We start from the raw sequence: 57,671 nt of genomic DNA on the forward strand, positions 1-57,671 counted from the left end.
AAGACAAGCTGAAAAGCTTGGTTATAAACCGGTGCTACGATTTGTGCATAGTGCCGTTGCTGGTATAGACCCTCATTTTCCAGGCAGTGGCCCGATATTTGCAGTGCAAAAGCTATTACAACAGACGAATCTTACAATGGAGGACATTGATTGTATTGAAATGAATGAAGCGTTTGCTTCTAAAATAGTTGCGTGCGCGCAAGAGTTAAATATTCCTTATGAAAAATTAAATGTAAACGGCGGAGCAATTGCTCTTGGACATCCGTACGGTGCATCGGGAGCAATGCTCATGACAAGATTATTTCATCAAGTACAAAGAGAACGGGTGAAATACGTGATTGCAACGTTAGGCATTGGCGGAGGAATTGGACTTGCGCTTTTATTTGAAAAGGTGGAAAGCTAGGAATCACAACATATGCTTTTTAAACTTAACGATTCAAGATGCGGATTATTATGTTCATTTGTATCATCAGTTACTTCATATTCTGAGAGAGAAGAAAAGAAACGCAAGAAGCTATTTATGCTTTTTGCGTTTCTTTTTGTATGTGAATGAGATGATTTAAAAATGCTTCGCCTGTAACAGTTGCTTTTCCACCACCGCGTGCGCTTTTTTGATTACCTCCACCTTTTCCTTCTATAAGAGGAAGAGCTGTTTTTAAAAGAGTGTTCATGTCTTGCTCAACGGCTTTACCGCATACGCAAATGCATTGTAAATTTTCACCGTTTTGTGTAACAAAATATGTAATGATATGTACGTCTTGCTCTGTAATTATAGCTGCTAATTTAGCCAATTCCTGCATAGAACGGTCTGTAAAGTTCACCGCAATTTGTTTTCCAAACGAAGTTTTCTCTGCTTGCTGCAGTAATTCATTTGCTTCCACAGTGAGTAGTTTTTCGTTCGCTATTTGCAGCGCTTTTTCATTTTCTTTTTGAGAGGAAAGAAGCTGATTTATTTTGTTTGGAATAGCGTCTTCTTTACTATGTAATTGCTGGGCTGCGCTTTTTACGAGAGCTTGATTGCGCTTCATAAGTTCGATTGTACGCCAGCCGCAAACGAATGTAAGGCGAATATTTCCTTTATGACGCTCCCAATCGATAATTTGAATCGGACCAACTTCACCAGTTTGTTTTGGATGTGTACCGCCACAGCCGTTATAATCAAGATTTTCAATAATCACAACACGAATGTTTTCTGTTACAGTCGGTTCCTTGCGAAGGGGAAACTGTTTTGCTTCTTCTTGGTTTACCCATTGAACTGTAATGGGACGATTTTCAAATACAATTTGATTAGCAAGGTAAACAGCTTCTTCGGCTGTTTCCAAAGAAAGGTCGGAAGTTTCTAAATCAATTGTTACGATCTCTCTTCCTAGGTGAAAACCAATTGTTGGAATATTAAAGTGATCCCAAAATATGGCAGACAAAATATGTTGTCCAGCGTGTTGCTGCATATGATCAAAACGACGTTTCCAAGAAACATATCCTGTTATTTCATTTACATGTATCTCTTCCGTAATGTAATGACGAATTTCTCCATCTATTTCCTCCACATTTATAACAGGAATTTGATTTAATTGTCCTGTATCATGTGGCTGACCACCGCCCGTTGGGTAAAAAGCTGTTTCTGTTAATACAACATATATATTACCATCGTTGTCGCGTGCTTGTTTTGTAATTTGAGCTGTGAATGTTTGTAAGTATGCGTCTTTGTAATACAGTTTTTGGTTCACGTCTATACTCCTTTCAAATGTAACTATTTTCATTGTAGAACAATACGTATCACTTTCCTAATATTTCACAAGAAAAGTTCTCTTTTTTAGAATTTTCTTGCTATAATAAGGGAAAGGTAACATAACGGGGGTGGATGATATGTTATATGAAAATGGGGTAAGTAAACTGATTCATCTAAGTACAAATATATCTGAGCTATACCGAGAATTGCATGAAATGACCCGTCACTTAACAGAATGTAACCAAGAAAGTGTCACGTTTGATCGGTTATATGTGAAAGAATTGCTATGGAAGAAAGAAGATGTAGTCTCTATGTATGATCAGCTACTTATTCAAATTTGTATTAATGAATGTTTTGATATGAAAAGTTGGATAGCTGGAGAATATAGCTACACACATGAAGAAGTAGAGAGTTGGGTGGCTGAATTTAACAGTAAACATAATGTAGACATTGTATTAGAGGCAGTATTAAAAGAATTACAGTTTACATATGGCATTGACATGGAGCTGAAACGAACAGCTCGTGTTTAGGAAAATGAAAATCATGTTTTCAAAGGAAGCTGCTTTTCAGCTTTCTTTTTCTTTGCATTGCATTTGTAGATAGAGAAGGTGAAAGAGATGAAGGGGAAGTTACAACACATTCATCCTATAGGGATGAATATTATTATTGGAACATTATTTGCAAGATTTGCAACATCGATGAGCATTCCATTTTTAGCAATTTACTTGACGAATGCAAAAGGAATATCAGCAGGAGTTACAGGAGCCATTATTGGAACGAGCGCATTAGTGGGTGTATTTGCAAGTTTTATTGGCGGGAATTTATCAGATCGTTTTGGGCGAAAAAAGATTATGCTATCTTCTATTATTGTTTGGATTCTTGTATTTATTGGATTTGGATTTGCAGAGCATGTCGTTGCATTTTTTCTGCTAAATGCACTAAATGGGATGTGTCGTTCATTTTTTGAGCCAACGTCTCGTGCTTTATTATCTGATTTAACAAAGCCGGAGCATCGTTTAATGGTGTTTAACTTACGTTACGGTGCTATTAATGTTGGTGTTGCGATTGGGCCACTTGTTGGTCTTCAGATTGGCAGCGCTGAATCAACAACACCATTTTTTATAGCCGCTATTATGTATGCTCTTTATACAATTGTGCTCGCATTACAATTTCGAAAGTATCGCATTGGAGAAGAAAAAACAGAAGAGACAGAACGAGTTAATTTTATGGATTCCCTGCGCATTATAAGAAAAGACATTGTCTTTTTAGTTGCGTTAATTGGAATTATCATTAGTACAGCAGGATATGCACAGTTTTCATCAACGCTTTCTCAATATTTTGCGAACTCCCATCTATTTGAAAATGGAGTGAAATTGTTTTCTTATGCATTAACATTAAACGCAATTACTGTAGTAATCGTTCAGTACCCACTCATTCAAATTTGTAAAAAGTATACACCGCTCGTATCCATTATGATTGGTACATTACTTGTTAGTGTAGGATTATGTGGATTTGGATTTGCTGGATCAATGTGGACTGTTTTCGTTTGTACGATCATATTTACAATTGGAGAAGTATTAATGTTTTCCATGACAGATGTGTTTATTGATCAAATTGCTGTTGCAAATTTAAAGGGAACATATTTCGGGGCAATGGGATTCTCAGGAATCGGAGCTGTTATTGGGCCATGGTTTGGCGGATTCCTGTTAGATTATTACGGTTATCATAATGGTTTTACGATTTTTACAATTTTGGCGGTGCTTTCAATGCTTGCATTTCCAATTTTGTTGTTGACAAGGAATTTGCTACGTAAAAGAACGATAGAAGAAAAATGGGAAGCACAAATGTAATACGCGTATGTACGAAATAAGGTTTTATGAATAAAGGAGGCTGATCATTTTAAGAATCAGCCTCCTTGTATTATTGCCAGTGCAATAGTAGTTCAAAGGTGTTAATTGCTTTCAAATCTTCCGTTACTTTCTGCTTTATCACGCCATTCGTGGGTAGTAATATCCCACTGATGGAAGTTTCACTTTATTTTGCAGAAAGGATATGTCTTATATCATGTGTTAGATTTGCATATGACTATTCTGTAAAGAGGACAGTTTGTTCTGTTAATTGTGCTGTTTCTGTTTTAGAAATGTGAATAGTAAGAAGACCATTTTCAAGAGAGGCTCCCATTTTTTTATATATGATATTGGTTGGTAAAAAAATCATATGTTGTAAGGCAGAATTATTATAAGATACGTTAATTTGTAGGCCTGTCTCCATCTTTTTAATTAGAATATTTCGCTCTACTATGTTCGGAATGTCGGCTTCTAAAATATATTCTTGTTCTGTTTCAAAAAGGTCAACGTGAATATCGTTTTGAGAGGGGAATTTGCGTATAAATCGGAGCAAAATTGATTCATCCATTCTTCAAAGCCATCAACATGAAAAAGGCAGTCTTTTTTCTTTTTATTGCCCATTGTAAGAAAACCTCCATAAAAATTCATTCATATTACGATATTCACTTTGAAAATAGAGGTGAAAAAGAAAGAGGAAATGTGCTTAAAAAGAAGAGAAGATTTTAGAAATATATGATAAATATATGATAAAAAGACAGTGCGCATGCACTGTCTGCTTTGTTACATATCGTGGTGAGCATGATTTTTTTGACGTGTATGTTTTTGGTTTTTTACTTTGTGTGATCCGCTTAACGGTTCTGGTTGACCACCAGAAACTTGCCCTTGCGGAGAATTTTTACGAATGGATTTGCTGTTGTTTTTCTCCATTATAATACCCCTCTTTTTCTTGTGCTCTAGCGGTTATTCAAATGAACGGTAGAGCTCGATTAGCGAAATGAATTAGCTGAAGGAAAGTACCTAGTCTAAAGTTTCGCTCTATATTAGGATGAGAAAACTTCATAAATTTATACGAGAATGTTTTTTGAGGTAAAGGTAAAAGATAATGGAGAGTAATAAAAGAAAGGGGAATGGTTATGCCGTATCACAAAGATAAGCAACAAGCATTTCAAGCTGCACAGCAAGGAACGACGGATGCAGAAAATGTATATAACAACATTGTAAAAAACGATCCAAATTATGCACAGGATTTAAAACATTTACGTCAAGAAGTGCATGAAGCATATGAACAAATCCAAAATGCATTAGAAGTTGCTTCTGAAACACAGCGAAAGCAATTGCAACAATATGAACAAAATTTACAACATATTATGCAAAATGTGGAGGAAGTACGTGATTAATAGGTTGTTGAGTAGTCTCAGCAGCCTTTTCACATAAGACAAGCTAATGATGATTAAGAAAAAATGTATTATAATTAGTTGTTTTATTGTTATGTTAAGTATGATAGGAATTGAACATGTTGATGCAAAAATGTTAATGAGAAAAGAGCTAGAACCAACTGGCTATGTAACATGGGAAGTACCAACTAATGAAAAAATAATGGCAATCACTTTCGATGATGGCCCGGATCCTACATATACACCTCAAATTTTAAAGATATTACATCAATATAATGCTGAGGCAACCTTTTTTATGATTGGATTCCGAATTCAGGGTAATCCATATTTAATTGAACAGGTGTTAAAGGAAGGACATGAAATTGGTAATCATACAATGAATCATTTGTACGCACGCAGTGAAGCTGGACAAAAACTCGAAAATGATATTCTAGATGGGAAACGGTATTTACAAAAATGGATAGATAAGCCCCTCCTTTTTCGTCCGCCTGGTGGGTATATTAATGAATCGGTGTTTAAAACGGCAACAGAAGCAGGATATCAAATCGTGTTATGGTCTTGGCATCAAGACCCGAGAGATTGGTCTAATCCTGGAAAGGATAAGATTGTAAATCACGTTCTAAAAAACGCGAAAAGTGGTGATATTGTCTTATTGCACGATGGAGGAAGCGATAGAAGCCAAACTGTCGAAGCTCTAAAAGAGATTTTACCAGCCTTGCAAAAGCAAGGGTATCGATTCGTGAAAGTGTCAGAGTTATTAAAGTACAAGCATTGAAAAATCCCAAAAGATTATCTTTTGGGATTTTGTATTATTGATTCTTTTTACGTTTTTTATTATTTTGACGCTGAGCCGCTGTTAATGGCTCATTTGAAAATTCTTCATTATACCCTGTACCTTGTCCTTGTGCAGAGGCTGCGTTCATTCCTGGAATGACATGATTGGCTTTACGTTTTCCCATGATTATACCCCCTAATTGACTATAAGAGCCTGAAGAGTTCCATTTACTTTTTATAAAGAAAAACGCTTTCTAAAAAGCAGTTTCACTTTATAGAAATAGTATCTGTTAACGAGTAATTTACTATGCAGTAACGAAGCTATAAAGAAAACTTATGAAAAACTATAAGTTTCTTCTTATTTACTTATCCTTTAAGTTGTAATAATATATTATCGTAAGGTATTGAAAAGTTTGTCTACATTTTATATTCAGACAATTTCAGTCACGTTTAACAGGGGGTAACCATAATGGTAAAACACAATCCATTTCACGCTCGTACAACATTTGAAGTAGATGGAAACACGTATCATTATTATCGTTTGAAAGCGCTTGAAGATGCAGGGGTAGGTAATGTTTCTAAGTTACCTTATTCAATTAAAGTATTGCTTGAATCAGTACTTCGTCAAGTTGATGGCCGCGTTATTAAAGAAGAACATGTTGAAAATTTAGCGAAATGGGGAACGAAAGATATTCAAGATATCGATGTACCGTTTAAACCATCTCGCGTTATCTTACAAGACTTTACAGGGGTTCCAGCAGTTGTTGATTTAGCTTCTCTTCGCAAAGCAATGGCAGATATGGGCGGAAATCCTGATAAAATCAATCCAGAAATTACAGTTGATCTTGTTATTGACCACTCTGTACAGGTTGATAGAGCGGGTACATCAGATGCGCTTCAATTTAACATGGACTTGGAGTTTAAACGTAATGAAGAACGTTATAAATTCTTAAGCTGGGCACAAAAATCATTTGATAACTACCGTGCAGTTCCACCAGCAACAGGTATCGTTCACCAAGTAAACCTTGAGTATTTAGCGCCAGTTGTTCATGCAGTGAAAAATGCTGAAGGTGAACTTGTTGCATACCCAGATTCATTAGTAGGAACGGATTCTCATACAACAATGATTAACGGAATCGGTGTTCTTGGATGGGGCGTTGGTGGTATTGAAGCAGAAGCTGGAATGCTTGGACAGCCTTCATACTTCCCAGTACCAGAAGTAATCGGTGTGAAATTAACGGGTACACTTCCAAGTGGTACAACAGCAACAGACATTGCATTAAAAGTAACACAAGTATTACGTCAAAAAGGTGTAGTTGGAAAATTTGTTGAGTTCTTCGGCAGTGGTTTACAAAGCATGCCATTAGCTGACCGTGCAACAATTTCTAACATGGCACCAGAGTACGGTGCAACTTGTGGATTCTTCCCAATCGATGATATTTCATTAGATTACTTACGTTTAACAGGAAGAAGCGAAGAACAAATTCGCATCGTTGAAGAATATTGTAAAGCAAACGGCTTATTCTATACAGCTGATAGTCAAGATCCAATTTATACAGATCTTGTTGAAATTGATTTAAATACAATTGAGTCTAACCTTTCTGGTCCGAAACGTCCACAAGACTTAATTCCTCTTTCTAACATGAGAGATGAGTTCCGTAAAGCTGTTTTAGCGCCGGTTGGTAACCAAGGATTTGGCTTCTCAGAGCAAGAATTTGATAAAGAAATGAAAGTAGTATTACAAGATCAAGAAGTAACGATGAAAACAGGTGCAATTGCAATTGCTGCAATTACAAGCTGTACAAATACATCTAACCCATATGTGTTAATTGGTGCAGGTTTAGTTGCGAAAAAAGCAATCGAAAAAGGCCTTAAAGTACCTAGTTACGTAAAAACATCATTAGCACCAGGATCTAAAGTTGTTACAGAATACTTAGATAAGTCCGGATTAACAACGTATTTAGATCAATTAGGTTTCCAAACGGTAGGTTACGGCTGTACAACTTGTATCGGTAACTCTGGTCCACTAGCACCAGAATTAGAAGAATCAATTGCTGCAAATGACTTATTAGTAACATCAGTATTATCTGGTAACCGTAACTTTGAAGGTCGTATTCATCCGCTTGTAAAAGCAAACTATTTAGCATCTCCACCACTAGTTGTGGCGTATGCACTTGCTGGTACAGTTGATATCGACTTGAAAAACGATGCAATCGGTAACGATGTAAATGGTAACCCAATTTACTTTAACGACATTTGGCCAACAGCGGCAGAAATCGAAGAAGTTGTACAAAATGTTGTAACATCTGAACTATTTAAGAAAGAATATGCACAAGTATTTAACAGCAACGAACGCTGGAATGAAATCCAAACTTCAAATGAAGCTTTATATACTTGGGATAATGATTCAACATATATCCAAAACCCACCGTTCTTCGAAGGGTTAGCAAAAGAGCCAGGTGAAGTGGAAACACTTTCAGGACTGCGCGTAGTTGGTAAATTTGGCGACTCTGTAACAACAGACCACATTTCACCAGCAGGATCTATCGGTAAAAACACACCAGCAGGCCGTTACTTATTAGAAAATGGTGTGCAGCCAGTTGACTTCAACTCTTACGGTTCTCGCCGTGGTAACCATGAAGTAATGATGCGTGGTACATTTGCGAACATCCGTATTAAAAACCAAATCGCACCAGGTACAGAAGGCGGATTCACAACGTACTGGCCAACAGGCGAAGTGACATCTATCTATGATGCTGCAATGAAATACAAACAAGACGGAACAGGTCTTCTTGTTATCGCAGGTAAAGATTACGGTATGGGAAGCTCACGTGACTGGGCTGCAAAAGGTACGAACTTATTAGGTATTAAAGCAGTTATCGCAGAAAGCTTCGAGCGTATTCACCGCAGTAACCTTGTGTTAATGGGTGTATTACCACTACAATTTAAAGATGGTGAAAGTGCAGAAACACTAGGTCTTACTGGTCAAGAGTCATTTGAAATTCAAATTGATAAAACAGTAAAACCACGCGACCTTGTAAAAGTTGTTGCGACTGACTCAGAAGGAAACGAAAAACAATTTGAAGTAGTAGCACGCTTCGACAGTGAAGTAGAAATCGACTACTACCGTCACGGCGGTATCTTACAAATGGTTCTTCGTGAGAAATTAGAAGAGTCTAAGGTATCTAACTAAGTTGCAAATTTATTAGTTCTAAATGAACAATATTTTGTATAAAAATTGATTTTTACCAAAAAAAGAAGATGACTTTCGTCATCTTCTTTTTTCTTATGATTGTAAATTCTATTTCAAGCGATGTATATGGGAATGATGTTTGCATCTGCAAGTGCATCCTGGCTATTGGTGGGGGGACAGACATTCTTAGCTATGGGCATATTATGTGTAACTGCCAGTTTCCTAGTACTCCAAATTGTTCGTTTCTTAGTAAAAGAAAGATCGGCTCCCGTTTGAGTCGATCTTTTTTCCCATGTTAAAACATACAACGGAAAAGTTCTCGTTATTATTTTCGGAATAAAGTGAATAGAGGTAAAAGTATGATATATTCATAATATCCAATCATTTTTAAGGGAGATGGGGAACATGACAAAGGAAAATCAAACAGTTGAAAATAAGGAATTAACAATTTTTAACCACATTGGAAACACAATTGTAACAGAAGATAGAGAAATCCAAATTATTTCAAGATTAGAAGAGCCTCTTATTGTTGTGTTAGCGAATGTATTAAGCGATGAAGAGTGTGAAACGTTAATTGAAATATCTAAAAGTAAAATGAAACGTTCTAAAATTGGTGTTTCGCGCAAAATAAATGACATTCGGACGAGTAGTGGTACGTTTTTAGAAGAAAGTGAGGCCGCTACTAGAATCGAAAGACGAATCGCTTCGATCATGAATGTTCCTGTTGAACATGGAGAAGGGTTACATATTTTAAAGTATACAGTTGGCCAAGAATATAAAGCGCATTATGATTTTTTTGCAGAAAACAGTGCGGCAGCAAATAACAATCGTATTAGTACCCTTGTTATGTATTTAAATCATGTAGAAGAAGGCGGAGAGACTTTCTTTCCAAAACTCAACGTTTCTGTATCTCCGAAAAAGGAATGGCGGTATATTTCGAATATTTTTATCAGGATGCATCATTAAACAAGCTCACTTTACATAGCAGTGCACCTGTTATCAAAGGTGAAAAATGGGTTGCGACGCAATGGATAAGAAGAAGACCTTTGTATTAAGATACCATTCAATTACGAGTTTTTTATGGTATTATACTGTGACAAAATTAAGTATACTGGAATGAAGTGCTAGTTTAACATTGTAATTCATTAAAGTGTATAAAAGTTAATTTACAGCATAAAAAAGGAAGATGACTTTCGTCATCCTCCTTTTTTATGCTTGAAAATCATATTTCAAGCGATATATTCGTGATCAATGGATATCCTTAGATGGCTCGTGATTCCATATATCGATATCGAAATAATAAAAAATCTGAAATTCCGTCAGATCTTCTTTCAGTTATACCATAAATCATTTCTTATCTTTTCTGTCAATACTATTAAGCTACGATACTTAAAGCATAAAAATAGACCGTCTATTGACAACTTTGTTCTTGAGAAATTAAGTTTAGTTTTATTTTTTATTCTTTATTCTTTATTCTTTTTTTATTACTGTTCTGATACCCAACGCAACACATACTATTCCTATTATCTTCATTAGGGTGTTACCTATGTCTCCAATACTATTAATTGTTAAACCAATCAAAAAAGATCCTAATAGATAGAGAAATATACCAAATAACATTTTCAATAAGTTTAGCACCTAAATTCTCTATGATATTTTTTGAAATTTTACCACTCTCTTTAAAAATTAGATATTTTTACTCATTATCCTTCTTGTGCTAAACTGTTCCGTAGCACTGAAGTTATGTGAGAGGCGCTCCTTTTTTACAGCTTTAGGGGTAGAAGTGCATGACAATCTAATTTTTAGAGAACAAATCAATCCCAAAATGAACTGTTATCGATAGAGCAATCCATAAAAGCTTGTTCTTTTAGAATTAACAGAAGATAATAAATAATAGTTTGTAATTGAAGGGTCATAATGAGGGTAAATTAACCAAAAGAATTGTAAGAGGTGTTATATGAAACAAGCTATTTTGGGTATATTTCTTATCTCATTTCTCATGATTTGTCCCTCATATTCAAAAGCAATAACTATGCCTTGTAGTATGGTTTTAGAGCCAATTGATAAGAACCTTACGAATGCAAAGGGAACCGCATTGGTTTATAAAGTGCAGCTACGTCCACCAAGTTTTGCACGAACTAGTGTAAGTATTCTTGGTGTACATCTCCCGCAGCCATCTTCTTATGGAAATTACGATAGTTATGAAGGTTTTGCTTTTATCCCAGAAAAAATTAGTTGGCGTTTTCGACTGTATCCTTCTCCAGAAAAAGATAGTCCAACTTGGGCTGGAAGATTTGATGAAATTACATCTCAAATGGAGGATGTGGAAGTACAGGTGCGTCTTTCTAATTCAAAAACTAAAAAATTGGGACCAAGTATATTAAGAAAGAATATCAAGTATTGTAAGTAGCAATTGGGCGAACGGAGGCTCAAAATGAATAAATAATATTACCTATTGTCTAATGATAGGAAGCATTGTTATGTATGTAGTCATTGTGAAATGTAATGCAGTGTCTGTAAAAAGAAAAGAAGAACGGATGTAGTTATCTTTGATTTAACTCAAATTATAAAACATACAACAATAAGAATTCGATTCTTTTCACAATTGTTGGACTTATTGGTTTCATAAGTTGTATATATCGAGAAAGGGAAGGCACATTTCGCCTTTCCTTTTCTTATGTTTGCAAATCATGTTTCGAGCAATGTGTTTGTGATCATCAGATGCCCTTAGATGGTTTGTGATTTCATATGCCGATATCGGAATTTTGTCTCTTGGTGAGTTTTTTGAACAAATTTTAGTCTATATTTATGTAATTTCGGCTGGATTTTTTGGGGTTGTGGGATTCATTAATGATTTTAAATAAACGATAAGTTAACTTCTGCTAACGGACAATATGCGAATACAATTCTTTTTTATCGCAATTTGGGAATGAAGTTCGAGTGTGGTTGAAACCGCAAAAGAGACCAATTTAAGTTCCTATCATTATCTTCGTTATTTGTTTGAAACGCTCCCCAATATCGATTTAAATAATAAAGAGGAAATTGATAAAGTCTTGCTGTAGTCAATGGATTTACCATCTAGTTGCAAAGGCCGAAAAAAGTGAAGTAAACAAAAGGTAACTCTAAAATCAATCTCTATGGTATTTTTGGATTCTATTAACATTTACGGTATAGACATAATGATGTAATATATTGAATGAAATGAAGTTAATACATGAAGGATGGACATAAAATGGGAGATTTATTATTGATGATGATTGAACGCGTTGGTTTAATCGTTATTTTAGGATATTTACTTTCGCATATTAAGGCGTTCCGTTGGCTACTGTATAAGCAAGATAGCTATAAAGGTAGCTTTATGTTAATTGGCATATTTTCATTATTTACAATTGTAAGCAACTACACAGGGATTGAGATTTCTGGTAATACGATTATGAATGATAACTGGCTGCGGGGCGTCTCTTCTTCTAGTACGATTGCGAATACGCGTATTATGGGAATTGGGATTAGCGGGTTACTTGGAGGTCCAATTGTTGGAATAGGAGTAGGATTGATAGCCGGCATTCATCGTTATGTGCTAGGAGGAACGACTGCATTGAGCTGTGCAATCTCTTCTATTTTAGCTGGGGTTGTGACAGGTTATATTGGCTATTTATATCAAAAACGGAATCGCGTTGTAACCCCTAAGTTTTCTGCGGTGCTTAGCATCTGTATGGTATCGCTGGAAATGATTATGATTCTTTTCATGATCGATGATGGCTGGAGTATTGTGAAAACAATTGCACTCCCAATGATTATCGTAAATGGTTTTGGAAGTTTTATTCTATTGTCAATGATTCAGTCCATTTTACGACAAGAAGAACATGCGAAGGCATTACAAACGCATAAAGTATTGCGCATTGCTGATAAAACGCTTCCGTATTTCCGCCAAGGATTAACGGAAGAATCATGTACGCATGTGGCACAAATTATCCACCGCTTTACAGGAACAGATGCAGTATCTTTAACAGATACAGAAAAAATATTAGCACATGTTGGATTAGGATCTGATCATCATATTCCTTCTCATAGCTTAATTACTGAATTGTCAAAAGAGGTGTTAAAGACCGGGAAAATTATGAAAGCAAAGTCGCGCGAAGAGATTAATTGCCAGCATGAAGAGTGTTTATTACAAGCGGCAATCGTGATTCCGCTCACATCTCGTGGAAAGACCATTGGTACGCTAAAGCTTTATTTTAAAGATCCTAATTCATTAAGCCCCGTAGAGGAAGAGCTGGCAGAAGGATTAGCGAAAATCTTTTCAACGCAGCTTGAACTTGGAGAAGCAGAACTGCAAAGTAAATTGTTGCAAGATGCGGAAATAAAGGCGCTGCAAGCACAAATTAACCCGCATTTTCTCTTTAATGCGATTAATACAGTTTCTGCTTTATGTCGTACAGATGTAGAGAAAGCAAGGAAATTATTGTTACAGCTAAGCGTGTATTTTCGCTGCAATTTACAAGGTGCAAGGCAGCTTCTCATTCCGTTAGAACAAGAATTGAATCATGTGCATGCGTATTTGTCGTTAGAACAAGCAAGATTTCCGAACAAATATGAGGTGAAAATGTACATTGAAGACGAGCTGCATAATATTTTGCTTCCACCGTTTGTGTTGCAACTATTAGTGGAAAATGCTCTTCGTCATGCATTTCCTAAAAAACAGCCTCTATGCCAAGTTGAAATTCATGTTTATGCCAAGAAAAACAGCGTACATTTCAAAGTAAAAGATAACGGTCAAGGGATTGAACCGGAGCGATTAGAGCAGTTAGGAAAAGCAATTGTATCGTCAAAAAAAGGAACGGGAACAGCATTATATAATATTAATGAACGGTTAATGGGGCTGTTTGGAAAAGGTACAACGCTTCATATTGTCAGTGAACTGGAAACAGGGACGGAGATTTCCTTCACGATTCCAATTCAAAGAAAAGGAGGCAGCGATATTGAAAATATTAGTAGTCGATGATGAAATGTTGGCGCGGGACGAATTAAAATATTTATTATATCGAACGAAAGAGGTCGATATAATTGATGAGGCAGACAGTGTAGAAGAAGCGTTAGAGAAGTTGATGGAAAGTAAACCGGATCTTGTTTTTTTAGATATTCAGTTGTCGGATGATAATGGATTTGAGATTGCTAATATACTAAAGAAGATGAAAAATCCACCTGCTATTGTATTTGCAACGGCCTATGATCAATATGCCATTCAGGCATTTGAAGTAGATGCTTTAGATTATATTTTAAAGCCGTTTGACGAAGAGCGCATTGTCCAAGCGATTAAGAAATTTAAAAAACGAAAACAGCATGAAATGGAGGAGAAACAAGAAGTACATGCGTCAGATGTATCTAGTAGAATGAAAAAATTAGCGCTGCCGATTGATGAATCGATTGTATTAGTGAATATAGAAGATATCGTATATGCTGGATTGTTGGACGGAAAAGTAATTGTGAAAACGATTTGTGATACGTATGTGACGTACGATACGCTTGCCATATTAGAAAAGAAATTGCCACAAATGAATTTTCTGCGTGTGCATCGCAGTTTTATCGTAAATGTAAATCATATTTCTGAAATCCAGCCGTGGTTTAACTCTACGTATAATTTAATTATGAAAGAGGATTCAAAAGTACCTGTAAGCCGTACTTATGCAAAAGAATTAAAGAAGCTGCTTCGTATTTAACGAGCAGCTTTTTGCATTTCATCCTTCTTTTTCTGTAACTGATTTCATATATTTGACGCTCTGTGTTGTAAGTGCTTACGGAATCGTTTACATCCTATACAATAAAGCTATCAAATCGAAAGAGGTGCAAGGATGGTATGAAAAAATCATCTGTTAATCCGTGGCTTGTTGTCCTCGGTACAGTCATTGTACAAATGGGACTTGGAACGATATATACATGGAGCTTATTCAATCAGCCTTTAGTGAGCAAATACGGTTGGGGTCTTAACGCTGTTGCTATAACCTTCTCAATTACTAGCTTTTCTTTAGCATTTTCAACTTTGTTTGCAGGTAAATTACAAGAGAAATTGGGACTTCGTAAACTCATTATGATAGCCGGATTAGCCTTAGGAATTGGCTTGATGCTTAGTTCGCAAGTTTCCTCATTACTAATGCTTTATATACTAGCAGGAGTTGTTGTAGGTTACGCAGATGGAACAGCCTATATTACTTCACTATCCAATTTACTGAAATGGTTTCCAGAGCGTAAAGGTTTAATTGCTGGTATATCTGTCTCCGCATATGGCACGGGTAGCCTAATTTTTAAATACATTAACGCAAAGTTCATTGATTCAGTTGGTGTATCACAAGCGTTTTTATATTGGGGCTTAATTGTTACAGTTATGATAGTGGTAGGCGCTTGTCTTATCCATCAAGCCGCTGAACAAGGTACAGTTCATGAAACAAAAAGTCGTGACTATACAACAAGAGAAATGCTAGGTACAAAACAAGTTTATCTGTTATTTATCATGCTATTTACATCATGTATGAGTGGCTTATATTTAATTGGCATGGTAAAGGATATTGGGGTTCAACTCGTAGGGCTTAGCGCAGCAACAGCAGCTAATGCTGTCGCTATAGTTGCGATCTTTAATACGGTTGGCCGAATCATTTTGGGACCATTGTCAGATAAAATCGGTCGTTTAAAAATTGTTACCGCAACGTTTGTCGTTATAGCTACGTCTGTCTTTGTTCTTAGTTTTGTGGATTTAAATTATGGCATTTATTTAGCCTGTGTAGCAAGTGTTGCTTTTTGTTTTGGTGGAAATATCACTATTTTCCCAGCCATTGTTGGTGATTTCTTCGGTCTAAAAAATCATAGTAAAAACTACGGAATCGTGTATCAAGGCTTTGGTCTTGGAGCACTTGCAGGTTCCTTTATCGGTGTAATTCTAGGTGGATTTAAACCAACTTTTATGGTGATTGGCGTATTGTGTGTCGTGTCATTTATTATCGCGATTTTCATTCAACCACCTAATCAGCAAAAAGAAAAACAAGAAAATTATCGCAGTGTAGCGTAAGCATTTTAAATTTTTATTACATTCTAAAAGTAAACGTAAAGTAACTCCAAAATATACAATAAAAGTTGATTTTGGAGTTATTTTTTGTTTACTTCACTTTTTTCCTTCTGTGAATCAGGTAAAGCCTTTAAGGCTTCATCAAACTTCCGTCTGGCATGTGCCCAACATCCCATAAGGGTAACATCTGGTACTTGATGATAACCACTATATCCATCTGCTTGTAAATACCCTTGAAAACTAGTTAAAAAACGTTTCGGATGTTCCCCTGCTCTTGGAGGTAGAACGATAGGGATGTCCTCTCGTCCTGTACGGTATAACCACAGATAGGACTTGGTTGTTGCCGCCCGCCCAGGTTCGCGTAAGACTTGGAAGGTTGTTTCGTCTGCATGAAGGATGGTTCGAGTAAGTAGATGTCCATGCATCCTTTCATACAAAGCCACTAACCAACGATCGGCCCCATATAATAACCAATTTCCCATCGTTTGTCGTGATAAGAAAATTCTCATTCGTTCAAAATGCTGTATTACTTGGCGCCCTCTATACAATCACTGCCATTACATTTTATCATATCTGGCGAGAAGATACCCACCTCAAGCGCGAAGCGGTAGGTGGGGGATGAATCGCTTTTTTTGTTTTTTTCAGGTATATAAATAGAAACGTATGTTCTTTTTTGGTATACTTTGTGTATACAAAACAAGAAAGGAGCGTGTCCAATGAAAAAAGCATATTTTTCAATTCGTATCCATAAGAATGCACTGAATCCGAAGTATGTTGAAGCTATTGGACATGCTCTTTTCGTATTTAATCGTGCGAAACATTTCGCTTTTCAAACGCAAGTGTTAGAAAAACGTTCTGGCACTTCCAGACGTTCTGAGAGTATGCAAATTACTGTAAAATCACGATTTAGTCTGAATGACTATTATGCAAATAGTGCTGTGCAGGAAGCCAATGCGCTGTTTTCTTCTCAGACAGAATTGAAGAAATTGTATATCGAAAATAAAAATGAACAGATTAAAGCTGTAAAAAAGAAGATTAAGAAAACCAAGTCAGATTTGACAGTGCTGAATAAAATGAAAACATCTTTTATCAAAGGGAAGCCAAAGTTCAATAAAACGTCCAAAGAACAACAAATGGGACGATATTTTGTTGTGCAATTTAAAAAGAGAACGGATATTTACTATCATGCCTATCAATTTGAGCATGAATATTTAAATGTGCGTATTCAAACACTTCGTTCTCGTTTAGGTAGCCTTGAATTTCGGTTGGATAGACTACAAAAACTACTTCATAGTTTAAAAAACAATGTTTCTTCCGTTGTATTTGGAAGTAAAAAACTATTTAAAGCACAACATACTGTAGATACTTATGCTCAAAATCATACACTTTGGGTTCAAGATTTTGAAAAGGCTCGTTATAATCAAATGTTGATTTCAGGTCGAAAAGACGCGAAATCAGGAAACTTTGTATTTACATACAATACAGAATCACAATCTTTACACTTTACAACACCAAACGGTGTTGTAGTTGAAATTCCGAACCTTGCATTTCCGTATGGACAAGAACAAGTGAATGCAGCTGTTCAAAACCAATGGAATTGCAAAGATAAAAAGAATGCAGGAAAACCAATCAGTTGGGCAATTGAAGATCATGGGGATTACTACATTTTTAAGTGTTTAATAGATATTGAAGAGAACCAAAATAAAAACTTCAGTAAATCCGATGGTGTCATTGGAGTAGACTGTAATTTTGACCACTTTGCTTGGTCAAACATCAATAAACAAGGACAACTCATAAAAACGGGTGTATTATCTTTTGATATTTTAGGTAAAACATCAGAACAAATTACTAAAATTATGGAAGCAGAAGCCATTGCATTGGTTGATATTGCTGTAAAAGCAAACAAACCGATTGTTGTAGAAAAATTAAACACAACAAAAGCAAAGGTTAAGAATCCTTATGGTAACAAAAAAGCAAACATGATGATGAGCATGTTTGCTTACAAAAAGATGATTTCAGCTATTAAAAGCCGTGCTGAGAAGATGGGTGTAGCAGTATTTGAGGTAAATCCAGCGTACACTTCTCAAATTGGTAAAATCAAATATATGAAACGTTTTGGTATCAGCATTCACCAAACAGCTTCTTATGTCATTGCTAGAAGAGCAATGGGATTTAAAGAAAAACTTCCACCAGTTTTGTATTCACTATTACCGGAGAAGATGGTAGGTCTGCATCATTGGGCGCAATGGAAGTGGCTGTCTGGCATTCTGTCTGATTTGCGTGTTCACACATTCTATCAGATGGAGCTTTCGAACCATAACAAGATTCGTTCTGCGAACGAACTTTTTCCTTCAGGGGCTCTTACAGACCTGGAAGTAAAAGGTTTGTCTAAGTTTGAAAGCAGAAAAACCATACCTTGTTGAATGGGTATGGTCTGCTAAGCATTTTGTCTTAGTTGTCCCTTTCGGGAATCCCTTCCTCAAAAATCCGTTAGGATTTTAGGTGGGGGTAGTTCAATTTGTGATTGGCTATTTTTATCAGGACGTGCCAGTAATGATATCATTTCAAGAACAAGCAGTTGTATATGTGACTTGGTATGGAGTGTCATGGCGGTATTTTAGGATTTTTTATGAAAAAAATATCGTATGCCTACTACCTTTAGTTGTAGGGGTAATCTTACAATTATTTGTAAACGGTAAAAGTAGCTGGAGTGACGTTGTTGGTATTGCGCAAAATATTACCTATTGTCTAATGATAGGAAGCATTGTTATGTATGTAGTCATTGTGAAATGTAATGCAGTGCCTGTAAAAAGAAAAGAAGAACGGATGTAGTTATCTTTGATTTAACTCAAATTATAAAACATACAACAATAAGAATTCGATTCTTTTCACAATTGTTGGACTTATTGGTTTCATAAGTTGTATATATCGAGATAGGGAAGGCGCATTTCGCCTTCCCTTTTCTTATGTTTGCAAATCATGTTTCGAGCGATATGTTTATGGTCTTATATGCTGATATCCTAATTTTATTTCTCTATTGTAGCGATATCTAAACAATAAGCTCTGTTAAAGCACAATGTTGATTTTTGCCTTTTTCTTGTTCAACGAAGCAGGTTAGTTGAACAAGAAGGAAAAAACAAACTTTGAATTGAAATTATTAGGGTCAATTTCAATGAAAGGAGAGATCTGTTCATGGAATTATCAAGGTCTCAACTATTGGCTTTAGAGCATATTGCAAAGTATGCAAGGAACCATAAACATGAGGCTAAAGCAACAATTAATCACATACTTAAAATGTCTAATATCTCGGATAAAATATTTGAAAATGCTGTTGTAAATTTAAAGTCTCACGCAAAGGTTGGTCTACATTTTCATCCAGATAGACCAGATTCGACTATGAAAAGCGTTGCTGAAGCACTGCTTGAGCAGGGAATATATAAGAGCCAGTTTGAAACATTTTTATCTAATGGCAGCGTATCCGCTTACCCTGGTGGTGAACGCGACCTTTGGGAGAAGAGAATTTTTGGAGGAGCATATCAACTGGAGGGCGTAACCAATAACCAACGGCCTAAATATGGGGCACTAAATTTGATGTTACATCCAGATGGGCCTGCTCCGCGTTTTGGATCATGCTATTTTCTTCTATCTCCTGAGGCCTCTTATCGTTCCACATACACGTATTTGGATTCGCATCAAGACCCAAAAGAAAAGGGTACTTATGAAGAATTTGACATCATTTTGGCTGCTCTCTTGGAAGAGGTGTTCTTAAGAGATTTTGCTATTGGTGAAAGAAACCTGACGCCAGCAAGATTAATCAATCACTTGCTGGTTAATCTGGAAAGGCCGTTTACGGACCTAGCAAACAAAGAGCCAAACCGCAATCTTAACCACTATATTGAAGCCCAGGTTCATGGGGATATTTCTCTTAAAGAAGACGTGGAAATGCTTGTTGCAGATCCTTCATTCAAGGACACTCATGTAGGGAGAACCTTGGAACAAATATGCCTTAAGTATTCCATTGATCTTTATTGGCACATGGGCTTTGTACTTATGGTAGACGAGGTTCCTGCAGATTTTAGAGGTCCAACAATGCCTTCCTTGGCAAGACGCATTGCACGAAATAATTTTATCGATGCGAACATAATTGGATCTACTGTAATGGACTTGAAACGCAATCCAGTATCTTGGAGCGATCGCGGAACTTATAGGGAGGTGCTTCAGGAATTAAAACTATTGTGGCACGTTTTAGTGAGATATGGAAAGCCGAATCGAAAATTGAACTAGAGGGTGCGTAAGTTCAAGAAGACATACAAGAGGACCAAAAAATTGGTTCTTTTTTATGGAATATCAACAATAATCTTTAACAGAGCGAAACAATAGAAATTTAGAATGAAATTTGTGTCTGTTAGAAAATCAGGCGTTAATTTTAGTTCACATTGATGAGAAAATATCATACGAAGATTTCCCTGAAGTGGAATCAGGTGAATATGCGGCATGGTATTTTCAATCTGGCGAAGATATTCAAAGTTGGGGTTATGGACTATACAATGATAAGGTAAACGAACCGAATATTAAGGATACTTACTCACGAATGTTTAGTACAATCGAGTCCATAAAAAATAGGAAGTTATAATAGATGATAACCGCTTTGATTTATGGCAAAGCGGTTTCGTTGTCTCCTTATTTGCAATTATTTATTGAGCTCTATCAGGATATCTTGTACACGTTCTTTTTTAAAAACAAACTTGAAGGATTGATTGTCCTTTAGTGAAACTTGAATTGATCCATTTAGCACACCGTTTACTTCTTTGCATTCTGTTATATCGGAACGGTGAATTCCAATAGCGAGCTGAATTTTCGAATTTATTTGTTGTTTATATACAAGTAATTTTTTGTTTGTTATCGCTAAAACTATTGGCATATTCTCTTTTGTAAGCCAAGAAATTTCAGGAAGAAGTTTCATAACCCAATTAGTAGGGGAGGTTCTTCCTGAAATGACATCAACAATCTGCTCGTTGTGTTCTAAATCTTGTTTCACTCTCTCTTGATACTTAACTATAATACTCATTTTTATTTCTCCTCTCAAACTGTAATTTTTTGTTTCATTCATAAAATTTATAATGCGTTCTTCTTATTGTTTTTTCTTAAAGTCTTTTAAAGGGTTCCCATCGCTTAGTTCAACGAAGAAAGGAAAAAGTAATAAAAAGAGGCAACGTAAAATTTCACTTAAAAAACGAAAGGTTTCGGCTGAAAAATATTGTTTTTGATTACAATACTGAAAATCTTTTCCATCATTTTTGAAAAAAAGAGACCATACATCTTTTGATTTCCATCTCGTCTTACAATTTGTACAACGAGTCACAACACTCCTCTTATTCTCTGCACTTTGTGCGGTTTCTAAAATATTCGATCTAAAATTTAGATTATGCTCATTCGTTTTACTGTTCATATTGAGCTAACCATTTATTGAATATATCCATAACCTTGTGAATGATAGCTAAATTGACCACCATAATTATAAAGCCTAAAATTGAATACAAGACAATTGTATCTAATGGGAATAACTGTACTATATGCTTAATGATATAAATACAGATAGGTAAACAAATAATGCTTGTAATAATAGCAGGGACATATTTTCTTATGATTAATGTTTGAAAGCAATGTATTACTAGATGTAAAGTAAATGCAATAAACAAACCTACCCATAGGCTATACCAATTCATCACATAGGAAACAATTGTAATTATACTAATTAAAATAAATTCTTCTGCCACTCCAAGGGCGAAAGATGATGTTGTAATATTATCAAAATGAGGTAATAGCCTTTTTGATAACGTAGGAAATCTTTCACATAAATAGCGTCTGTTTTTCCTTATCCATGGTTGTATGAAAATTATTTCTTCAAAATCGTGAAAAATAAAAAGTATTGGAAAAAGCCATACCATCACTTCTATATTATTCATTGTCATCCCCCCTAAAATCCTATTATATAAATATTTTTTACATTTTATTACAAATGTGTAGTGCATTATAGTTTGTTTATAGGTTAGTTATAACGTTAATTTCAATATAAAATAGAATTGCTTTCATAACGGAAATCTATATAAGGGAGATATTCTTAAACTTATTAATCTTTCAGCATCAGTTGGTTGGGATTATGATGAGAGTGAAATCAACACCATTGTGTCAGTAGATACTGTGTATGGACATAAAACAGAACATGGAAGAGTCAATTATTCGCTTTAAAGCAGCAACACTGTGACTAAGCCCGAATGGAATGATCGAAGCTATTAAGAAGTTGAACGGCATCCTTAGCCATACTATATTGTTACAAAAAAATGTTGAATAATTCAGTATATTCAGTATAATTAACTTGTAACTATAATAACGTTTTTAGTTACAAGGGTTATACCGCTTAATTTCTAATAGAAGATTCCCCATAAATCAAGTAGTAGAAAAAATTTTTGTACACCTTTGCATTCGGTATCCCTCACTAAAATGTTTCTTTTAAATAAACAGGAAGAAGGAAGTGATAAGATGAATCAAATGAATACACTCTCTCTATGGACGGCGACTGCAAACAGCTATGAGAAAGGAAAAACTCTAGAAGGAAATGAAGAGGCTGATGTTGTTATTATTGGCGCTGGTTTCACAGGTCTTTCCTCTGCTTATCATTTGCAAAAGTTAGGAAAGAATGTCATTGTCCTAGAGCAAGAAACGATCGGATACGGCGCCAGCGGTCGTAACGGTGGAATGGTATTGCCAGGCTATAAGCCAACGATGCAGCAGCTTGCCAAAAAGTATGGTCCCGACGAGGCTAGACAGCTAAACGATCTCTCCTTGTTTGGTATTGAACTGGTAAAAAACATTATTGACGAACATCAAATCAACTGCGACTTTAGAAATACGGGTCACATTGTAGCGGCTTACAAAGCCAAGCATTTTGAAGAATTGAAACTTGAAAGCGAATACTTAAACAAAAATTTCGGGTACGAATCAAGAGTGCTTGATCGAAGTCAAATGTATCAAGAAATCGATTCCCCAGTTTATTATGGTTGCTTAGTCGACGACTTGAGCTACTCGTTCCAGCCGCTGAATTATGCAATTGGTTTGGGAGAAGCAGCTAAATCGATCGGTGCAAGAATCTTTGAGCATTCTAAAGCATTATCCATCGAGTACGGTCAAAATAGTGTGAAAGTTGAAACAGAAAAGGGTTCTGTTATTGCGAAAGACATTATTGTGGCGACAGATGGTTACTCTGGAAAAATCATGAATGAACTGAACAAAGGCGTACTGCCAATTTCGGCGCGTATTATTGCAACTGAACAGCTTCCAGAGTCATTGTTGAATATTGTTATTCCTAAAGATCGCATGGTTTTTGATACGAGTAGTTTCCTTTACTATTTCCGTCGTACACCAGATAATCGAATCGTATTTGGCGGTGGCGATATTCGTCCAAACTTAGATGACGGTGTGTATCAAAAAGTTTACGATGCGATGGTAAGCTTGATGCCAAAACTGGCAGGAAGCAAAATTGAATACCGTTGGGGTGGATTTATTGGGGTTACAATTGATACATTCCCGGTTATCGGCAGATCCAAAGAAGGCGCATATTTCGCAACGGGTTATACGGGCCACGGCGCTTCTCTCTCGACATTGTTTGGTAAGTTATTGGCACAATGGATTGTTACGGGGAGTGCAGGCGGATATCGATTTGAAAAGGAACGCCTAAAATCATTTCCGTTCCATAATCAGAAAACTATGCTTGTAAATCTAGCGCATATTGGTTTCAAACTGCATGATATTTTTGCGTAAAGGAGAGGTACTTGTGAAAATTAACATGTTCATTGATGGGAAATGGGTAGAAGCGTTATCCGGTGCTAGAAGAAACGTTATGAATCCAGCAACTGGAGAGGTGATCGCATCGTCTGCTGATGGGTCAGAAGACGATGCAAAGGTGGCAATCAAGGCGGCTCGCAAAGCGTTTGACAGCGGGATTTGGTCGGATTTATCGGCTGATGAAAGAGCAGAATACCTCTATAAGATTGCAGATCGTCTTGAAGAGAAGGCGGCTGAAATTGCACGTTTGGAAACTGCAAATAACGGTAAGGTTATACGTGCAACAACCTATGTGGATATTCCGGTGTCAATTCAATGCTTCCGCTATTATGCTGACTTGATCAAAGGCATGAAAAAAGAATCTTACACGCGTGCTGATTCTTCGGAAACAATTATTATTCATGAGCCGATTGGTGTTTGTGGGCTTATTGTCCCTTGGAACTTCCCACTTATGTTAGCTGTTTGGCAAATTGCTCCTGCACTCGCTGCTGGAAATACAATTGTAATTAAGCCTGCGGAGGTCACTCCTCTAAGCGTATTCAAATTATTTGAAATTATTGAGGAAGTCGGGCTTCCGTCCGGAGTGGCAAACTTAGTATTGGGACCTGGATCAAAAGTTGGGAATGAGCTTGCCGAGAGCCATGATGTTGATAAGATTGCCTTTACCGGCGGAACAAAAACAGGCCAAAGTATTATGCGCGCAGCAGCGGGAAATATGAAAAAAATGACACTTGAACTGGGAGGTAAATCTCCACTTATTGTGTTCGCCGATGTGGATTTTGAAACTGCAGTCGAGAATGCGATGTTCGGTATTTTCCACAATGCTGGGCAAGTTTGTTCAGCTGCATCCCGTCTGCTTGTACAAGAGACAATTTACGATAAGTTTGTTGAAAGATTGGCCGACCGTGCAAGCAAAATTGCAGTTGGCAACGGGGAAAGCGAGAACATTGAAATGGGAGCGCTTACAAATGAGGCTCATATGAATGACGTTTTACATTACATCAAGAGTGGAATCGAAGAAGGTGCAAAATTAGTTTGTGGTGGTAAGCGCTTAACAGCAAATGGGCTTGATCGAGGATTTTTTATTGCACCAACGATCTTTGCTGATGTAAACACGAATATGCGTATTGTTAAGGAAGAGATTTTTGGTCCAGTCCTTGTTGTACAGAAATTTAAAGATGAGGAAGATGCAATTCAAAAAGCGAATGATTCCATTTATGGATTAGCTGGTGCTGTATTTACTGAAGACATGGATCGGGCAAAGCGTGTCATTAGTAAATTGCGTGCGGGAATTACTTGGATTAATAGTTATCACCTTGCTTATGTTGAAGGGCCTTGGGGGGGATATAAGCAAAGTGGAATCGGCAGAGCGTTAGGTGCTGTTGGGCTGGAGCACTTTATGGAAATGAAGCAAATCAATATCCACCAACATGCTAAGCCTGTAGGGTGGTATGCGAATTAATTTGGCTTAACTTGCTGTATAAACTATTTTTAGGAGGGCATGAGCATGGAAATAGCAGGAAACCGTCCCTCACCGAAGAAAGAAACAGCAGAAATTATGAATAAGTCAGTAAATGATTCAGCACTGGGAACCAAAAGTATTCCTTTACTATATTTACGGTTTGCTTTGGCAGGAATTATGGCGAATGCGATTCTTGGAGTGGTATCGATTGTCGATGGCTATTTCGTCAGCGGCTTTCAGGAGCTGGAAGTGGAAGGAATCGGAATTGGATTTACAATCATGGTTATTACCCGTATGCTTGGCGTTCTTTTTGGTATAGGAGCCGGAGCAGTCATTTCGCTTCGGCTTGGAAAAGGGAAAATCGAAGAAGCTAGGAGTATTATGGGACAAACTTTATGGTTTACTCTTTTCATCTCCACTTTGCTAGCTGTACTTGGATTGATCTTTGAAAATCAAATCATGACTTTATTCGGAGCAAGTCAGGATGCACTTCCATATGCGGTGAAATATAGCCGACTATTGTGGATTTCATTGCCAATAACGATATTGGCGGTTGTACTAAGTATTTTTACCAATATCGATGAAAAACCTGTATTATCAATGAACAGTTGGTTAGTTGCAGCGGTTGTTGCCGGAATTACAGAATGGATTATGGTAGTGAAATATGACATGGGGATGATGGGTTCTTCGTGGGCGAATACAATTTCACAATCGATCCCTGTTTTACTCATCTTTTATTTTTGGTTCGGTAAAACAAAGCTTAAGCCAAAAATAAAAGATATGATGATTAATCTTAAGACAATTGGTGAGGTGGCTTGGACAGGCTTTGCATCTTTTTCGAGTCAGTTCATGATGTTTTTTGCCATTATTATCTTCAATAACTTACTGCAAAGCTACGGTGGTGGGCTGCACGTTGCCGCTTTCACGATTCAAAACGGTTATATTACAAATCTGCTCGCCTTAGCAGCACTCGGTGGGATGACGGGACTTCAACCGATCATTAGTTATAATTACGGTGCGGGCAATCTTGATCGTGTTAAACAAGCAATTAAGATTGGACTCATTTTTACGGTTGCTTTCTTTTTGATTGCGACTGCTTTACTAATCATTTTTGCAGATCCGATTGTATCATTTTTTTCCGGCGGTAATCCTGAATTGCAGAAATTGGGTATTTGGACGACTGTTGTATTCAACTCTTTGTTTATGCTTAATGCAGTCAGCTTGCTTATATCCGGTTATTTCGAATCCCAAGAGAGAAACTGGACCGCAACGTTTATTAATGTTAGCAAAATGCTGTTGTTCTTGTTCCCATTTCTATTTATTTTCCCGAAATTCTGGGGTGTAGAAGGTATATGGTACGCAGGTCCTGCTGCTGAAATTCCAGGCGTTCTTATTGCCATATACTTCATGAAAAAAGAGTTCAAACGTTTAAAAGATACGAATGTTAAGACAGTACGTTTATAGAACCTATTCCTTCAAAATTATCTATAAGAAAGGGAGATGATCACCATGTTTTTTGCAAAAAAACTTACAGCAGAAGAAGCACAACAATTAGGTGTTGACACTTGGGAAGCATGGGTAGGCGAACCTAATAAAGGAACTTGGCATGTAGAAGAGCAGGAAGTTTTCTATGTGACAGACGGTGAGGTGTTTATTACTGTTGATGGAGAAACGTATCATATTACAAAGGACTGGGTCGTTTCTTTGGCTAAAGATCTTGTCTGTGAATGGGATTGCCCAGAATTTTTGAAAAAGAATTATAAAATGAACCATGAGATTATTTTGAAATAATGTGCAATTAGGAGCGCATCCAATCATTACAGCCGTATACTTTGCCTAAATATTTGTGGTTTATGGTACACAGCACCGTTATCCGATCATATGTCATATGAGTTTGCTGCTTACTTTATGTGATTAAAATTCAGAATATTTAAACAATATGAAGTTATTTGCTAATGAATTTAAATCAAAAAGCCGACATTGTTATCTCGAGTAATGCTGTTTTTACAGGCCCTTGCGGATTAGTCCATCCCTACTTATATCGCCATTATTAATATTAAGATCGCAGCCATTGGTTCCGAAATCTTAAAGATGGTTGATGGAGCTATCGTTTTTCAAGATGATTTAGAATGCAAGAAGGCCCCCTTATAAAGACAAAAAAACGGGTTGGAACAAACGTTCCTTTCCCGTTTTTAAATTAGACCATTATTATGATTTATTTTTGACTAAGCCGAACAGTAATACGTCTACAATAGAAGAGAGTGCTTCCGGTAAGGTAATATTATTTTCCATGTAAAAACGTTGATCAAAGATTGAATTTGTAGCATCTATAATCAACTTTATGGCGAGTGCTGTATTGATTTCATTGAGTTCACCTTGTTGAATCCCTTCTTCGATTAATAAACGCAGAGCTTCCCACTCGTTCAAAGCAGCATTCACTTTTGTCCATTGTTCGGGGTAATACCGTTTCATTTGTTCTAATACTTTAAAGTCATAAAATTCAAAATGGGAAGGCATTGCAGTACAAACCCCTCTGATTTTCTCAATTAGGCTTAAAGATGTGTCTTCCATGATTTGTTCTGTTTTTTCGTTTACTTCAGATAATGTTTGGTCAATGATTAATTCTAAAATTTCAGTTTTCGAAGAAAAATGTTGATAGAGGTATCGCTTGTTTACACCAATACGGTTTGCTAAATCATCCATTGTAAACTTCATGCCCTTATCATGAATCTCTTCAATAAAAGCTTTTATAATGCGTTCTCTCATTCCTAGTACTCCTTAAATTAGAAATTTGTTGAAAAGGTTATCTAAACTAAGTTACTCAACTTTCGCACCTTGAAAATTATTTTTAACCCTCGTCTGTGTCTGTGCCATATTCTCTATTGGGACATTTCCCTTATTGCCACATAACACCTTTTTTTAGCAGGATGGAAGCAACCAAACGCCCAATTAAAAATGGAAAGGTACATATCTTCCATGATACAGCACAACTTCCTGTCCGAAAAGGCACTTAACTCGACTACTCCATAACGTAGGATCCTTTTTTGAGCCAATTTGGCATTGCATATCGTTCGAGAATGCGAGGTTAATCACGTCATCTTCGTAGGTACACGTCACGGTTCGATATACTGTCAATCTGATCAAACACAACACGCCGGTCACGTTCCCGGAAGGCCTCCCGTGCAAATGAGAGATTTTGCATTACATCAATAGGGCGTATAAAAACAATTTTGAACTGGAATCCCCCTCGACCGATATATTCTTCACCACTAAATCAAAACAGTTATCCGGGTAAAAGTCCCGTGGTAGCTGTTTTGATTCATCCTTCCAATTCTGGCACCTGGTTGTTTGCTTGCATTTTTATGATAGTTGGATATATCTCCTGAACAAACAATACATCGATGAGTATAGTATAAGGATACTTGGTTCACCAGAGACAGATAAAAATGTTTACCCTGTCCGATCAACTATCGATTGAACAAGATAAACATTTACTTTTACACCTAATACTTTATTGCCTTGGGACTATCCAGCTTGATAGACGATCTCTCCATCAATGATCGTCATGTGAACTGGAAGATCAGCGATATCGGCAGGATCAGCTTGCAAAATGCTTCCGTCCAGGATTACTAGATCGGCCAGTTTTCCAACTTCGATGCTCCCTTTGTGTTGTTCGTCAAAGCTCGCGTAAGCTCCATTCCATGTGTAAGCCCGGATCGCCTCTGTTACGGAAACAGTTTGGTTTCTTCCAATCTCCTGTCCCTGCTTGCTCTTCCGGTTCACCGCCGCTTGAATTCCGAATAGCGGACGATAATCGGTCACTGGGCTATCGGAGCCCGCAGCTGCAATAATGTTATTTTTAAAAAAGTCACGAAGTGGATACATTTGATTCACCCGCTCTCCGTAGTTATGGACGTATCCATTTCCATATTCATAGAAGAAAGCAGGGTTAGGTATCGGGATGACACCAAGCTGTTTCATCCGTTCAATTAGATCCGGTTCTGAAATCCCTGCATGTTCAATACGTGGTCGGGCATCTGGACGAGGATATTCCTTTAGGGCGGCCTCTATACAATTCAATACCATTTCAATTGCACGATCTCCCTGCGCATGGGCTGTAATCTGGAATCCTTTCTTATGAGCCTCTATTAATCGTCGGTTTAGTTCTTCCTGTGTATAGTACAAAATACCGTAATCCTCTGGGTTACTTGTATACGGCTTACGGGTAGCAATGGTCGGTCCGCTGCTGCTGCCATCCGTGAACAGCTTTGCCGGTCCGATTTTAAACCGGTCATTCCCTAGGCCTGTTACCATTCCGGCGTTAATCATGCTTTCCAAAAATAATTCGGGGTTGTCTAATGCGCAGACCATCGCATAAATGCGCACTTTGACCAAGTCTTGACGAACCGCCTCATGTATCGCTCGAAACCCCTCGGAGTCATTGCAACCTGCATCATGGATACTGGTAATCCCAGCCGCTACAAAATCGGCAGACGCTAACGCCAAGGCTTGGGCTATTTCTTCTTCGGAGTAGGTTACTTTATTGGCAATTTGGAAATGAGCCGTTTCAATTAAACGACCTGTAAGCTCTCCCTCGGCGCTGTGTTCAATCATCCCACCTTTAGGATTGGGCGTATCCTTGTGAATACCGAGGATTTCCAGTGCTTTTGAATTGACCACCGAAATATGGTTACACGCGCGTATAATGATAATCGGGTGTTCCCTTGAAATCTGATCTAATTCTTCTCTAGTCGGATACCGCTGTTCCGCGACTTTGGTCTCATTGAAACCCCAAGCCCGCACCCATTTTTCTGCCGGGAGCCCGGACGCTTTTTTACGTAAATCCTGAAAAATATCCTGTAGGGAATGAATATGTGTAGCTTTGCAGCTTACCCCCAGCTTGTCTATGCCATACGAGGAAATGTGCAAATGTGAGTCGATAAATCCCGGCAAGAGGCTTTTCCCTTTCAAATCAATTACCGTTGTCTGCGGACCGATAAGACGCTTAATCTCCTCTGAGGTACCGACGGCGATGATCCGGTTCCTTTTTACCGCAATCGCTTCTACTATTCGATTCTGTTCATCTACCGTAATAACCTCGCCATGAAGAAATACGATGTCTGGCATTCTTAAACCCCCTTATTCTCTTGTAAAACCGCATTATTATCATTGTACAACTCATGCCAATATTTAAATTATTATGTCTTAGATTGGTGTATTGTTCTTGAGCGTCCTCTAGTTTCTCATCGATCATATTTGCGATAATAGGCAAATTGCTCTTCCTGTTTATTTGAAAGAAACATTTTTGTGGGGGATACCGAATGCAAAAATGTATAAAAAATTTTTGCTACTACTTGATTTACGGGGAATCTTCTATTAGAAATCAAGTGGTATACCCATAGTAACTAAAAACGTTATTATAGTTACAAGTTAATTATACTGAATATAAAGAATTATTCAATACTTTTTAGGTCTGGTGCAAGGAATCTAACAAACTTGGACATACTGTGTAGATTTACAATGAAAAGTGACCCATCCCTAAAATAAAAAATACAATTCTCTTATAACGAAATGAGAGGAGTTTAAGCAAGGGGGCGACCATTCGAGCACTAAAACAAGAAGGACATTCTATTCGATCTATTATCAAATTATTAAATGTCTCAAGAAATACAGTAAGAAAAGCATTAAAAGCAGAGAAAGGCCCTATTTATTAAAGGAAAGAAAAAGAAGATAAGTTAATTGTTCCATTCGAAGAGATAATTCGAAAATATGTAGGTGAAGGATTAATGGGAACTGTTTATTCGGATCTACTTATCATAGTGTGAGAGTTTTGAAAATACTTTTTATATGGGTTAAAAGGTAATAAGAGAATTTAAGTTGAATAAAAAGAGAGTGTAGAATTTTCTATTCAAAACAATTTGCATCAATTTACTTATATACCAAAACTCGGTTGGTTAACCTGGTAAAAGGAAGGTGTAATTTTGAAGAAATTTATCTTAGTGCTACTACTCTTGGCTAATGTTTGCTATATAGTAATTTATTTTACTAATTTCGAAGTTTTTGCTCCCAACTCTGTATGGATCGTCTTTTTTATCATTAGTTTATGTCTATCTATTCTTTATTTATATCGTTCGAGAAAACAATCTGGCTATAATCCATATTTAGCAATTGCAGTTTTAGTTACAGGTATTAGTTCTTTAGGTGCTTATGGTTTTCGATATTTTTTATCTCATCTTATGGGGTAACAGTTATTCAACTATCGAGTGCTGAATTTAATAGTAAAGGCATTTAAAAAAGTTTGCAGTTAAATTTATCGAAAGCTTTTTTGTGGTGTTTAGTGCGTAATTCTCACTGCGGATTTATATGCTAAAGAAGTTTGTTATGTTTCTTCATAGAAAAAAGCAATCGGTTGAATTATAAAATTTGAAATCAAACCCCATACGCCAAACATAACAAATTTATTAGCGGTTTCAATGGAACTCATAAAAATTAAAAAAAAATTAGTACATAAACAAGAAAGTATATCAGAAAAGATTTTTTTGTTACATGTAATGTTGTATTGCAGTGTGTACAAACAAGCTTATAGGAGTTGTTTCGTAAAAAGAGGATTTTCTTCTCTATTTTTTTTACGGCATTTAGGACATGTCTTCATTTTTATTTCACCTCATCGCTGCCTAATTTAAAAATCGTGGGATTCTTTGTATAAATAAGAAAAGGGGCAGAATAGATTCATTCTTTTCTTTCAAATATATACGATGATTATAATTGAAAATTCTAACTCAATAAAAATGAAGCCTTTACTAAAGGCTTCATTTTTGTATCATAAGAAGTATATTTTTCCTAATAGAAGGAGCATAAATATAGCCACCCAAAAGGTAAGCATAAATGTAGCTTTTTGTTTTATTTGATAAGCTCTCACTGCTTGAAGTACGGTCATTACAAATAGTAGAATCATTAAAATATTGGAGCTGATTGATTCGGTGATAAAACCATAAACAGAGACAATAAGAACAGCTACAGCACTTAATAATGACAAGGTTTGAATCAGTTTTGATAATGTCATCATATATCCCCTTTTTGGTGAATGATTCCATAATATATATTCAATTAGACAAATCGATATCCCTAAAAGATATTTATGACAAAGAGCCATGTTTTTCATTATTTCCATTATCAATATTCCATCAATGTATACTGGCATTTTTCATACTTTGTAATCTTATTAGGTCTTCAGTGTTACTTTCATCTGTCCTCAAAGCGTAGATGGACGAATTTCAGCATCTTTATAAAATCAACGATTCGTACCATTACACGTGTGCTGCCTTCCCATTGTTTTTTTGTAGGTATTCCTTTAAAGAATGATTCACAGCTTAATACCTTTATCTTTGGTGACCATTTTTCCAGAGATTTTGGATTATTGACGTAAAAGTACATCATGGCGCCTTTGTTGCCAGACTTTTGAACTGTGCGGTTTGAAAGTTCCAGTGCAAATTTTGATTCCGCGTCGAAATATAACTCGCCGCCAGGAAAGCGCTGTGCCATGGTGGAAAACATTTCTTTAAGTTGATTTTCCTGAAAGTAATAAAAAACTCCTGCTGAGACGAAGAGTATTCCATCATTCTCATTAAACTTAATATCGTCAAACCACGAAATATCAAAAAAAGATTTGGCAATACTGATATTTCTCGGGGAATCTGCAATTAAGGTCTTACGAAAAGCTATTGCATCGGGCAAATCGAGATTATACCAATTGATCGTACCGTTGTCGATTCTTGGAAAAGTGGTATCTAACCCAGAGCCGATGTTCACAATGGTAGCCCGGGGGTGCTTAGTGATAAAGTTTCGGATTGTGTCATCAATTTTACGAGCACGAACGATGTAGGTTATCCCGCCGTATTCACCAAAGGTTTTGGCTATATCTGTAAAATCAAAATCAGATCTTTTGATAATGTTAATAGCTTCCTTGTCATCCAAAATTTCTGGATTTTTCTCACTGCCAATGGCACGTCCCCATAGGGGGATGAGCATTGTGCCTTGAACTGATTGTAAATCTATCATTTTTTCCATAAAAATCCTCCGTTTCAAACTGCTGTATCAGAACTCCTGTTGTACTAGAAGATAAATCAATAATAGTGTTATTTGTGAAAATAAATTCAGCCTATTCTTACGTAAGGGATTTTGTGTCCAATTCCATTAATCGAAACACGTTCTCTTTACTTCATGATTAATTATCCTCGACCATTTTTGCTAGCATTCTATTTGTTTTATGTAATCCGTACAACAAGTCACGCCGATCTTCATCCGAAAGTTTTTCAAGATTATCCGTGAAATTGTTATATATCTGTTTCCATCGTTCATGTTGCACATCTTCTGCTTTTTTCGTTAGCGAAATTAAAATTGCTCGTTTATCTGAATCATCTTGTTTCTTAGTTATATAGCCATCTTTCTCCAAGTTACGTACTGTTACACTGAGTTGTTGCTTAGGTATATTTAAATCATGAGCTATCGTTTTCAAATTTACGGGCTTACTTTGCTGGGAAACATACTCAACTACATGTTGTTCTATATGCGTAAATTCTGATGATTTTTCGGATAATAACTTGAAAGTTCCAAACATATTCATCAACAGATTCAAGTATTCGTTTAATAAATCTTTATCGCCCATCATTGTTCTTCCTCCATCAATTTAGTAAATATTATATTACTATTTTTCGGTAAAATAAACGTTTTCTTCTGTTTATTGTAAATGATTGTTTACAAAATGAGGGAGTAATATAATGAGCTGTTATGTTAATTTCACATGAATACAATATATTTTTTCTGTGTATTACATGATAAAATGGAATATAATGGGGGTGAGTAAGTAATGGAAGTGCTGGTAGAAGTGTTGAAATACGTTACATATATATTAGTCATATTTAGTGTTTTATTTGTTATCATACGTAGGAATTATCTATATCCGTCTAACTCTTTGCTTCTCTTTTTTGGATTGGGAGGTGCCATAGCATCAACAAGAGGGAACTCGATGTTTAATATGTTTTTTATGCTTCTCTGTGATGCTGTTGTTTTCCTATCCGTCCTTTTTATCATGAAAGATATACGAAAGTTTCGTAACAAGACAGCTGAATAGAACTTGTTTTCAGATGAGAGAGTTGTTATACATACTCTCATTTTTTGTTTAGTCTTATATTAGAGGTACATTCAACTAAATATTACATTTTCTACGTTAAGACATTTACTGGAAATGGAATTATTGATTTTCTTACACTTAGGATTTTTTTACCATAATCTCTCGTTTTTAGTGAAATTAAAGATACGTTTTTTCTTACTAAATAAGAGCATGTTTTGGTTAATCTTTTTTATTAAAAGAGAAGGGGAGATAAAACAGGGTAAATCTATACTATTTTTTCTTAAAGTCTTCTAAAGGGCTCTTATTGCTTAGTTCAACGAAGAAAGGAAAAAGTAATAAAAAGAGGCAACGTAAAATTTCACTTGAAAAACGAAAGGTTTCAGCTGAAATATATTGTCTTTGATTACAATACGGACAATCCTTACCATCATTTTGAAAAAAAGAGACCATACATCTTTTGCTTTCCATTTCGCCTTACAATTTGTACAACGAGTCATAATACTCCTCCTATTCTTTTAACCCATTTTTTATATTACAATTTGTGTGGTTTCCGAAATATACCATTTAATTATACGTAAAATGGTAGGTTGTGTTAATTGAATATATAGCATACAACTAAAATCTCTTCTATTTAATCTTACTTTTTGATAAGGGCGTGGATGATTGAGTTCTCTCATCTTTTATAGGTTCTTTCTGTCTTGGTATATTGTTTTCGATATTCAACAGGAGAATGGAAAGGGAATTTCAAGAGAACATAACCATTCGTAGATGAAGGATAAAGCTTCACTGAAATTAATTTCTGCTTTTGTGACTTAAGTTAACTCAAAATACTAACTAAACATGAAGAAAGGAGTTTGTTATATTGGAAGATTATTATTGGGATAAAAGGTTGGATTATTTAAGGAGTACAAGAGATTTATATTATAACGATGACTATTTAGGATTTTTAGTGAATTCAGTTTGGAAAATTTCCAAACCTGTACATATTATTGATTTTGGATGCGGGTATGGATATTTAGGACTAAAACTGTTGCCTCTGTTACCGCTAGGTTCAAGATATACAGGCATTGATAAAGGACAGCAATTGATTCATACAGCAAAGAGTCTGTTTCAGGACCTTCCATATGAAGCTGAATTTATTGTAGCCGATGTGACTGAAATTGAATTAGAGAGTAAGTATGACATAGCAGTGTGTCATGCATTTTTATTACATATGGCCGATCCGATAAAAATGCTGCAGAAAATGATTCATTCAGTCATTGATGAAGGTAATATCATATGTTTTGAACCGCACTGGATTTCCAATATGTCTTCGTACAACCTTAACAAACACGACCAATCAGAAATTATTCAGCTTGGTTTTCTTCAAAAACTGTTTGAAGAAGATACAAAACGAAATGGAAAAGATGGAAACATCGGGATTAAGTTACCGACCTATATGAGCGAATTAGGTGTAAAAAATATTGATTGCCGAGTTAGTGATAAGGTTAATTTTCTTGATTCTAATATAAATGAAACAGATAAACAGAGATTATATGATTCACTTAAAGAAGAAGGATTAGGTACAGCTCCTACTGAAAGGAAAGAATTTATTGAGCATCTAATCAATCGAGGGGCTACATTTACCGAAGCACAGGATCAGTATGAAGCAGAACTACGATTTTCTAAAGTATTTAATATTCATTCCTCTTTAATCTACGCTCCAAGTATGAAAATTACTTTTGGAGTGGTAAAAAAATAAGAAACATAGGTTTTAGAATTCAAAATGAAGAAAACTGCTTATTTATCATATCTGGCGAGCAGACCCCCATCTCAAGCGCGAAACGGTAGGTGGGGGTAGTTCAATTTATCTATCAAGATGGGATGGACGAGGCCCCTATGATCTTAATTCGCACTAATGTGCTATTTTTCCTATTTTTAGCATCACTTGGCTTTTTATGTTTCGATATCACCAAAATCGTGTAAGATAAGTTATGACTTTACAAATAGCACGGCCGATTTTACTTGTCGGCCGTGTTTTTATATGTTTTGGTCTATATTCATTGTTATTAATTTTGAATCAAAAAAGGAAATTACCATTTTATGTAGAAAATGATAATTCTATAAATTGTCATATTATTTTGAAAGGAGGTGTACACTATGAAGTTCGGCAGTATTCTTATTGGAATGATTATTCCGTTTGCAGCTATTGTTGGTGTTTTACCATTTATTGCATCATCTGATATAAGCATCATGGGGTTCCCAATCATTTATTTTTGGATTTTTCTATGGCTGCCGCTTACCTCGCTTTGTCTTTGGTTATCTTGGATGTTGTATGATCGTCATAATCTGAAGGGGGATTTATAGAAAAGGGGATACCGTATGTCACTTATTATTTTTTCTGTTATCATACTTTCTACTATTCTGTATGCTGTATATTCAAGACAGAAGAGTGAGCAAATCAGCGTAGAGCAATATTTAGTAGGAGGCCGACAATTTAACGCTATATTGCTATTTTTCTTAGCTGTGGGTGAAATCTACGGTGTAGGTACGATTTTAGGATTTCCAGGTGGTGTATATGCAAAAGGGCCAAGTTATGGAATATGGTTTTTAGGGTATATTTTATTGGCTTATGCTGTCGGCTATTTCTTTGCACCTTTAATTTGGAGGGCAGGTAAGCAGTACGGTGCTATGACCATAGCGGATATTTTTAAAAGTCATTACTCGCACCGAGGTCTGGAATTGACTGTTACCATAACAGCCCTTATTTTTTTGATTCCATGGGCTCAATTACAATTCGAAGGGTTGGTTGTTTCTTTAAATGCACTGGGGTTTCACTTATCAGCTCCTGTAGCGACTATTATCGCTGGAGTTATGGCTTATATATACATATCGGTATCAGGTGTCAAAGCACCGGCTATTATTTCTATCGTAAAAGATATCCTGATGTTTCTTGCTATTGTGATTGTAGGCGGAGCAGTTTTACACAAGGTTGGCAGTGTGTCCCACCTATTTGAAATGGCGAAACAACAGGGGGCTTTAGTCAAAGTTGACAAACCAATGGATATGAACTTTGCCATTTCAACTATCATTTTTCAAGCATTTGCATTTTATGCAGTTCCTCATGTTACAGGTGTGTTTTTTACTGGTCGTTCTGAACGAGCGGTAAAAAAAGCACAGATTGTCATGCCGCTCTATATGTTCATGTTTCCGTTTTTAATCATCATCTCGTATTTTGCTCTAGCTACAATACCAAATCTAGACAAACCTAACAGTGCATTTATGGCTACGGCAATTTCTCTGCTGCCTCCATGGTTAATTGGCGTCATTGCAGCAGGAGCAGTGTTATCAGGTATTGTAGTGCTATCTATGATTAGTCTCGTCATTGGTGCTTTAGTTTCCCGTAATCTTATAAAGAATATATCGGAACAAGCACAGCTAAAATCAATTAAAGCTGTAGTCATCTTATACTTACTGCTATCTATGGCCATAACGATTTTTGCCCCTAGCTTAATGATATCTCTTGTTAATACAGCTTATTATGGATTTGGACAGATTCTTCCAGGATTTATCGGTGTTTTCTTTATCCGTAAACTTACTCCAATTGGAATTGCCGCAGGTATTCTTGTCGGAGATGTGGCGGTACTTGGAATGAGTATAGGGAAAATTAGTATTTACAATATAAATATCGGCCTTATTGCTCTTCTATTAAATGGAATCGTTGCATATGCAGTCAGTGTGTTATTTAAAAGAAATCCAATCTTCGTATCTCCCATCACAAAACAAGACAATTCTAGTCAGCCTTCAATTTCGTCACAAAAACATGTGGGGAGCTAATCTTAAATATATTTTTTAGAATTACATGAAAGTTTTCAGTATTCATAGTTACACTTTTCTAATGGATAAGGAGTGTGTCGCAAAGCTACAATAAAATATACGTAATTATTTTCACTAAACATAAATATACTGTGACAAAGTTATTTGATAAATATCCATTTTGCATTAAAAATAGGAAGCTGATATAATGCAGCTTCCTATTTCAATTTAATTTTGTATTGGTGTATGCTTGATTTTCTAAAAGATATCCCAATCAGTGAAAAAATAATTGAGGCAATCATAAAAGGCCAAAACATCAATTGTATCCAATTAATCTCCATTCTCCAGCCTCTTTCAATGACATGCATATTTCTATACTTCAATTTACAGTTAAAATCCTTTAGGTATGATAGAAATGTATTTTTTACTCCTTTGAAATTCATATTATTAGGATTATCTATAGTAAAATATTGATATGTAATAGGAGATACATAATAAGAATCTGATAGCGGGTTTGGGGAGGGATTTGAATGTCAGATAAAATTATTGTAGTACCTTATAAAAGTGAATGGACAAGAGAATTTCAAGATCTAGGTGATTCGCTAAGAGCTGTTTTAGAGGACGTTGCGATAAGAATTGACCATATTGGTTCTACATCAATACCTGGTTTAGCGGCAAAACCAATTATTGATGTACAAATTTCTGTAAGAACATTAGAATTATTGGATTCTTTTAGGGAACCTCTAGAAAGTTTAAGGTTCATTCATAGGGCGGATAATTCAGATCGTTCTAAACGTTATTTTCGTGAAGCTCCTGGTAACAAGAGAACGCATATACATGTGAGACGCGAAGGGAGTTGGCCTGAGCAACTTGCGCTCTTATTTAGAGATTATATGCGCAATCATCCAGAAGACTGTAAACGATATGAAGACTTAAAATATAAACTAGCTAAAGAATACGTAAATGATCGAGGTATGTATACGGAAGCAAAAGATCCTCTAATTTGGGAGATTCTTAGAAAAGCGGATAAATGGAGTCAAAATACGGGATGGATTCCTCAAAAATCAGATGCGTAACAATCGCTTAAGTAAGGGGACGAAAGAATGGTTAAAGCTGTTATTTTCGATTTAGATGGAACTCTATTAGATAGAGATAGTTCTCTTAAACTCTTTATTAAAGATCAATATAAGAGGTACATCAATGAACTAAAACATGTACCTGAAGAGCTATATGTAAATCGATTTATTGAATTAGATAATAAGGGCTATGTTTGGAAAGACAAAGTATATGAGCGATTACTCCAAGAATATGTTATCTCTAGTTTAACTTGGGAGCAGCTGTTAGAGGATTACATAAGCAACTTTCAACATCACTGTATTCCTTTTTCTAACATGGAGTACGTATTACAAGAGCTTAAAAATAGCGGGATATTATTAGGTATGATCACAAATGGATTCACTGAATTCCAGCTACTGAATATTCGTGCTCTAGGGATTGATAAGTATATGGATGTCATATTAGTTTCAGAGCAAGAAGGACTTAAAAAACCTCAAGCTGAAATCTTCATAAGAGCTTTAGAAAAATTAGGTGTCACTCCTGAAGAAAGTGTGTACGTAGGCGATCATCCAGAGAATGATGTAATAGGAGCTCGGAATGTGGGAATGCATGCAATATGGAAGAAGGATGTATTTTGGGGAAATCCGTTTACAGATGAACATGTAATCGATGATTTAAAAGAGTTATTATCCATAGTTAATATTGTTACTAGGGAACTGTGACAAAGTTATTTGATAAATACCCATTTTGTATTAAAAAATAGGAAGCTGATATAATTCAGCTTCCTATTTCAATTTTTCTGATTTCTCCATTAATCTCGATTGATATGTTTTTCCCCAATTCCTCATTTGGACAATAATCGGCTCTAGCGTTCTTCCGAAATCAGTTAAAGAATACTCTACTTTAGGGGGAACCTCTGGATAAACTTTTCTATGTACAATTCCGTCATTTTCTAGTTCGCTTAATTGTAAAGATAACATTCGTTGTGTAATGCCGGGGATTAATCTTCGCAACTCATTGAAACGCTTTTTTCATCTAATAGATGATACAAAATAACACCTTTCCATTTTCCGCCGATAACATCTAGTGTTATTTCAACAGGACAACCCTCCTGGCAACCATAACCGCTTTTTCTATTCCTCATAAATATAGCACTCCATAGTAATATTTATATTGATGGTAACACTAATGATACTATACTACATGAATGTGCCTTCTTACATAATTTAATTTTGTTATCTATAATTGAAAGGGAAGACAGATTTTCTGAAGTGGAGGAAATGAACATGAAAGCAATTGGTTTATTAGAATATTTACCGATCGAAAATGAGAACAGTTTGATTGATATTGAATTACCAAGACCTATACCGAAAGGAAGGGACTTACTAGTTAAAATCCATGCCATTTCTGTTAATCCCGTTGATACAAAAGTTCGAGCGCCAAAAGATAAGAAAGAAGAAGAGCCGAAAATACTTGGATGGGATGCCAGTGGCATTGTTGTAGAAGTCGGGGAAGATTGTACATTATTTCAACCGGGTGATGAAGTTTTCTATGCAGGGAGTATTACAAGACCTGGTACATATAGTGAATATCATGTAGTAGATGAAAGAATTGTTGGAACAAAACCGAAAAATTTAACTCACGCACAATCAGCTGCTGTACCTTTAACAGCTATTACAGCATGGGAAGGAATATTTGAACGTTTAGCAATTGATTTTAATAATAAGGAAAAGAATAAATCCAAAAATATTTTAATCATTGGCGGTGCAGGTGGTGTTGGTTCTATTGCGATACAATTAGCGAAATGGGCGGGTCTTAACGTCATTACAACAGCCTCTCGAACTGAAACGAAAGATTGGGTGAAAAGCCTAGGTGCTGATTATGTGATCAATCACCATAAATCATTTAAAGAACAATTGTCACAGATTGAAATAGCAGAAGTCGATTACATTTTTTGCTTAAATAATACAGATCAACATTGGAATGGCATGGCAGAAGTAATCAAACCACAAGGTGGGATTTGTTCTATTGTAGAAAATGAGAAACCATTAGCATTAGGTTTATTAAAAAGTAAAAGTGCTACATTTGTTTGGGAATTCATGTTTACACGACCTATGTACCATACAGAAGATATGATTAATCAACACCTTTTATTAAATCATGTTAGTGAATTGCTTGAGCAAAATACGATTAAGACGACATTAAACAAGACGTTATCGCCAATTCACGCTGCTAATATTAGAAAAGCGCATGCGATGATTGAAACAGGAAGTACGGTTGGGAAAATCGTATTAGAAACATTTTGAAACTATAAATGAATAGTGATATATGGAAAATGGAGCTGTATGTATTACGGCTCCATTTTTACATGGATAAAAATTTATTATGTTTATCTTTTCCGAAAATAAACGGTCTGTTCTTTTCTAATTTTATAGGGTCGCTCATATGTATATTATTTTAGAGAAAACACCTTATAAGTAATATTTAATCACTGTAGAAGAGTGAGTTTCTTCACTTTCAAAATTTTTATGGTAGTAAGGAAGGAAAACAAGGGGGCGGTGAGAAAGAGCGTTATAAGGGGTGCAATTTACATATATCAAGCGGGAGGGAATTGTATGTATATTTTTATCGGGATTGGAATTTTAATTGTGATCCTTGTTTTTTTATTAGCAGAAAAATTCGCTCCAAATTCAGCTATGATGGTAAGTTTTCAAGGGAAACAACTGAAAAAATTTCTTCTAGGACTTACGATTATTTCTATCTTTTGTACAGCTTACGGAATATATCATAAAATGACGTATAAACTCCCGTATATTGATATTACAGTAAATAATGAGAAATATACTGTTTTTGGAAACATTGGAGAGTTAGGGTATTATTCGGATACATTGATTAAAAAAGGGCAAGAAATGCAAATGTATATAATACTTTGGAAAGATATTCACCCAGCAGATGTTCGAATGTTCATCACGTATCCATCTGGAAAAGAAGAAGTTTGGGAACCTAAAATGTCTTCGCTTACGGCTGAATCTATACAAGACTTGAATCAGGAATTTAAAATAAAAGAAATTTATCGAAAAATTGGCAAGAAAACTCCATCTTCAAAACGTGCAGGGCATAGCCCAGTTTAAGGTGGAGATGAAATGTCATCGCATTTGTAAAAATATTTTTGTAGCACGGCGAATATATGTTCTTTTTGGTTGTTTTGTAGTATCATGAAGGAAAGAAGAGAGGAGGTGAAAATCATTGATGAAAGAAAAAGAATATGCAACCTATCAAATTTGGATTAAGAAAGGTCACAAATTGCACGCCTACTTCATGGAAATGTGTCAAAATGCAAAAAATCTCTACAATACAACAAACTTCTACATTCGCCAAGTGTATACGGCTTTACGTATAGAAAAAACTTTACAGCCACTTCAACAAGAAGTTCTCCATACATTACAAACACATATTGAAACCATGAATCAAAATCAACTTCATGCGTATCAAAAACGTGTACAAAAACAAAAAGAAAAACCTGTGAAAGAACAGAAAGAAATGAAATGTAACTTGTTTACATTCCCGACAAAAGAGAAATCGTTCTTATCGTATAACTTCCTAGATTGTTTGTTTAAAACGATGAAACAACAAGATTATATGAATTTGCCAGCGCAAACGAATCAAGCAGTTATGAAGAAGTTATATCAAAACTGGAAATCATTCTTCACTTCCATCAAGGCATACAAGAAACATCCTTCCACCTTTACTGGCAGACCTCGCATTCCAAAATATATCAAATCATCTATGAAAGAAATTGTATTCACGAATCAAGTATGTAAACTCCAGGATAAATACATTCGTTTTCCAAAAACAAGCATAAAATTAAATATCGGTAAATTGTTTGGGCATATCGAAAATCTGAAAGAGGTACGTGTTTCTCCTGCTTACGGAAAGTTTAAAGTAGAAATTGTAACAGAAAAATCTGAGCCAGCACCTGAGCATGTCGACAATCATCGCTATATGAGCATTGATTTAGGTATCAATAACGTTGCAACCATCATAACGAATACAGGGGCTACTCCTGTGTTAGTAAAGGGCAATGTAATTAAAAGTATCAATCAATACTACAACAAACAAAAGGCCTATTTACTAGGAATTCTTCGTCAAGGAAAAGAACCAAAAGAAGGACCACACACATCAAACCGTTTAGAGAGGCTTCATGAAAAACGGTTTCTCAAAATCAAAGACTTCTTTCACAAAATCAGTTACCACATTGTTCATTTCGCAGCTCAACATGAGATCTCTATGATCATGATAGGGAAAAATACATCATGGAAACAAAACAGTGATATGGGAAAAAGACAAAATCAATCCTTTTGCCATATCCCGCATAATCTACTCATTGAAATGATCACATATAAGGCGCATCGACAGGGTATTACTGTACAAGTCGTGGAAGAATCGTATACAAGCAAGGCCTCCTTTCTAGACAATGATGATATCCCCACTTACGGTGAGAAAGACATCTCTGTATTCAGTGGAAAACGTATCAAACGTGGCTTGTATCGTACGAAAGAGAACAAACTACTGAACGCAGATGTGAATGGTTCCTATAATATCTTAAAAAAAGCAGTTCCAAAGGCGTTTGCCGATGGAATAGAGGGGTTGTGCCATCAGGCAGCTGTGTCAACTCCACTCGTGTTAAGCATCTCTTGAAGGTGATACACGAGAAACCCCCACTTCAAGATCCGAAGGAGATAAGTGGCGGGAGTTTTCATGAGTTGTCTCCTTATACGTTTAAAGAAGCAGGAAATGTAAAAATAACTTTAAAAAATGGAGCGAATGTGATTGGAAGTATGCCTGTGAAAGTGAAAGAGTCAAAATAATGATTCTTGAATTAACTGTGGATACAATTTGCTTCTTTTTATGCAGCGGCTTAGAAATAAGAAAGAGGGGATGAATATTGGATTATTTAGTCATACATAGGTATAGAACGAATTATCCTAATCCTATTACATTAGTGAAAGGGAAGTTATTCATTATAGGTGAAAAATACACTGGACCAGAAAAATGGGAGAAGTGGTACTAAAGATATTAAAACTGATAACAAGAGTAAAAGGGTAATAGATATTATTTATGTATTATATCTATTACCTTTTATTTTTTATATAATTAGATTTAATTGATGATTTACAAGAGTTGTTGTCCAAAATGAATACATTCCAAAGAGTTTAATACAGCAAAGGTACAGAGAAATACAAAAAAGCTAAATTGAACATGTAGATAAAATGTATTGGAGGGATTGGATTGTTCATAAGAGAGGCAACAGAAAAAGACGCAGAGGGCATTTTATTTATTCGAAAAAGCATTATCTCTCAAAAGGAGTTTTTTATTCCTACAAGTGAAGAATTTCATGTAGATACTGAAATGCAGCGAAAGAAAACAATTACAAATAGTCAGCAGGGCGGTGTAACATTCGTTGCGGAAGATAGTGGACGTATTGTCGGTTTTTTAACATTTAACAGAAACACAATGAAGCGCTTAAATCATACTGGCTCATTTGGAATGGGGATTTTTGCTGATTATCGCAATCAAGGTGTAGGAACAAAAATGCTTTTACAATTAGTAGATTGGGCAAAAACACAAGATGGCATAGAAAAAATTTGTTTAGGTGTTTTATCAACAAATAAACGAGCGATAAAGGTATATGAAAAAATAGGTTTCAAAGAAGAAGGTAGAGAGAAAAAGCATATTAAATTTGAGAACGGACAATATGCAGATAATATTATAATGGCATTGCATTTAAAAATAGAATAAAGGGGAATTTCAATGACATTCCCAATTCTAGAAACCGGTCGTTTAAGTTTAATCGATATAAACCATATATATATATATATGGTATTGTTTCACTTGAAGAGGTAACATGTTATCTCTAATATTATTCCTTCTCAGAGAATAGAAAACCACAAAAAATGAAAATAAGAGGAGATATTTTGAATCAAAATAAACGAGTACAAAAAGAAAAAGGGCTATCAACCATACAGAAAATGAAAAAATGGGCTAAAGATTTAAAGAAACAACTTTTTGTGCTGTATTTAGCATATCGAGATGAAAGGGTTCCTTGGTATGCTAAGTTATTTACAATACTTGTTGTTGCTTATGCTTTCAGCCCTATTGACTTAATTCCGGATTTCATTCCAATCTTAGGGTATCTTGACGATCTCATTCTTGTTCCTTTAGGCGTTTACTTGGCGTTAAAGCTTATCCCTGAAGAAGTATTAGAGGATTGTAAAAGGAAGATAGAAGGACAATCATCTATGAATAAACCTAAGAATTGGATAACAGGATTTCTTATTATTATCATTTGGCTAATTGTTTTCGTATGGATTGTAAACCTTGTTTTATCCTATATGAATTATTAAAGTGTCCTCGTTTTTTGTTGATTCCTTGTTACTAATAGATTTAATTAGATATCTACCAAGAGTAAATATTACTTATGTGGATTTGAAATAAAGTCGTACCGTTTATAAAAAATTGCACCTTTATACCCCTTTAGATAATCTAAAGGGGTATATTTATAGTAAAAAGGAAAAGAACATCTGGAATTGAAAGATCGATTAAGGAACTGTTGAGTGACAATAAGTTGTTTCGTTAAAGGTTCATATTGTTGAAGATGAACTGTGAATAAAAATCAAAATACATAGTTAAGGAAGTGGATGGATGAATTTATTAACTGTTACTGAGGAATTTTTTAATTATGTAAGGGAGTTTTTACTTTTAAGATTTATACTATTTGCTTTGGTCCTCATGACTTTGTCCTTTGTCATAAACCGTATTATTGATTGGTTCTTTAGGAAGTCAAGCTTTTTTGATGAAGAAGTAGAACAGACGATTCAAAGTGTAATTCGTTCAATTTTAAGGTATGGAATTTTAATCAGTCTTGTTTTTTTCTAATTAGTCAATTTGTAGATATAAAAGGTATTCTTGCAGGTGCAGGGATTGCCGGAGTTGTCATCGGTTTTGCTGCACAACAGATGCTAAAAGATGTTATATTAGGGTTCGCAAGATTAACGGACAAAGAGTTTCGTGTCGGCGATTTTGTTACTTTTAACGGAACAAGTTCAGGTACCATTGAGGAAATCGGTATTCGCTTTATGCAAATTCGTGAATGGTCGGGAAAACTCCTTACCATCCCACATGGAGAGATTAGAACGATACAAAATTTTAACAAAGGCTGGATGCGGGTTCTTGAACGGATTACGGTAAGTTATCAGGAAGATCCTACAAGAATAAAGGAATTGTTAGAAAAAGTATGTGTTATCTGCAATGAAAAATTGGAACAAAGCCTATATAGGATAGAGGATGAGGCTGTTGAATCATTTCAATATGTTGGTGTTACAGACTTAAATCCAAATCTTAAATATGTTGGGTATGAATTTTGTATTGTAGGTTTGGTTAAACCTGAGGAGTATTTTGAAACCTCCAGGCAAGTAAGGTTTGAACTAATGTCTATATTCCATGAGAATCAAGTACAAATGCCTGCAGCGAATATGTTCGTTCATACTGAAAAATTACAGGAGATTCCTGGAGAGCAGCTTTCACCAAGCAGGTAAAGAAAACTAGCTGATTGGAGAACCTAGGTCAGTTCATGAGGTGTGATTGGAAATTATATTTAGAATTTGGGTTTGTAGACCGGCAGATTTCGATGAGCTTAAGGGGTTAAACAATTCCTCCTAAAAAAAAGTAACTTCCGCACTCGGGCGCAATTCTGTAGCAAGAATTGTGCTTATTCTTTATGTATCGGGACAAATTCTTGAATAACTAATTGTGGGAAAAATAGCAATTTGAGATGGTGTGTTAGTGGAATAAGGAACATTATGTTAAGTGACAAAAAGTTGTTTAATTTACAATAAAGTCGCTTAAAAAATAATAAAGTTGTTTAATTCCTATTGGACTAACAGGCAGGTTAGTTGAAGAGTGTTAGTTAACTTGTGTTCAACAATTGGGCCAGTTTGTTGAGAATCTCGCTCAAAGCGAGTTGGTTATTTATGTTGAAATATTGCGAGTGAAATCAGGTTCTTAACGATTTTATCAAGTATCAAGCAAAATAATTCAGAAACGAAGAAGGGACAGTACTAACATGGAAAACATATCAAATGTAGATAAATTGGAGTCAATAAAATCTTTACAATCGACAATCAGTAAACTCGAAAATGCCTTGTCACAGATGACTCAGAAAGGCGCAAATACTACCTTAGTAAAGAAACGACTCAAAGCTGTTTGCATCGGCTTAGCAATGCTAGAAAACGTTTGGAATCAAAGACCCCATCATTACACCCAGGAAGATTTAACAGAAGCTCGCAATGTTCTTACTGGTTTGCTTCCATCAATTGAGAACATTTATGTTAAGTCAAAGGCTGGTAGTCCCCAAAGAACGCTTTTAGAAAGAAGAATAAAAGCGTTGAAACTAGCTATTCAAGTGATTGACAATCTTTCTAATAAATAACTTATCTAACTAAATAGAGTAACGGGTGCTTTAGCTCAATAAGAATTAAACAACTTTATTATTGATTTTTGAGTACCAATACTTTTATATAACCCAATATCACCATCAATCCAATTATTGATGGTAATCCGTATGTGTAGGTTGAAATAAACTTAAATCGTTTTGAAAAAAGTTGCACCGTTTTTCTCCCTTTTGATTAAAGGAGTCTAAATGAGTTTTAATCAAACTTTAATCTAATCCAACAACGAATGAGGACAAACATTAGGACAATGAAGAAGTCATTAAAAACCTACATAAAAAATCGAATACGCTAAAACCACAAAAGGCATCTGCTGCTTCTCAGTGGATGCCTTTTTTAGTATTAAGAATGTGGGGACAGATTTCATAAATAATAATGGCAATAGTTAAATTAGGTATTCCACTCCTATTTTACTTTTGGTTGCCATACCCTATGTTCAGTAAACAGTTTCTTTCTTATTATTTAAAAATCTTTCGCAAAATTTTAATTTTGTTCTTATACGGTGGAAATACAAGCCCTAAGTCTATCTTTGAGCTTTTCTTTAAAATGCTTTTACGATGTGTAAAAGTATCAAAACTATGTTTTCCATGATAAGCACCGAACCCTGCATTTCCTACTCCACCAAAAGGCAAGTGGAGATTAGCCATATGTGACATTGTATCATTGACGCATCCGCCTCCAAAAGAAATTCGTCCTAATACCTGTTTTTCAACATTTTTATTTTCAGTAAACACATACAAAGCTAACGGTTTGGGATGGCTGTTAACCATATGAATGACCTCATCTAAATCATTGTACTCCATAATTGGTAAAATCGGTCCGAAAATTTCTTCTTTCATAGCTGCATCATCCCATGATTTTACTTCAAGAAGTGTTGGTTCAATATATAAATGACTTCTAGATGAATTTCCACCAAATACTATATAATTTTGACCTTGTTCTACTATAGAAATAAGTCTATCGAATTGTCTCTCATTGACAATTCGACCATAGTCATTGCTTTTTGATACATCTGATCCATAAAAGCTTGTGATGATTTCTTTCATTTTTGAAATCAGTTTTCCCTTAATAGATTTGTGTGCGATAACATAATCAGGTGCAATACAGGATTGCCCAGCATTTATGAATTTTCCCCAGATAATACGTTTGGCTGCTATATCGAGGTTAGCTGTTTTATCGACAATAGCTGGTCCTTTTCCACCAAGTTCTAATGTTACTGGTATAAGATTTTTCGCCGCAGCTTCCATGACAATTTTTCCAACTGGAACGCTACCAGTAAAAAAGATATAGTCAAATGGCGCATGAATTAATAAAGAAGTTGTTTCGATGTCTCCTTCAATTACACGAATATATTGCTTATCAAACGTTTCACTTATTATTTTGTTAATTACAGCTGAAACGTTTGGCGCATTTTCTGAAGGTTTGAGGACTACACAATTTCCTGCCGCAATTGCCCCAATAAGAGGTTCCATTAATGATTGGAATGGATAATTAAAAGGTCCAATAATTAGCACGGTACCATATGGCTCTTTTATTATGTAACTTTTGGAAGGTGCAAAATGAATAGGTGTTTTTACTTTTTGAGGTTTCATCCATTGTTTTAGGTATTTCATAATAAAATTGATACTGTTAAATGCGAAACCAATTTCTGCAGCATATGCTTCAAACTCGCTTTTGTGTAAATCTTGATATAATGCGCTCAGCACTTGATTTTCATATTTTCGAATAGAATTTTTTAATTTTTCTAACTGTTCAAGACGGAATTGAAGACTTCTTGTATAATCATTATGGAAAAATTGTCTATGCTCTTGAATAAGTTGTTGAATATTATCAACCATTAGGAAATCCCTCCAATAGCAAGTAAATAAATCTTGGATCATACTATTATTTTCTATGCTCACCATCTCCATAGTCTCTCATATTATGGGAATCCTAAAGCCTAATGTACTTATTTGTATATCTTTTCAATCCAATTGACGAATAGATATTGCATACTTATTTCAATAACCATTAAGAAGATGTGAAATGAGTAATGATACATAACAAAAAGATACAATGCACTAAATGGGACGCTTAAAAGAATACTGCCGTATTTATTTTTAGTAAAGAAGTAGGTAGCTGCTCCGCAAATCATTCCAATAAACAATGATTCCAGGGCGATAAAGAGAATGGAGTCTCTGTAGTAGAAATCTAATATGTAAGTAAATTGGCCTGGAAAGTTTGCGTAAAAAATCCAAAGTAAGATAATCCATGTATTTATAGTAATAATAAAATCTTTTCCGAAATGTACTGTCATAAATGTTCTTCAGTTGCGATATTGTAAAACTCTTACAGTTCTTATTACGAGAAATATAAGAGCGAAGAATCCAGCCCAAGTAATCAGTATTTGTGTGATTTCTGAAATGGGAATCACTCCTTTTGGGTATATGTCACATATGTAACGATTGCTATTGCATTAATGAACATCATGGTTCGAAGTAATTTGTACAGGTTTCTTGAAAGCGACTCTCATTTTACAAAAAATGTATTCGATAGATGGGATAATCTTTCCTGCTCTAATCATGTATTGAAATATGAGTAAATACGAAAGAATAAAATGAATATTCACTCATTTATGGTAATATATTGTATAATTTGTAATATAGAACTGCTAAGGGAGCAAATTATGATGCATGAACATTTTGTAAGGGTTGTGGGAAATGGTCAACCAATTATCTTTCTGCCAGGAACAGGTTGGTCAGGTGATATAGGAATGCATATAGCTGATTCTGTAAAAGATTCTTACCAAGTGCATATGATTGATTTGCCCGGTATTGGACAAAGTCAAGGTTAGGAAAGATTTTTAATGAATTCGGGTAAAACGAATCTGTTTTTGATAGATTATAGAACTTGCTTTAAAAGGGAGCAAGTACATAATTTTATAAACGGGAGAGGGAGAAAGCGGTATGTCGACAAATAGAAAAATTGGTGTAAGTTGTTTATTGCTGAGCAGCTGTGCGGCACTAAGTAGTTTCTTATTAAAAGGCATCCTTCCTTATTCAGGGATTATTGGTTGGACGTTATCTGTTGTTTTTATTTTAGCTAGTGCTCATTTCATTGGGAAGGATTTAAGTGAGTCGTAGCTTGTAATGTTTATCTTAGATTTACGTCTTTAAAAAAGAGATCCTTACTCGATCTCTTTTTTTATACTTCTATTCACTTTGACTTAATTGATATACATATTTGAAGGAGTTTTCAAAGTTGAACTCTTTTACTTGGGTTATTTTGTTTGTTTTTGGATTGTATGTAAAAATTTTAACCGTATTGTAACCGCCGCTTTTAGGATCGGTGTTTCTAACAGCGAATGTATTCTCTCCAATTTGGATCATATTGTTTCTGTCATATACTTCATTATTTGTAGGTGGAACGTCTTGATGGTTTGAAGAAGTCTTAATCACTTTGACTCCACCCGAAAATAATGTAACGATGATGAGTATAACGAGACATACCCTTATTATTCGTAATTCTTTAGTAATTGGATGCTCTTCCATATGGTTCACTCCTCATACTTTCTAGATTTATTAATATGTATGACATTGTTTTAGAAATAAGTATTCGTATGTAATGAAGTGCGGTATTTGATTGAGTAGAACTAGAAAACATCTGCTTTTTCTTATTGTGAGGATTGTAATCTTAATTTTTTTGTATAATATACTTTCTTTTCCATAGAGAATATTTCCATCTTTGTCCGTATAAGCTAAAATAAAGTAAAACTTTCATCAGTGAGAACCATGGAGACAAAGATAAAATATAAGGAATGGTGCATATGTGGCGAAAAATATCGATTGTTGTTGTGTTATTATGTTTAGCTGGTTATGCAATTTATGAGCAGTTTGGAAAAGAGAAAGTACAAGTAACAGATAATCAAAAGCAAAGTACAGAGGATGTAAAAGAAGCAATTGCACAAAATGGTATTGAAATTGGAAAAATAGCGCCTGATTTTGAATTGTCCAAGCTTGATGGTACAAAGGTGAAACTTTCTGATTTAAAAGGTAAGAAGGTTATTTTGAATTTTTGGGCAACGTGGTGTGGCCCATGTCAGCAAGAAATGCCAGATATACAAGCATTTTATAATAAGTATCAGAAAGATGTAGAAGTATTAGCTGTGAATTATACAGTGTCAGAAGGGGCTGAAGGAAAAGAGAAGGTCCGGAAATTTGCCGAAGAGAAAGGGCTTACTTTTCCAATTCTTCTTGATACAGATATAAAAGTAACGACTACTTATAAAGTCATTACAATTCCAACATCATATTTTATTGATACAAAAGGAGTTATCCAGGATAAATTTATCGGACCGATGACAGTGAAGGAAATGGAGAAAAGAGTCGCGAAACTAAAATGAAGGGCTGGATAGGAATGGAGTACACTCTATTCCTATTTTCTTTTGATAGGGAAAAATTTTTTTATAATTATGTTGAGTTATAATGAAGTATAGGTATAGATTCTTTTGATATAAATAAAAAGTTGAGGAGAAAGTTATGAGAAATTTCACAGGAGATTATGTTGTAATCGATTTTGAAACAACAGGATTTAATCCTTATCAAGATAATATTATTCAAATGGCTGCGATTCGGTATCGAAATCATATATGTACCGATCAATTTGTTTCGTATGTGAATCCAGAAAAGATGATTCCGAGCCGCATTACAATGTTGACAGGTATTCAGAATTTTGATGTTGCAAGTGCTCCGACAATTGATATAGTATTACCGGAATTTATTGCATTTATTGGAGAAGATACGATCATTGCTCATAATGCTTCTTTTGATATGAGGTTTTTAAAGAGTAATATGGAACGATTAGGACTCGGTACACCAAAAAATATAGTGCTGGATACACTTAGTTTAGCAAAACGATATATAAAACATGTACCAAACCATAAATTAGAAACACTGAAACGATTTTTACATATTCAAGTACGCTCTCACAATGCATTAGATGATTGTTTCACTTGTGCAGCCGTATATCAAAAATGTGTAGAAGAGAAGAACGGAAAAGGGAAGAAGGTGACTTCTCAAAGTCTAACAAAGGAAGAAGAAAGAGCCTATGAGATCGTAAAAGAAATATTGGAAAAGCATAACAAAGATACAACAGTTATTCGTCATGTTTGTGTCGGCAATTATCTGGATATCAAAGCACTTTATTCATTTGTAAGAATTAAGCTAAAGGGAAGAAAAAATACGTATTAACGAATAAAGGACAAGAGGAGATAGTAGCTGTGTATCCGACTGTTACATGTGAAACTGCTACGAAAAGTGAATGGGGTGTTACAAGAATCATGATTGATCAGCCTGAGGATTTGATTGCTTTTGAAGTCCTCATTCTTGCCGCGTATGAGGAGGGAGTGCAAACTATGCAGTACTCATAAAGTGAAACTTCCACACTTGCGGAAGTTTGTATTGTAGTTAAATGGATTAACTATGCTAAAAAATAAAATTTTCTCATAAATCTGATTAGGGAGTTTTTTAACTGTTCATACTAGTAATACGAAAGAGAAAGGGTGAACAGTATGAGAAGAAATCGACGGAGAACGTTTGAAGAACTTGTGATGGAAAATAAGCGGCAGCTACTTAATGATCGTGATGCAATTGAACGGATTGAAGAAAAATTAGAGAAGCGATTTGAAACGCGTATTTTCAAGCAGGCTGAATAATTCTTACAGCTAGTATGATACTAGTTGTAAGGAGGCGATATTATGGGTAATCCAAAGAAACATCCACAAGATTTTGCTCCAAACCAGCTTGGAACACAATCGAGAGCAGCTGGCAGTAATAAAGGAAAACAAATGCAAGACAAATCAGGGAAACAACCGATTGTTGATAACGGTTAAAGAGAGGGAGAATGGAAGCATTCTCCTTCTTTTTTGTATACATAATTAAAGACATTTTTTACAAACTAATGTTGTATGTATTTTCAATAAAGGAGGAAGACAGCATGCCAGAACAAAACAAAGCAAATCCAGATGATCGTAGTGATAACGTTGAGAAATTACAAGAGGCGGTATATAACACAATTGAAAATATGAACGAAGCAAGGGAAGCTGCAGAGTTTTCTAATGAGAAAGACCGCGCAGCAATCGAAGCGAAAAATGAGCGCCGCATGGAAAGTATTGAAGGAATGCGAAAAGAAATTAAAGAGGAAGCTGCATATCGTAATAAGTAAGAAAAGGCTGACAATTGTCAGCCTTTTTTTGTAATGGAAAAGTTTTCTGAAAGGAGTCGCCAATTTTGCGGGAAAGGTAAGCCGATTTTCCAATAACTGATACCGCGAATTCCTTGTTCTTTTATTAAATTAAACTTACTTTGAACAGACCTAGCATCTTCAAACCATACTTCATGCTTCACTCCGTTTTCATCGTAATAATTGAAATGCGGAGCTTGGGAAGTGAAATCGTATTGAATTGGGACATTATATTTCCGGGCAAGCGCAACAGCAGCAACAGAGCTAACTGCTTTTGCAGGAGGATTTCCTTCTTTGAATGGAAGAATCCAATCAAATCCGTATAAGTTTTGTCCCATCATAATTTTACGTGGTGGCATTTGCGATTTTGCGTATTGAATGACTTGTTTTACAGGACCAATTGGAGAAACTGCGAGGGGTGGTCCACCTTGCCATCCCCAGTCGTATGTCATAATGATAACGAAATCAACAATTTCACCTTGTGCCTTATAGTCCTGAGCTGCAGCTGCACCTTTTTGAGTTGAACTTGTTTTTGGGGGAGAGTTGTACTGAGCGTATATCCTTTTGGTAGACGTGTTTTTACTTTGCGTAAAAATTGATTATATACTTCGCGGTCTCCTGGTGCAAGGTTCTCAAAATCAAAATGAATGTCACGCATTCCATATTTTTGTGCTGTTTGTAAAATATTTGTAATGAGCGTATTTTGAATTGTCTCATTGCGTAAAAAAATGCTTGCTAATTCAGAGCTGAAACTTCCATTTTCAAGATTTGTAATAACGAGCATCGGAATCGTTTGCCCTTGTTTTGCAATTGTGACGATTTCAGATACTTGTGTAGGTTCTTTCAGTGTTCCGTCACGCTTTGCCTCAAAGCTAAAGTAGGCCAAGTAGGTTAAATATGGATTGATAGCTTTGGTGGAAGTAACTAAGCTTTCTTTAATCGGAATTGTAGATGGCTGTAAGTAGGCAATAGATTCAATAATTTTTTTGTCCCTTTTGGTACATATAGCTGCTGTCCGACTTGGAGTGCGGATTTTAATGATAAATGATTCACTTTTGCTAAGCTGGCGAGAGGTACATTGTAAGTTAAGGCAATTTTATATAAGCTATCGCCAGGCTGTACATAATAAGTATTTCCTTCCGTATTCACGATCAATGCTTGCCCGATGACGAGTGTTTGAGCTGGATTTAATCCATTATCTTTTACAATTGTTTCTGGTGTGGTTCCGTACTTCTGTGCTAATTTATATACATTATCACCGCTTTGTACAGTTATAATTTGTAGCATATGCTCACTCCTTTAAGGAAAAAGATCCGCCGCTTCTATTTTATTTTCAGTTTCTCTGTATTATGATTAAAGGTGTAGAAAGAAATGCAAGCGAGAAGGAGACAAAACTATGTTTGTAGCAGAACACGAAATTGACATCCGTTATGCAGAGACAGATCAAATGGGTGTCGTGTACCATGCAAATTATTTAGTATGGCTAGAACTTGGACGTACGAAATTAATTCAAGATTTAGGGTTTTCATATGTTGAAATGGAGAATGATGGGATTGTATCTCCTGTGCTTGATTTGCAAATTACATATCGAAAAGCAATGCGCTATGGAGAAAAAGCAATTGTGAAAACGTGGGTGGAGTCTGTGAGTCCACTACGCGTTGTGTACGGCTATGAAATTTATAATGGAAACGGCGAACGTTGTATTACAGCATCTACAACGAATATTTGTGCAAAAAAAGAAGGCTTTCGTCCGGTATCGTTTAAAAAATTGTACCCAGAGTGGTATGAGACATACGAGAAGATTAAAAAACAATGAAAAAACGTGGCTTAGGCCACGTTTTTTTATTTTTCGTAATTAAATTGCGGGAAATCATCATCATTACTGAATGTAACAGATAAATCATGTCCGTCAAAGAACCATTCATCATCGCCTTCAATAAAGAAAGTAATACCATCTTCTTGAATTTGTACAGCAGGAGTAGCTGGCTCATCTTTACGAATTCCTAATGAAAGACCTTTTTGAACAGTGCTACATCCACCATATTGTACGAAAAAGCGAAGGGCATCGCCTGTTTGTAAACCAAGTTCGTTTTTGTACCAGCTTACTGCTTCTTTTGATACTGAAATGTTCATCTAGTGTTCCTCCAACATAATTACTTTTTCTTTTAGTATAAAAAATAACGCAAAAAGACGCCATTTATATGCTTTGCGTTTTCTTTTTGCGTTATGTGGGTTACAATCTTACTTTTGTTTTTGTTGTTTCTTTGTTAAATTTGCTTTTGGTTCTGTTTTATTTATAATTCGTCCAATATTTGCACGATGTCGATAAATAACCATACCAGCTAATAAACACATCGCAACAATGAAGATTTTATTCCCGTTTATAATTGCTGCAATAACAGCGACGACAGCTGTTAACATAGAAGAAAGTGAAACGTATCTCGTCGTAAATAGTAGGGTGAAAAAGATAACAGCTAGTACCACAAAGGTAATTGGCGCGTAGCATAATAGTACGCCAGCAGAAGTAGCAACTGCTTTTCCACCGCGGAACTTTGCGAAGATTGGGTATACATGACCAAGTACTGCAGCTAATCCGAACCATAGAGGATGGATATGTAAACCGAAAATTATCGGTAGAGCTGTAGCTAATGTTCCTTTTAGAATATCAGCAATTGTAACAATGAAACCCGCTTTTTTCCCTAACGTACGAAATGTATTCGTTCCTCCTAAATTTCCGCTGCCATGCTCGCGAATATCGATTCCATAACCAATCTTTCCAACGACAAGTCCAGATGGAATCGAGCCAAGTAAATAGGCAACGATCAATAAAAGATATGTAAGCATAAGTTCAGTCTCCTTTATTCAAATGTGTTGATAAAGGGTAAAAAGAGTTTTCCCGTATATTGTACCATACATTTGTAAAGAGCACATTTCTTTTTTATAAAGTGAAACTTCCATCAGTGGGAGGGCTTCATCCCCACTGATGGAAAGCTCTCACCAATCGGGCTTTTATGGGCAGTTATCTCCCACCTATCTTCTTCGCTTCTCTCAATCTTGAGGTGGGGGTATTACTGCCCGTTAATGCGGGATAAAGTGAAATTTCTATTAATGGTGGGTTTCTCATTTCTCACTGATAGAAAACATTCACTAATGAAGCTCTTATTTATTCATAAGTTGAGGGATAAATAAAAGGTTCGATGAATGTTTAAAAAATTTTCACAGAATGTTACATTTTTCACATACCCGCCCTTACTATATGTAGTATCATTTTGATAGTGGATTAACAAGATGTTGTTGGGGGTTAAGAAATGAAGCAAGTAATGGAAAAGAACAATGAATATGAAGAGAATCTAAAGGACATTTTTACGAAAATCGTTTATGCAAATGAACAAGATTTAATGCAAGAAAATGCGAATGTTGACGGTCGGTCTCCGATGGGAGTGATGGGGAAATTTGCATCTGAGAGTGCAAAGTATTATGCGGTCGAACAATTACTTTCTGAAGAAGTGAAAAAAGCAATTAATCAAAATATTTTATATCCGCATGATTTAGATTTTTATGCAACAGGTACGACAACTTGTTCGCAAATCCCATTAGCTCAAATGCTTGAAAATGGGTTTCATACAGGACACGGATATATGCGACAGCCGCAAGATATTAAAAGTGCGT

52 protein-coding genes and 9 pseudogenes (2 of these 61 running past the window's edge) are annotated in these 57,671 nt (G+C 35.6%); 41 read left to right on the forward strand and 20 right to left on the reverse strand.

The genetic code is table 11. The annotated features are described in order from the left end of the window. A protein-coding gene (locus ACEWFJ_RS10635; RefSeq protein WP_473692063.1) for an acetyl-CoA C-acyltransferase crosses the window boundary here: on the forward strand, positions 1 to 403 show its 3' portion. 692 nt of this gene lie to the left of the window's left edge; 403 of the gene's 1,095 nt are visible here — the last part of the coding sequence; the start codon falls outside the window, past its left edge; its stop codon occupies positions 401 to 403. A 115-nt stretch (positions 404 to 518) separates the two neighbouring features. On the opposite strand, the gene ACEWFJ_RS10640 is transcribed toward ACEWFJ_RS10635, so the two are convergent. Next, positions 519 to 1,727 (reverse strand): alanyl-tRNA editing protein, encoded by a 1,209-nt coding sequence (locus tag ACEWFJ_RS10640; RefSeq protein WP_473692065.1) that lies wholly within the window; start codon positions 1,725 to 1,727, stop codon positions 519 to 521. 139 nt (positions 1,728 to 1,866) lie between these two features. On the opposite strand from ACEWFJ_RS10640, the gene ACEWFJ_RS10645 reads away from it, so the two are divergent. Both ACEWFJ_RS10645 and ACEWFJ_RS10650 read left to right on the forward strand, forming a co-directional pair. Beyond that, positions 1,867 to 2,259 carry a hypothetical protein gene (locus ACEWFJ_RS10645; RefSeq protein WP_253629997.1) on the forward strand — a complete coding sequence of 131 codons (393 nt, stop codon included), beginning with the start codon at positions 1,867 to 1,869 and terminating at the stop codon, positions 2,257 to 2,259. Between the two features lie 87 nt (positions 2,260 to 2,346). After that, positions 2,347 to 3,579 carry an MDR family MFS transporter gene (locus ACEWFJ_RS10650; protein WP_473692068.1) on the forward strand — a complete coding sequence of 411 codons (1,233 nt, stop codon included), beginning with the start codon at positions 2,347 to 2,349 and terminating at the stop codon, positions 3,577 to 3,579. A gap of 235 nt (positions 3,580 to 3,814) precedes the next feature. On the opposite strand, the pseudogene ACEWFJ_RS10655 reads toward ACEWFJ_RS10650, so the two are convergent. Together ACEWFJ_RS10655 and ACEWFJ_RS10660 are read right to left on the reverse strand one after the other, a co-directional pair. Continuing rightward, a pseudogene (locus tag ACEWFJ_RS10655) lies at positions 3,815 to 4,197 on the reverse strand (Hsp20/alpha crystallin family protein). Positions 4,198 to 4,356: 159 nt separating this feature from the next. After that, the gene (locus ACEWFJ_RS10660; protein WP_098307004.1) at positions 4,357 to 4,503 is read right to left on the reverse strand and encodes a small acid-soluble spore protein P; all 147 of its coding nucleotides are present in this window, start codon (positions 4,501 to 4,503) and stop codon (positions 4,357 to 4,359) included. Between the two features lie 206 nt (positions 4,504 to 4,709). Here ACEWFJ_RS10660 and ACEWFJ_RS10665 point away from each other — a divergent pair, with 206 nt between their 5' ends. Next, positions 4,710 to 4,973, forward strand: coding sequence for a hypothetical protein (locus ACEWFJ_RS10665; protein WP_098307006.1), 264 nt, complete (start codon positions 4,710 to 4,712; stop codon positions 4,971 to 4,973). A 91-nt stretch (positions 4,974 to 5,064) separates the two neighbouring features. Beyond that, positions 5,065 to 5,745, forward strand: a complete 681-nt coding sequence (locus ACEWFJ_RS10670) for a polysaccharide deacetylase family protein (protein ID WP_473692441.1) — start codon at positions 5,065 to 5,067, stop codon at positions 5,743 to 5,745. Between the two features lie 34 nt (positions 5,746 to 5,779). On the opposite strand, the gene sspO is transcribed toward ACEWFJ_RS10670, so the two are convergent. Continuing rightward, positions 5,780 to 5,929 (reverse strand): small acid-soluble spore protein O, encoded by a 150-nt coding sequence (sspO, locus tag ACEWFJ_RS10675; RefSeq protein WP_098307008.1) that lies wholly within the window; start codon positions 5,927 to 5,929, stop codon positions 5,780 to 5,782. A gap of 284 nt (positions 5,930 to 6,213) precedes the next feature. On the opposite strand from sspO, the gene acnA reads away from it, so the two are divergent. The 7 genes and pseudogenes from acnA to ACEWFJ_RS10710 all read left to right on the forward strand — a co-directional run bounded on the left by acnA (position 6,214) and on the right by ACEWFJ_RS10710 (position 15,994). Continuing rightward, positions 6,214 to 8,937 carry an aconitate hydratase AcnA gene (acnA, locus tag ACEWFJ_RS10680; RefSeq protein ID WP_473692071.1) on the forward strand — a complete coding sequence of 908 codons (2,724 nt, stop codon included), beginning with the start codon at positions 6,214 to 6,216 and terminating at the stop codon, positions 8,935 to 8,937. 380 nt (positions 8,938 to 9,317) lie between these two features. Beyond that, positions 9,318 to 9,992: pseudogene (locus tag ACEWFJ_RS10685) on the forward strand (2OG-Fe(II) oxygenase). A gap of 902 nt (positions 9,993 to 10,894) precedes the next feature. Next, the gene (locus ACEWFJ_RS10690) at positions 10,895 to 11,347 is read left to right on the forward strand and encodes a YoqH family protein (RefSeq protein ID WP_473692073.1); all 453 of its coding nucleotides are present in this window, start codon (positions 10,895 to 10,897) and stop codon (positions 11,345 to 11,347) included. 529 nt (positions 11,348 to 11,876) lie between these two features. Beyond that, positions 11,877 to 11,999 (forward strand): annotated as a pseudogene (locus ACEWFJ_RS10695) (transposase domain-containing protein); the annotation flags it as partial. 170 nt (positions 12,000 to 12,169) lie between these two features. Further along, entirely contained in the window at positions 12,170 to 13,939 is a 1,770-nt protein-coding gene (locus ACEWFJ_RS10700) for a LytS/YhcK type 5TM receptor domain-containing protein (protein ID WP_473692075.1), read from the forward strand. Beyond that, positions 13,914 to 14,654 carry a LytR/AlgR family response regulator transcription factor gene (locus ACEWFJ_RS10705; protein WP_098307039.1) on the forward strand — a complete coding sequence of 247 codons (741 nt, stop codon included), beginning with the start codon at positions 13,914 to 13,916 and terminating at the stop codon, positions 14,652 to 14,654. Before ACEWFJ_RS10700 ends, ACEWFJ_RS10705 begins: the two co-directional genes overlap by 26 nt. Positions 14,655 to 14,791: 137 nt before the next feature. Beyond that, a complete protein-coding gene (locus ACEWFJ_RS10710; protein ID WP_440603850.1) occupies positions 14,792 to 15,994 on the forward strand; it encodes an L-lactate MFS transporter in 1,203 nt (400 codons plus the stop codon). A gap of 98 nt (positions 15,995 to 16,092) precedes the next feature. Here the strand turns inward: ACEWFJ_RS10710 and ACEWFJ_RS10715 are convergent. After that, positions 16,093 to 16,515, reverse strand: a pseudogene (locus ACEWFJ_RS10715) (IS66 family transposase); the annotation flags it as partial. Positions 16,516 to 16,707: 192 nt separating this feature from the next. On the opposite strand from ACEWFJ_RS10715, the gene ACEWFJ_RS10720 reads away from it, so the two are divergent. From ACEWFJ_RS10720 to ACEWFJ_RS10730, 3 genes are all read left to right on the forward strand, one after another. Then, positions 16,708 to 18,414 carry an IS200/IS605 family accessory protein TnpB-related protein gene (locus tag ACEWFJ_RS10720; protein ID WP_473692077.1) on the forward strand — a complete coding sequence of 569 codons (1,707 nt, stop codon included), beginning with the start codon at positions 16,708 to 16,710 and terminating at the stop codon, positions 18,412 to 18,414. A gap of 130 nt (positions 18,415 to 18,544) precedes the next feature. Further along, complete coding sequence (locus tag ACEWFJ_RS10725; protein WP_473692079.1) at positions 18,545 to 18,823, forward strand: hypothetical protein; 279 nt, start codon at positions 18,545 to 18,547, stop codon at positions 18,821 to 18,823. A gap of 360 nt (positions 18,824 to 19,183) precedes the next feature. Beyond that, entirely contained in the window at positions 19,184 to 20,275 is a 1,092-nt protein-coding gene (locus tag ACEWFJ_RS10730; protein WP_473692081.1) for a DUF3626 domain-containing protein, read from the forward strand. 406 nt (positions 20,276 to 20,681) lie between these two features. On the opposite strand, the gene ACEWFJ_RS10735 is transcribed toward ACEWFJ_RS10730, so the two are convergent. Together ACEWFJ_RS10735 and ACEWFJ_RS10740 are read right to left on the reverse strand one after the other, a co-directional pair. Beyond that, entirely contained in the window at positions 20,682 to 21,059 is a 378-nt protein-coding gene (locus tag ACEWFJ_RS10735; protein WP_473692083.1) for a hypothetical protein, read from the reverse strand. Between the two features lie 370 nt (positions 21,060 to 21,429). Next, entirely contained in the window at positions 21,430 to 21,957 is a 528-nt protein-coding gene (locus ACEWFJ_RS10740) for an HXXEE domain-containing protein (RefSeq protein WP_473692085.1), read from the reverse strand. Positions 21,958 to 22,492: 535 nt separating this feature from the next. Between ACEWFJ_RS10740 and ACEWFJ_RS10745 the strand changes: the two genes are divergently transcribed. The 4 genes from ACEWFJ_RS10745 to ACEWFJ_RS10760 are packed head-to-tail and all read left to right on the forward strand — an operon-like array spanning position 22,493 to position 27,086. Next, on the forward strand, positions 22,493 to 23,809 hold the full coding sequence (locus ACEWFJ_RS10745) for an NAD(P)/FAD-dependent oxidoreductase (RefSeq protein ID WP_473692087.1): 1,317 nt from the start codon (positions 22,493 to 22,495) through the stop codon (positions 23,807 to 23,809). A 13-nt stretch (positions 23,810 to 23,822) separates the two neighbouring features. Beyond that, complete coding sequence (locus ACEWFJ_RS10750; protein ID WP_473692089.1) at positions 23,823 to 25,295, forward strand: aldehyde dehydrogenase family protein; 1,473 nt, start codon at positions 23,823 to 23,825, stop codon at positions 25,293 to 25,295. Between the two features lie 45 nt (positions 25,296 to 25,340). Further along, on the forward strand, positions 25,341 to 26,759 hold the full coding sequence (locus ACEWFJ_RS10755) for an MATE family efflux transporter (RefSeq protein WP_429710108.1): 1,419 nt from the start codon (positions 25,341 to 25,343) through the stop codon (positions 26,757 to 26,759). A gap of 45 nt (positions 26,760 to 26,804) precedes the next feature. Beyond that, positions 26,805 to 27,086, forward strand: coding sequence for a cupin domain-containing protein (locus ACEWFJ_RS10760; RefSeq protein ID WP_473692091.1), 282 nt, complete (start codon positions 26,805 to 26,807; stop codon positions 27,084 to 27,086). A 417-nt stretch (positions 27,087 to 27,503) separates the two neighbouring features. Here the strand turns inward: ACEWFJ_RS10760 and ACEWFJ_RS10765 are convergent, their stop codons facing one another. Continuing rightward, positions 27,504 to 28,061 (reverse strand): TetR/AcrR family transcriptional regulator, encoded by a 558-nt coding sequence (locus tag ACEWFJ_RS10765; protein WP_429710106.1) that lies wholly within the window; start codon positions 28,059 to 28,061, stop codon positions 27,504 to 27,506. Positions 28,062 to 28,820: 759 nt separating this feature from the next. After that, a complete protein-coding gene (locus ACEWFJ_RS10770) occupies positions 28,821 to 30,422 on the reverse strand; it encodes an amidohydrolase (RefSeq protein ID WP_473692093.1) in 1,602 nt (533 codons plus the stop codon). A gap of 464 nt (positions 30,423 to 30,886) precedes the next feature. On the opposite strand from ACEWFJ_RS10770, the pseudogene ACEWFJ_RS10775 reads away from it, so the two are divergent. Then, positions 30,887 to 31,009, forward strand: a pseudogene (locus tag ACEWFJ_RS10775) (helix-turn-helix domain-containing protein); the annotation flags it as partial. Positions 31,010 to 32,115: 1,106 nt separating this feature from the next. Here ACEWFJ_RS10775 and ACEWFJ_RS10780 read toward each other — a convergent pair. From ACEWFJ_RS10780 to ACEWFJ_RS10795, 4 genes are all read right to left on the reverse strand, one after another. After that, complete coding sequence (locus tag ACEWFJ_RS10780) at positions 32,116 to 32,466, reverse strand: hypothetical protein (protein ID WP_473692095.1); 351 nt, start codon at positions 32,464 to 32,466, stop codon at positions 32,116 to 32,118. A 71-nt stretch (positions 32,467 to 32,537) separates the two neighbouring features. Next, on the reverse strand, positions 32,538 to 33,362 hold the full coding sequence (locus ACEWFJ_RS10785; RefSeq protein ID WP_473692097.1) for a class I SAM-dependent methyltransferase: 825 nt from the start codon (positions 33,360 to 33,362) through the stop codon (positions 32,538 to 32,540). A gap of 157 nt (positions 33,363 to 33,519) precedes the next feature. Beyond that, positions 33,520 to 33,960: a MarR family winged helix-turn-helix transcriptional regulator gene (locus ACEWFJ_RS10790; protein WP_098311201.1), complete on the reverse strand. Its 441-nt coding sequence runs from the start codon at positions 33,958 to 33,960 to the stop codon at positions 33,520 to 33,522. Positions 33,961 to 34,733: 773 nt separating this feature from the next. Next, positions 34,734 to 34,922, reverse strand: a complete 189-nt coding sequence (locus tag ACEWFJ_RS10795) for a hypothetical protein (protein WP_473692099.1) — start codon at positions 34,920 to 34,922, stop codon at positions 34,734 to 34,736. Positions 34,923 to 35,287: 365 nt separating this feature from the next. On the opposite strand from ACEWFJ_RS10795, the gene ACEWFJ_RS10800 reads away from it, so the two are divergent. From ACEWFJ_RS10800 to ACEWFJ_RS10820, 5 genes are all read left to right on the forward strand, one after another. Further along, positions 35,288 to 36,166 carry a methyltransferase domain-containing protein gene (locus tag ACEWFJ_RS10800; RefSeq protein WP_473692101.1) on the forward strand — a complete coding sequence of 293 codons (879 nt, stop codon included), beginning with the start codon at positions 35,288 to 35,290 and terminating at the stop codon, positions 36,164 to 36,166. Positions 36,167 to 36,564: 398 nt separating this feature from the next. After that, positions 36,565 to 36,771: a DUF3311 domain-containing protein gene (locus ACEWFJ_RS10805; protein ID WP_098311182.1), complete on the forward strand. Its 207-nt coding sequence runs from the start codon at positions 36,565 to 36,567 to the stop codon at positions 36,769 to 36,771. Between the two features lie 15 nt (positions 36,772 to 36,786). Then, complete coding sequence (locus ACEWFJ_RS10810; protein ID WP_473692104.1) at positions 36,787 to 38,241, forward strand: sodium:solute symporter family protein; 1,455 nt, start codon at positions 36,787 to 36,789, stop codon at positions 38,239 to 38,241. A 509-nt stretch (positions 38,242 to 38,750) separates the two neighbouring features. Next, the gene (locus ACEWFJ_RS10815) at positions 38,751 to 39,296 is read left to right on the forward strand and encodes a GrpB family protein (protein ID WP_473692106.1); all 546 of its coding nucleotides are present in this window, start codon (positions 38,751 to 38,753) and stop codon (positions 39,294 to 39,296) included. A 27-nt stretch (positions 39,297 to 39,323) separates the two neighbouring features. After that, positions 39,324 to 39,998 carry an HAD family hydrolase gene (locus ACEWFJ_RS10820; RefSeq protein WP_473692108.1) on the forward strand — a complete coding sequence of 225 codons (675 nt, stop codon included), beginning with the start codon at positions 39,324 to 39,326 and terminating at the stop codon, positions 39,996 to 39,998. Positions 39,999 to 40,061: 63 nt separating this feature from the next. On the opposite strand, the pseudogene ACEWFJ_RS10825 reads toward ACEWFJ_RS10820, so the two are convergent. Further along, positions 40,062 to 40,420: pseudogene (locus ACEWFJ_RS10825) on the reverse strand (winged helix-turn-helix transcriptional regulator). A 142-nt stretch (positions 40,421 to 40,562) separates the two neighbouring features. Between ACEWFJ_RS10825 and ACEWFJ_RS10830 the strand changes: the two are divergent. The 7 genes and pseudogenes from ACEWFJ_RS10830 to ACEWFJ_RS10860 all read left to right on the forward strand — a co-directional run bounded on the left by ACEWFJ_RS10830 (position 40,563) and on the right by ACEWFJ_RS10860 (position 47,764). Next, a complete protein-coding gene (locus ACEWFJ_RS10830) occupies positions 40,563 to 41,582 on the forward strand; it encodes a zinc-binding alcohol dehydrogenase family protein (protein WP_473692110.1) in 1,020 nt (339 codons plus the stop codon). Positions 41,583 to 41,891: 309 nt separating this feature from the next. Continuing rightward, positions 41,892 to 42,407 carry a hypothetical protein gene (locus tag ACEWFJ_RS10835; RefSeq protein WP_473692112.1) on the forward strand — a complete coding sequence of 172 codons (516 nt, stop codon included), beginning with the start codon at positions 41,892 to 41,894 and terminating at the stop codon, positions 42,405 to 42,407. 115 nt (positions 42,408 to 42,522) lie between these two features. Then, the gene (locus ACEWFJ_RS10840) at positions 42,523 to 43,974 is read left to right on the forward strand and encodes an RNA-guided endonuclease InsQ/TnpB family protein (RefSeq protein WP_473692114.1); all 1,452 of its coding nucleotides are present in this window, start codon (positions 42,523 to 42,525) and stop codon (positions 43,972 to 43,974) included. A 591-nt stretch (positions 43,975 to 44,565) separates the two neighbouring features. Continuing rightward, complete coding sequence (locus ACEWFJ_RS10845; RefSeq protein WP_473692116.1) at positions 44,566 to 45,075, forward strand: GNAT family N-acetyltransferase; 510 nt, start codon at positions 44,566 to 44,568, stop codon at positions 45,073 to 45,075. Between the two features lie 176 nt (positions 45,076 to 45,251). Beyond that, positions 45,252 to 45,680: a YkvA family protein gene (locus tag ACEWFJ_RS10850; protein ID WP_473692118.1), complete on the forward strand. Its 429-nt coding sequence runs from the start codon at positions 45,252 to 45,254 to the stop codon at positions 45,678 to 45,680. 298 nt (positions 45,681 to 45,978) lie between these two features. After that, a pseudogene (locus ACEWFJ_RS10855) lies at positions 45,979 to 46,871 on the forward strand (mechanosensitive ion channel family protein). Between the two features lie 527 nt (positions 46,872 to 47,398). After that, positions 47,399 to 47,764 (forward strand): hypothetical protein, encoded by a 366-nt coding sequence (locus ACEWFJ_RS10860; RefSeq protein ID WP_098311199.1) that lies wholly within the window; start codon positions 47,399 to 47,401, stop codon positions 47,762 to 47,764. A 477-nt stretch (positions 47,765 to 48,241) separates the two neighbouring features. Here the strand turns inward: ACEWFJ_RS10860 and ACEWFJ_RS10865 are convergent, their stop codons facing one another. Then, a complete protein-coding gene (locus ACEWFJ_RS10865) occupies positions 48,242 to 49,621 on the reverse strand; it encodes an aldehyde dehydrogenase (RefSeq protein ID WP_473692120.1) in 1,380 nt (459 codons plus the stop codon). A gap of 110 nt (positions 49,622 to 49,731) precedes the next feature. Next, positions 49,732 to 50,079, reverse strand: coding sequence for a hypothetical protein (locus ACEWFJ_RS10870; protein WP_473692122.1), 348 nt, complete (start codon positions 50,077 to 50,079; stop codon positions 49,732 to 49,734). Between the two features lie 369 nt (positions 50,080 to 50,448). Here ACEWFJ_RS10870 and ACEWFJ_RS10875 point away from each other — a divergent pair, with 369 nt between their 5' ends. Both ACEWFJ_RS10875 and ACEWFJ_RS10880 read left to right on the forward strand, forming a co-directional pair. After that, entirely contained in the window at positions 50,449 to 50,616 is a 168-nt protein-coding gene (locus tag ACEWFJ_RS10875) for an alpha/beta fold hydrolase (RefSeq protein ID WP_473692124.1), read from the forward strand. A 112-nt stretch (positions 50,617 to 50,728) separates the two neighbouring features. Further along, positions 50,729 to 50,905, forward strand: a complete 177-nt coding sequence (locus ACEWFJ_RS10880) for a hypothetical protein (RefSeq protein ID WP_473692126.1) — start codon at positions 50,729 to 50,731, stop codon at positions 50,903 to 50,905. 69 nt (positions 50,906 to 50,974) lie between these two features. Here the strand turns inward: ACEWFJ_RS10880 and ACEWFJ_RS10885 are convergent, their stop codons facing one another. Further along, positions 50,975 to 51,313: a hypothetical protein gene (locus tag ACEWFJ_RS10885; protein WP_098309923.1), complete on the reverse strand. Its 339-nt coding sequence runs from the start codon at positions 51,311 to 51,313 to the stop codon at positions 50,975 to 50,977. A 275-nt stretch (positions 51,314 to 51,588) separates the two neighbouring features. On the opposite strand from ACEWFJ_RS10885, the gene ACEWFJ_RS10890 reads away from it, so the two are divergent. The 5 genes and pseudogenes from ACEWFJ_RS10890 (at position 51,589) to tlp (ending at position 53,984) form a co-directional block, all read left to right on the forward strand. Continuing rightward, a complete protein-coding gene (locus ACEWFJ_RS10890; RefSeq protein ID WP_473692128.1) occupies positions 51,589 to 52,164 on the forward strand; it encodes a redoxin domain-containing protein in 576 nt (191 codons plus the stop codon). Positions 52,165 to 52,300: 136 nt separating this feature from the next. Then, positions 52,301 to 53,190 (forward strand): annotated as a pseudogene (locus ACEWFJ_RS10895) (3'-5' exonuclease). A gap of 141 nt (positions 53,191 to 53,331) precedes the next feature. Then, positions 53,332 to 53,475: an FbpB family small basic protein gene (locus ACEWFJ_RS10900; protein WP_098309921.1), complete on the forward strand. Its 144-nt coding sequence runs from the start codon at positions 53,332 to 53,334 to the stop codon at positions 53,473 to 53,475. Positions 53,476 to 53,517: 42 nt separating this feature from the next. After that, complete coding sequence (locus ACEWFJ_RS10905; RefSeq protein ID WP_473692130.1) at positions 53,518 to 53,652, forward strand: acid-soluble spore protein N; 135 nt, start codon at positions 53,518 to 53,520, stop codon at positions 53,650 to 53,652. A 104-nt stretch (positions 53,653 to 53,756) separates the two neighbouring features. Beyond that, positions 53,757 to 53,984: a small acid-soluble spore protein Tlp gene (gene tlp / locus ACEWFJ_RS10910; RefSeq protein WP_473692132.1), complete on the forward strand. Its 228-nt coding sequence runs from the start codon at positions 53,757 to 53,759 to the stop codon at positions 53,982 to 53,984. Positions 53,985 to 54,001: 17 nt separating this feature from the next. On the opposite strand, the pseudogene ACEWFJ_RS10915 reads toward tlp, so the two are convergent. After that, positions 54,002 to 55,289, reverse strand: a pseudogene (locus ACEWFJ_RS10915) (glycoside hydrolase family 18 protein). Positions 55,290 to 55,398: 109 nt separating this feature from the next. Between ACEWFJ_RS10915 and ACEWFJ_RS10920 the strand changes: the two are divergent. Further along, positions 55,399 to 55,818 (forward strand): acyl-CoA thioesterase, encoded by a 420-nt coding sequence (locus tag ACEWFJ_RS10920; RefSeq protein WP_377883241.1) that lies wholly within the window; start codon positions 55,399 to 55,401, stop codon positions 55,816 to 55,818. Between the two features lie 26 nt (positions 55,819 to 55,844). Here the strand turns inward: ACEWFJ_RS10920 and ACEWFJ_RS10925 are convergent, their stop codons facing one another. Beyond that, entirely contained in the window at positions 55,845 to 56,135 is a 291-nt protein-coding gene (locus ACEWFJ_RS10925; RefSeq protein ID WP_473692134.1) for a HesB/YadR/YfhF family protein, read from the reverse strand. A 108-nt stretch (positions 56,136 to 56,243) separates the two neighbouring features. Then, entirely contained in the window at positions 56,244 to 56,846 is a 603-nt protein-coding gene (gene plsY / locus ACEWFJ_RS10930; RefSeq protein WP_429710080.1) for a glycerol-3-phosphate 1-O-acyltransferase PlsY, read from the reverse strand. Positions 56,847 to 57,322: 476 nt separating this feature from the next. Here plsY and ACEWFJ_RS10935 point away from each other — a divergent pair, with 476 nt between their 5' ends. Continuing rightward, a protein-coding gene (locus ACEWFJ_RS10935; RefSeq protein WP_473692444.1) for an anaerobic ribonucleoside triphosphate reductase crosses the window boundary here: on the forward strand, positions 57,323 to 57,671 show its 5' portion. 1,508 nt of this gene lie beyond the right edge of the window; only the first 349 of its 1,857 coding nucleotides appear in the window; it begins with the start codon at positions 57,323 to 57,325; its stop codon lies beyond the right edge, outside the window.

Source organism: Bacillus sp. EA-CB0995, from assembly GCF_055814245.1.

Coding starts and splice junctions, on each gene's coding strand:
- ACEWFJ_RS10645 (WP_253629997.1), top strand. CDS start 1,867: ATGTTATATGAAAATGGGGTAAGTAAACTGATTCATCTAAGTACAAAT.
- ACEWFJ_RS10650 (WP_473692068.1), top strand. CDS start 2,347: ATGAAGGGGAAGTTACAACACATTCATCCTATAGGGATGAATATTATT.
- ACEWFJ_RS10660 (WP_098307004.1), bottom strand. CDS start 4,503: ATGGAGAAAAACAACAGCAAATCCATTCGTAAAAATTCTCCGCAAGGG.
- ACEWFJ_RS10665 (WP_098307006.1), top strand. CDS start 4,710: ATGCCGTATCACAAAGATAAGCAACAAGCATTTCAAGCTGCACAGCAA.
- ACEWFJ_RS10670 (WP_473692441.1), top strand. CDS start 5,065: ATGTTAAGTATGATAGGAATTGAACATGTTGATGCAAAAATGTTAATG.
- sspO (WP_098307008.1), bottom strand. CDS start 5,929: ATGGGAAAACGTAAAGCCAATCATGTCATTCCAGGAATGAACGCAGCC.
- acnA (WP_473692071.1), top strand. CDS start 6,214: ATGGTAAAACACAATCCATTTCACGCTCGTACAACATTTGAAGTAGAT.
- ACEWFJ_RS10690 (WP_473692073.1), top strand. CDS start 10,895: ATGAAACAAGCTATTTTGGGTATATTTCTTATCTCATTTCTCATGATT.
- ACEWFJ_RS10700 (WP_473692075.1), top strand. CDS start 12,170: ATGGGAGATTTATTATTGATGATGATTGAACGCGTTGGTTTAATCGTT.
- ACEWFJ_RS10710 (WP_440603850.1), top strand. CDS start 14,792: ATGAAAAAATCATCTGTTAATCCGTGGCTTGTTGTCCTCGGTACAGTC.
- ACEWFJ_RS10720 (WP_473692077.1), top strand. CDS start 16,708: ATGAAAAAAGCATATTTTTCAATTCGTATCCATAAGAATGCACTGAAT.
- ACEWFJ_RS10725 (WP_473692079.1), top strand. CDS start 18,545: ATGATATCATTTCAAGAACAAGCAGTTGTATATGTGACTTGGTATGGA.
- ACEWFJ_RS10730 (WP_473692081.1), top strand. CDS start 19,184: ATGGAATTATCAAGGTCTCAACTATTGGCTTTAGAGCATATTGCAAAG.
- ACEWFJ_RS10735 (WP_473692083.1), bottom strand. CDS start 21,059: ATGAGTATTATAGTTAAGTATCAAGAGAGAGTGAAACAAGATTTAGAA.
- ACEWFJ_RS10740 (WP_473692085.1), bottom strand. CDS start 21,957: ATGAATAATATAGAAGTGATGGTATGGCTTTTTCCAATACTTTTTATT.
- ACEWFJ_RS10745 (WP_473692087.1), top strand. CDS start 22,493: ATGTTTCTTTTAAATAAACAGGAAGAAGGAAGTGATAAGATGAATCAA.
- ACEWFJ_RS10755 (WP_429710108.1), top strand. CDS start 25,341: ATGGAAATAGCAGGAAACCGTCCCTCACCGAAGAAAGAAACAGCAGAA.
- ACEWFJ_RS10760 (WP_473692091.1), top strand. CDS start 26,805: ATGTTTTTTGCAAAAAAACTTACAGCAGAAGAAGCACAACAATTAGGT.
- ACEWFJ_RS10765 (WP_429710106.1), bottom strand. CDS start 28,061: ATGAGAGAACGCATTATAAAAGCTTTTATTGAAGAGATTCATGATAAG.
- ACEWFJ_RS10770 (WP_473692093.1), bottom strand. CDS start 30,422: ATGCCAGACATCGTATTTCTTCATGGCGAGGTTATTACGGTAGATGAA.
- ACEWFJ_RS10780 (WP_473692095.1), bottom strand. CDS start 32,466: ATGGAAATAATGAAAAACATGGCTCTTTGTCATAAATATCTTTTAGGG.
- ACEWFJ_RS10785 (WP_473692097.1), bottom strand. CDS start 33,362: ATGGAAAAAATGATAGATTTACAATCAGTTCAAGGCACAATGCTCATC.
- ACEWFJ_RS10790 (WP_098311201.1), bottom strand. CDS start 33,960: ATGGGCGATAAAGATTTATTAAACGAATACTTGAATCTGTTGATGAAT.
- ACEWFJ_RS10795 (WP_473692099.1), bottom strand. CDS start 34,922: ATGACTCGTTGTACAAATTGTAAGGCGAAATGGAAAGCAAAAGATGTA.
- ACEWFJ_RS10805 (WP_098311182.1), top strand. CDS start 36,565: ATGAAGTTCGGCAGTATTCTTATTGGAATGATTATTCCGTTTGCAGCT.
- ACEWFJ_RS10810 (WP_473692104.1), top strand. CDS start 36,787: ATGTCACTTATTATTTTTTCTGTTATCATACTTTCTACTATTCTGTAT.
- ACEWFJ_RS10815 (WP_473692106.1), top strand. CDS start 38,751: ATGTCAGATAAAATTATTGTAGTACCTTATAAAAGTGAATGGACAAGA.
- ACEWFJ_RS10820 (WP_473692108.1), top strand. CDS start 39,324: ATGGTTAAAGCTGTTATTTTCGATTTAGATGGAACTCTATTAGATAGA.
- ACEWFJ_RS10830 (WP_473692110.1), top strand. CDS start 40,563: ATGAAAGCAATTGGTTTATTAGAATATTTACCGATCGAAAATGAGAAC.
- ACEWFJ_RS10835 (WP_473692112.1), top strand. CDS start 41,892: ATGTATATTTTTATCGGGATTGGAATTTTAATTGTGATCCTTGTTTTT.
- ACEWFJ_RS10860 (WP_098311199.1), top strand. CDS start 47,399: ATGGAAAACATATCAAATGTAGATAAATTGGAGTCAATAAAATCTTTA.
- ACEWFJ_RS10865 (WP_473692120.1), bottom strand. CDS start 49,621: ATGGTTGATAATATTCAACAACTTATTCAAGAGCATAGACAATTTTTC.
- ACEWFJ_RS10870 (WP_473692122.1), bottom strand. CDS start 50,079: ATGACAGTACATTTCGGAAAAGATTTTATTATTACTATAAATACATGG.
- ACEWFJ_RS10875 (WP_473692124.1), top strand. CDS start 50,449: ATGATGCATGAACATTTTGTAAGGGTTGTGGGAAATGGTCAACCAATT.
- ACEWFJ_RS10880 (WP_473692126.1), top strand. CDS start 50,729: ATGTCGACAAATAGAAAAATTGGTGTAAGTTGTTTATTGCTGAGCAGC.
- ACEWFJ_RS10885 (WP_098309923.1), bottom strand. CDS start 51,313: ATGGAAGAGCATCCAATTACTAAAGAATTACGAATAATAAGGGTATGT.
- ACEWFJ_RS10890 (WP_473692128.1), top strand. CDS start 51,589: ATGTGGCGAAAAATATCGATTGTTGTTGTGTTATTATGTTTAGCTGGT.
- ACEWFJ_RS10900 (WP_098309921.1), top strand. CDS start 53,332: ATGAGAAGAAATCGACGGAGAACGTTTGAAGAACTTGTGATGGAAAAT.
- ACEWFJ_RS10905 (WP_473692130.1), top strand. CDS start 53,518: ATGGGTAATCCAAAGAAACATCCACAAGATTTTGCTCCAAACCAGCTT.
- tlp (WP_473692132.1), top strand. CDS start 53,757: ATGCCAGAACAAAACAAAGCAAATCCAGATGATCGTAGTGATAACGTT.
- ACEWFJ_RS10920 (WP_377883241.1), top strand. CDS start 55,399: ATGTTTGTAGCAGAACACGAAATTGACATCCGTTATGCAGAGACAGAT.
- ACEWFJ_RS10925 (WP_473692134.1), bottom strand. CDS start 56,135: ATGAACATTTCAGTATCAAAAGAAGCAGTAAGCTGGTACAAAAACGAA.
- plsY (WP_429710080.1), bottom strand. CDS start 56,846: ATGCTTACATATCTTTTATTGATCGTTGCCTATTTACTTGGCTCGATT.